This is a genomic window from Aeromonas sp. QDB25 (assembly GCF_027707725.1).
Lineage (GTDB): Bacteria > Pseudomonadota > Gammaproteobacteria > Enterobacterales > Aeromonadaceae > Aeromonas > Aeromonas caviae.
The window spans coordinates 1-43,979 of record NZ_JAPCIZ010000038.1; the positions used below are offsets into that span (position 1 = coordinate 1).

Annotated in this window: 36 protein-coding genes and 1 riboswitch; of the genes, 20 read left to right on the forward strand and 16 right to left on the reverse strand. The window is 63.0% G+C overall.

Translation table 11 applies throughout. The annotated features are described in order from the left end of the window. Positions 1-107, forward strand: a 107-nt coding sequence (locus PG883_RS13875; RefSeq protein WP_201872345.1) for a transposase, incomplete at its 5' end; no start/stop codon positions are given. Between the two features lie 127 nt (positions 108-234). On the opposite strand, the gene PG883_RS13880 is transcribed toward PG883_RS13875, so the two are convergent. The 4 genes from PG883_RS13880 to PG883_RS13895 form a co-directional block, all read right to left on the reverse strand. Beyond that, a complete protein-coding gene (locus tag PG883_RS13880; RefSeq protein ID WP_270807325.1) occupies positions 235-2,832 on the reverse strand; it encodes a glycosyl hydrolase family 18 protein in 2,598 nt (865 codons plus the stop codon). Positions 2,833-2,943: 111 nt separating this feature from the next. Further along, positions 2,944-3,030, reverse strand: a riboswitch (cyclic di-GMP riboswitch). Between the two features lie 201 nt (positions 3,031-3,231). Beyond that, positions 3,232-6,693 (reverse strand): hybrid sensor histidine kinase/response regulator, encoded by a 3,462-nt coding sequence (locus PG883_RS13885; protein WP_270807326.1) that lies wholly within the window; start codon positions 6,691-6,693, stop codon positions 3,232-3,234. A gap of 63 nt (positions 6,694-6,756) precedes the next feature. After that, positions 6,757-7,899, reverse strand: a complete 1,143-nt coding sequence (locus tag PG883_RS13890; protein ID WP_103255048.1) for a 3-phenylpropionate MFS transporter — start codon at positions 7,897-7,899, stop codon at positions 6,757-6,759. Between the two features lie 260 nt (positions 7,900-8,159). Next, positions 8,160-10,253: a TonB-dependent hemoglobin/transferrin/lactoferrin family receptor gene (locus tag PG883_RS13895; RefSeq protein WP_201964166.1), complete on the reverse strand. Its 2,094-nt coding sequence runs from the start codon at positions 10,251-10,253 to the stop codon at positions 8,160-8,162. Positions 10,254-10,450: 197 nt separating this feature from the next. On the opposite strand from PG883_RS13895, the gene PG883_RS13900 reads away from it, so the two are divergent. Genes PG883_RS13900 through PG883_RS13910 form a run of 3 tightly spaced genes read left to right on the forward strand, consistent with a single transcriptional unit; the run spans position 10,451 to position 12,432 of the window. After that, positions 10,451-11,419 (forward strand): ChaN family lipoprotein, encoded by a 969-nt coding sequence (locus tag PG883_RS13900; RefSeq protein WP_270807327.1) that lies wholly within the window; start codon positions 10,451-10,453, stop codon positions 11,417-11,419. A 14-nt stretch (positions 11,420-11,433) separates the two neighbouring features. Then, positions 11,434-11,967, forward strand: a complete 534-nt coding sequence (locus tag PG883_RS13905) for a cysteine hydrolase family protein (protein ID WP_052815191.1) — start codon at positions 11,434-11,436, stop codon at positions 11,965-11,967. A 57-nt stretch (positions 11,968-12,024) separates the two neighbouring features. Beyond that, positions 12,025-12,432: a hypothetical protein gene (locus tag PG883_RS13910; RefSeq protein ID WP_270807328.1), complete on the forward strand. Its 408-nt coding sequence runs from the start codon at positions 12,025-12,027 to the stop codon at positions 12,430-12,432. A 64-nt stretch (positions 12,433-12,496) separates the two neighbouring features. On the opposite strand, the gene hutZ is transcribed toward PG883_RS13910, so the two are convergent. Both hutZ and hutX read right to left on the reverse strand, forming a co-directional pair. Further along, complete coding sequence (gene hutZ, locus PG883_RS13915; RefSeq protein WP_010673228.1) at positions 12,497-13,054, reverse strand: heme utilization protein HutZ; 558 nt, start codon at positions 13,052-13,054, stop codon at positions 12,497-12,499. After that, positions 13,051-13,563, reverse strand: a complete 513-nt coding sequence (hutX, locus tag PG883_RS13920) for a heme utilization cystosolic carrier protein HutX (protein WP_270807329.1) — start codon at positions 13,561-13,563, stop codon at positions 13,051-13,053. Before hutX ends, hutZ begins: the two co-directional genes overlap by 4 nt. A gap of 167 nt (positions 13,564-13,730) precedes the next feature. On the opposite strand from hutX, the gene PG883_RS13925 reads away from it, so the two are divergent. Genes PG883_RS13925 through PG883_RS13935 form a run of 3 tightly spaced genes read left to right on the forward strand, consistent with a single transcriptional unit; the run spans position 13,731 to position 16,411 of the window. Then, a complete protein-coding gene (locus PG883_RS13925; protein ID WP_128296470.1) occupies positions 13,731-14,576 on the forward strand; it encodes a heme/hemin ABC transporter substrate-binding protein in 846 nt (281 codons plus the stop codon). Further along, on the forward strand, positions 14,573-15,604 hold the full coding sequence (locus tag PG883_RS13930; protein WP_039040072.1) for a FecCD family ABC transporter permease: 1,032 nt from the start codon (positions 14,573-14,575) through the stop codon (positions 15,602-15,604). Before PG883_RS13925 ends, PG883_RS13930 begins: the two co-directional genes overlap by 4 nt. 15 nt (positions 15,605-15,619) lie before the next feature. Further along, on the forward strand, positions 15,620-16,411 hold the full coding sequence (locus PG883_RS13935; RefSeq protein WP_042016790.1) for a heme ABC transporter ATP-binding protein: 792 nt from the start codon (positions 15,620-15,622) through the stop codon (positions 16,409-16,411). Positions 16,412-16,508: 97 nt separating this feature from the next. On the opposite strand, the gene PG883_RS13940 is transcribed toward PG883_RS13935, so the two are convergent. Then, positions 16,509-17,117, reverse strand: coding sequence for a YitT family protein (locus tag PG883_RS13940; RefSeq protein ID WP_010673223.1), 609 nt, complete (start codon positions 17,115-17,117; stop codon positions 16,509-16,511). 292 nt (positions 17,118-17,409) lie between these two features. On the opposite strand from PG883_RS13940, the gene PG883_RS13945 reads away from it, so the two are divergent. Then, positions 17,410-18,759 (forward strand): UDP-glucose dehydrogenase family protein, encoded by a 1,350-nt coding sequence (locus PG883_RS13945; RefSeq protein ID WP_270807330.1) that lies wholly within the window; start codon positions 17,410-17,412, stop codon positions 18,757-18,759. Beyond that, positions 18,756-19,754, forward strand: a complete 999-nt coding sequence (locus PG883_RS13950) for an NAD-dependent epimerase (protein ID WP_270807331.1) — start codon at positions 18,756-18,758, stop codon at positions 19,752-19,754. Before PG883_RS13945 ends, PG883_RS13950 begins: the two co-directional genes overlap by 4 nt. 42 nt (positions 19,755-19,796) lie before the next feature. On the opposite strand, the gene PG883_RS13955 is transcribed toward PG883_RS13950, so the two are convergent. From PG883_RS13955 to PG883_RS13965, 3 genes are read right to left on the reverse strand one after another with little or no spacing between them, the layout of a single operon-like run. Beyond that, positions 19,797-21,485, reverse strand: coding sequence for an ArnT family glycosyltransferase (locus PG883_RS13955; protein WP_270807332.1), 1,689 nt, complete (start codon positions 21,483-21,485; stop codon positions 19,797-19,799). Continuing rightward, complete coding sequence (locus tag PG883_RS13960; RefSeq protein WP_041211329.1) at positions 21,475-21,834, reverse strand: lipid-A-disaccharide synthase N-terminal domain-containing protein; 360 nt, start codon at positions 21,832-21,834, stop codon at positions 21,475-21,477. The genes PG883_RS13955 and PG883_RS13960 overlap by 11 nt, the downstream gene beginning before the upstream one ends. Then, positions 21,834-22,574 (reverse strand): glycosyltransferase family 2 protein, encoded by a 741-nt coding sequence (locus tag PG883_RS13965; protein ID WP_042016786.1) that lies wholly within the window; start codon positions 22,572-22,574, stop codon positions 21,834-21,836. The genes PG883_RS13960 and PG883_RS13965 overlap by 1 nt, the downstream gene beginning before the upstream one ends. 311 nt (positions 22,575-22,885) lie before the next feature. On the opposite strand from PG883_RS13965, the gene PG883_RS13970 reads away from it, so the two are divergent. The 4 genes from PG883_RS13970 (at position 22,886) to PG883_RS13985 (ending at position 27,646) form a co-directional block, all read left to right on the forward strand. Continuing rightward, the gene (locus PG883_RS13970; protein ID WP_048208292.1) at positions 22,886-23,728 is read left to right on the forward strand and encodes a lytic transglycosylase domain-containing protein; all 843 of its coding nucleotides are present in this window, start codon (positions 22,886-22,888) and stop codon (positions 23,726-23,728) included. Positions 23,729-23,926: 198 nt separating this feature from the next. After that, positions 23,927-25,594, forward strand: a complete 1,668-nt coding sequence (gene ettA / locus PG883_RS13975) for an energy-dependent translational throttle protein EttA (protein ID WP_010673216.1) — start codon at positions 23,927-23,929, stop codon at positions 25,592-25,594. A 111-nt stretch (positions 25,595-25,705) separates the two neighbouring features. Next, on the forward strand, positions 25,706-26,035 hold the full coding sequence (locus tag PG883_RS13980; protein WP_134997928.1) for a hypothetical protein: 330 nt from the start codon (positions 25,706-25,708) through the stop codon (positions 26,033-26,035). Positions 26,036-26,290: 255 nt separating this feature from the next. After that, positions 26,291-27,646 (forward strand): NCS2 family permease, encoded by a 1,356-nt coding sequence (locus tag PG883_RS13985; protein WP_104454691.1) that lies wholly within the window; start codon positions 26,291-26,293, stop codon positions 27,644-27,646. Positions 27,647-27,730: 84 nt separating this feature from the next. Here PG883_RS13985 and djlA read toward each other — a convergent pair whose 3' ends face one another. Genes djlA through PG883_RS14000 form a run of 3 tightly spaced genes read right to left on the reverse strand, consistent with a single transcriptional unit; the run spans position 27,731 to position 30,247 of the window. Further along, positions 27,731-28,552: a co-chaperone DjlA gene (gene djlA, locus PG883_RS13990; protein ID WP_223952343.1), complete on the reverse strand. Its 822-nt coding sequence runs from the start codon at positions 28,550-28,552 to the stop codon at positions 27,731-27,733. Positions 28,553-28,571: 19 nt separating this feature from the next. Continuing rightward, positions 28,572-29,240 (reverse strand): N-acetylmuramate alpha-1-phosphate uridylyltransferase MurU, encoded by a 669-nt coding sequence (gene murU, locus PG883_RS13995; protein WP_069651829.1) that lies wholly within the window; start codon positions 29,238-29,240, stop codon positions 28,572-28,574. Continuing rightward, complete coding sequence (locus PG883_RS14000) at positions 29,237-30,247, reverse strand: aminoglycoside phosphotransferase family protein (protein ID WP_270807333.1); 1,011 nt, start codon at positions 30,245-30,247, stop codon at positions 29,237-29,239. Before PG883_RS14000 ends, murU begins: the two co-directional genes overlap by 4 nt. A 174-nt stretch (positions 30,248-30,421) precedes the next feature. On the opposite strand from PG883_RS14000, the gene lptD reads away from it, so the two are divergent. From lptD to PG883_RS14030, 6 genes are read left to right on the forward strand one after another with little or no spacing between them, the layout of a single operon-like run. Further along, positions 30,422-32,854, forward strand: coding sequence for an LPS assembly protein LptD (gene lptD / locus PG883_RS14005; RefSeq protein ID WP_236275103.1), 2,433 nt, complete (start codon positions 30,422-30,424; stop codon positions 32,852-32,854). Between the two features lie 30 nt (positions 32,855-32,884). Then, positions 32,885-34,177: a peptidylprolyl isomerase SurA gene (gene surA / locus PG883_RS14010; RefSeq protein ID WP_010673209.1), complete on the forward strand. Its 1,293-nt coding sequence runs from the start codon at positions 32,885-32,887 to the stop codon at positions 34,175-34,177. 50 nt (positions 34,178-34,227) lie between these two features. Beyond that, the gene (pdxA, locus tag PG883_RS14015) at positions 34,228-35,223 is read left to right on the forward strand and encodes a 4-hydroxythreonine-4-phosphate dehydrogenase PdxA (RefSeq protein WP_236277264.1); all 996 of its coding nucleotides are present in this window, start codon (positions 34,228-34,230) and stop codon (positions 35,221-35,223) included. Beyond that, on the forward strand, positions 35,213-36,025 hold the full coding sequence (gene rsmA / locus PG883_RS14020; RefSeq protein ID WP_010673207.1) for a 16S rRNA (adenine(1518)-N(6)/adenine(1519)-N(6))-dimethyltransferase RsmA: 813 nt from the start codon (positions 35,213-35,215) through the stop codon (positions 36,023-36,025). Before pdxA ends, rsmA begins: the two co-directional genes overlap by 11 nt. Positions 36,026-36,029: 4 nt before the next feature. Continuing rightward, the gene (gene apaG, locus PG883_RS14025) at positions 36,030-36,392 is read left to right on the forward strand and encodes a Co2+/Mg2+ efflux protein ApaG (protein ID WP_010673206.1); all 363 of its coding nucleotides are present in this window, start codon (positions 36,030-36,032) and stop codon (positions 36,390-36,392) included. Positions 36,393-36,398: 6 nt separating this feature from the next. Beyond that, the gene (locus PG883_RS14030) at positions 36,399-37,220 is read left to right on the forward strand and encodes a symmetrical bis(5'-nucleosyl)-tetraphosphatase (protein WP_039040022.1); all 822 of its coding nucleotides are present in this window, start codon (positions 36,399-36,401) and stop codon (positions 37,218-37,220) included. 126 nt (positions 37,221-37,346) lie between these two features. On the opposite strand, the gene PG883_RS14035 is transcribed toward PG883_RS14030, so the two are convergent. After that, the gene (locus PG883_RS14035; RefSeq protein WP_041211140.1) at positions 37,347-37,832 is read right to left on the reverse strand and encodes a 2TM domain-containing protein; all 486 of its coding nucleotides are present in this window, start codon (positions 37,830-37,832) and stop codon (positions 37,347-37,349) included. 184 nt (positions 37,833-38,016) lie between these two features. Further along, positions 38,017-39,006 carry a luciferase-like monooxygenase gene (locus PG883_RS14040; protein ID WP_270807334.1) on the reverse strand — a complete coding sequence of 330 codons (990 nt, stop codon included), beginning with the start codon at positions 39,004-39,006 and terminating at the stop codon, positions 38,017-38,019. Positions 39,007-39,222: 216 nt separating this feature from the next. Between PG883_RS14040 and PG883_RS14045 the strand changes: the two genes are divergently transcribed. Beyond that, positions 39,223-42,108 carry an HD domain-containing phosphohydrolase gene (locus PG883_RS14045; RefSeq protein ID WP_270807335.1) on the forward strand — a complete coding sequence of 962 codons (2,886 nt, stop codon included), beginning with the start codon at positions 39,223-39,225 and terminating at the stop codon, positions 42,106-42,108. A 70-nt stretch (positions 42,109-42,178) separates the two neighbouring features. Here the strand turns inward: PG883_RS14045 and PG883_RS14050 are convergent, their stop codons facing one another. Continuing rightward, complete coding sequence (locus tag PG883_RS14050; RefSeq protein ID WP_236275104.1) at positions 42,179-43,549, reverse strand: YjiH family protein; 1,371 nt, start codon at positions 43,547-43,549, stop codon at positions 42,179-42,181. Positions 43,550-43,979: the final 430 nt, after the last annotated feature.

Here is a 43,979-nt window from a genome sequence, read left to right on the forward strand (position 1 = left end):
GGGTGAACAACAAGATCAAAGTGATAAAGCGTATGGCATATGGATTTAGGGACTCAGAATACTTTTTTCTGAAAATCAAGGCGGCCTTCCCCGGAAAGCCGCGATGAACCTGAAAAAAGGCCCTGACGGGCCTTTTTGACAAAGCGAGTGCGCCTTTCCCCTGACAGGAAGAGACACCCGACCACGCAGCAAGACAAAAATGGGGCCCTCGGCCCCATTTCTCATCACGGCAGATCAGTTGCAGCTCGCCGCGCCCTGATCGACCCAGACGGCGGCCTTGCCGGGCTCATCGCCCTTGGTCCAGTACTGGGCCTTCCACTTGCGGCCGTTGTGGCTGGTGACATCACCGCCGTTGTAGACCACTCCGGCATCCCAACCCAGTTGCACCTGGCTCACCAGTTTCCACTGATCGGCGGTGCGGCTCGGCTCGTTGCCCTGGGTCCAATACTTGGCCTGCCACACCAGTTGCTTGTGGCTCACCTTGTCATTGGTGTTGTAGACGGTACCAGCACTCCAGGCAGGATGGTTGGCCGCATCCGGATCGCTGGCCTCGCAGCCACCACCTGTACTGGCCGGCTTGACGGTCAGGCGGGTAACGGCTGTGGCATCCAGCGCCCCGTCGGTGACCACCAGGGTCAGATCGTAGGCCGTATCACTGGTCACGTTCGAGCCCGTGACCACCAGGGTCGCGCTGTCCAGACCGGTGGCGCTGAGTCCGGCCGGCACTGTCCACTGATAGCTCAGGGCATCACCATTGGGGTCGGAAGCGGTGGCCTTGATGCTCACCTGCTTGCCGGCCTCGACGGTCGCACTGGCCGGTACGCTGACCACGGGGGGCAGGTTCGGCTGCGGCGCCTTGTTGGTGACCACCACCTGATCCTTGGCCGAGAGCCCCTGATCGTCGGTCACGGTCAGCTCGAACACCAGATTGATGTCGCTGCTGACGGCATCCAGTACCACACGGGCCTTGGCCTGGGTGGCATCCAGCAGGCTGGCCTGGGGTCCGGAGACCTGTTTCCAGCTGTAGGTCAGCGCCCCGTTTTCCGGATCATGGGAGGCGCTGCCGTTGAGGGTCACCTCGGCCGGGCCGGTGGCACTCAGATCGCTGCCGGCATTGGCAACCGGCGGCTTGTTGACCGGCGGCAGCGTACCCTCGCCGTGGCCCAGCCCCTCGTGCATGGCGTTGAGGATGTCGCCGTTGTCCGCATCAATTTCCCAGGCGAACAGACCGCCGAGCTGGTTCGCCAGCACGTACTGCCCCTTGGCCTTGACCGAGCGGTCGTTGTCGAAGGTGATGAGGTCGCCACTGCTGGCCTTGAAGACATAGGGGGCCTCGGCCGACTCGTCATAGCCCTGCTCCCAGCCTGCGCCCATGCGGTTGTTGACGATGTCGCGGTAATCCACCACGCCATTTTCCCAGGTACCGCTCACCGGTCCGGTGGCGGTGCCGGTGAAGGGGTTGCCGGCCTGGCAGTTCTTCACTCCGGTCCAGCCACGGCCATACATGGCCGCCCCCACCACTATCTTGCCCGGTGTCACCCCCTGACCCAGCAGCGCCTTGACGCCCTTGTCGGTGGTGTACTTGGTGGCCGGATCCCAGCTGGAGGCAAAGAGGTTGGTCTGGTGGGCCAGATTCGTCAGGTCGAAGGCGCCGCTGAAGTCGTAGCTCATCAGGAAGATGTGGTCCATGTACTGCTGGGCCGCCTGATAATCCACCTTGGTAATCTTGTCACCGCCGGCGCTGATGGCCGAGGTCAGCTCATACTGGCGGCCGGTCTCGGCTTCCAGTTCATCGAGCATGGCTCGCAACTCCTTCATCAGCACCACATAGGTGGCGCCGTCATTCGGGCCGCCCAGGCTGGGGTTGGCCCCCTGTCCGCCCGGGAACTCCCAGTCGATGTCCACGCCGTCGAAGAATTTCCAGGTCTGCAGGAACTCTTTGACCGAGGCGACGAAGGTATCGCGCTTGGTCTTGTCACCCAGGAAGTAAAAGGGATCGGAGAGGGTCCATCCGCCGACAGACGGCAGGATCTTGAGGTCCGGGTGGGCCTGTTTGAGGGCCATCAGGTTGCCGAAGTTGCCCTTGTAGGGCTCATCCCAGGCGCTGAGGTTGCCCTGGGACATCTGAACAGCCGCCCAGGGATCGTGGATGGAGACCTTGAAGTCTTCGCGGCCCGCACAGGAGCGCTGCAACGCCTCGAAGCTGCCGGAGATCTCTTTGAGGCTGTCGTTGATGCCGTTGCCACCGCAGATGGGGGTGAAGCCGTAGAGGATATGGGTCAGGTTCTGGGCCGGGATCTTGTCCACGGTGAACTTGCGACCATAGACACCCCACTCCACGTAGTAGGCCCCCACCACCTTGCCGGACTTGTTGGCGTAGGGCTTGTTGTTCTCCTTGAGGGGCGCATTGAGCGGCGCCAGGTGGCTGCCGTCGGTATCGGCGACCATCAGCTCCTTCTTGTCGGAGAGGGTGCAGCCATCGGCGTTGCACAGGGCCACCTGCATCTGGTAACGCCCCCCCTTGGTGACCTTGAAGTTTGCGGTACCCGCGGCGGAGGCCGGGCCTGACCACACCTCCTTGCCATCCAGCAGTACCTTGGCGGTCTGTCCGACGTCACCGGACCAGAGGTTCCAGGTCACGCTCACGGGAGCGCCATCCTTGTGGACGGTCACCAGCTGGTTGTAGGCCGAAGCGGCCTGATTGACTTCAACGATGGCAAACTTGGTGGGGCCGGATCCAATGGTGGGTTTGCCCGGGGCAGCGGCGAAGGCGGAGGTAGTGCAAAGCCCCCCGACCAGAAGCGCCAGCAGGGAAAGTTTTGGACTTAACATATTTGAACTTCCTTATTTCGTTATTGGAATTAACAACGAAAAAGGCAACGCAACCTGCCAGGTAACGCAGACAACATCGCAACCATGGCTTGGCCCATGGACGATACAACCTGTGGTGGCCCCGCTATCCTAGGTACGCAGACCCTTAGACCGGAAGCTTTGCGTCCCGGACTTTCATCCGGTTTGCCTTTTTGCACAACTTGATTTGCGACAAAAATAATCGCCGAATGACTATAGAGGAGAGTCGCCCGGGTGCCACCTGCCAAAAGTGACACCCAGCAAGACTCAATTATCACCAATTACGAAAAATGGCGACGAAAATGGCGCTATCATCGGCGATCATGACGCCTGGATGGCATCCAGGAAATGTTCAGCCAATGCTCGATTCTGTGAGACCAGTCACTGAACCGGCATCAGCAGGCTGTTCATCAGGGCGCGCAGCTTGAGAGGTTTGACCGGTTTGCTCACGTAGCCGAAGCCGTGCTCACGGATCTGTGCCTGCAACTCGCTCTTGCGATCCGCACTGATGATGATGCCGCCGATACCGTTGCCGTGGGCCAGCCTGATCATGTGCAGCGCCTGCAACCCGGTCTTGCCGTCATCCAGGTGATAATCCGACAGCACCAGCGCAGGCAGGAAGCCGCCGCCGATGATCGCTTCCGCCTGCTCCAGGCTCTGGGCACAGCGCACCTCGCAGCCCCAGCGTCCCAGCAGCGAGGCCATGGCGATGAGGATATCCTCCTCGTTGTCGATGCAGAGGATCCTGACCCCTTCCAGCTGACTGTCTCGCAGGGCCGGGGTCGTCACCTGGCTGGGGATGACGGGCCGGGTCGCGAGGTTCAGGGTGATGGCAAAGACGGACCCCGCTCCGGGCCAGCTGCGCAGGGAGAGCTGATGACCCAGCACCAGCGAGATGCCGCGGGCGATGGCGAGCCCGAGGCCAAGCCCCTGCTCCCTGGCGGTGCGGGAGTGATCGAGGCGGGAAAACTCGTCGAAGATCGCCTCCTGCTTGCCCTCCGGGATGCCGGGGCCGTTGTCCCACACCTCGATGCGCACCTTATCCCCCATGCGGCGACAGCCGAGCAGCACCCGACCGCCGGGGTTGTAGCGAAATGCGTTGGTGAGGAAGTTCTGCAACACCCGCCGCAGCAAGCGCACATCGCTGTAGACCGCAAGGCGGCTCTCCACCACGGAGAACTGGATCCCACCGGCCTGGGCCAGCACGCCGAATTCCGCCTTGAGATTGTCCAGCACATCGCTCAGGGCGAAATCGAGCTTCTTCGCCTTGAACTTGCCCGCCTCGAGGCGCGAGATGTCCAGCAGATCCGTGATGAGATCCTCGGTCGCCCCCAGGGCGTCGTCGATGTGGCGAGCGATGCGGGCCGGTTCGTCCTCCGGGGGCAGCATCTCCAGCAAGGAGGAGGTAAAGAGCTTGGCCGCGTTCAGCGGCTGGGTCAGGTCGTGGCTCACCGCCGCAAGGAACCGGCTCTTGGACTGGTTGGCCCGCTCCACCTGCTGGTTTACCAGCAGCAGTTGGCGGTTGAGTTCGGAAAGCTCGTGGGTGCGCTCGGCCACCCGCGCCTCCAGGTGCTCGTTCGCTTCCCGCAGCACCCGCTCCGCCGCCCTGAACGGGGTGATATCGGTGAAGGTCATGACAAAGCCCCCCGCAGGCATGGGGTTGCCTTGCATCTCGATGACCCGGCCATCGGGACGCTCCCGCGCCGAGACATGGGGGCTACCACGCTTCATGAAGGCAACCCGCCGCGCCACCTGGGCCTCGATGTCTCCCTGGCCGCACAGCCCCTGTCCGGCGTTGTAGCGGATGATCTCCTCGATGGAACGGCCCACCTGAATGAGACCGGGGGGATAGGAGAACAGCTCGATGTAGCGTCGGTTCCAGGCCACCAGCCTGAGCTCCCTGTCCACCACGGAGATCCCCTGCCCCATGTGTTCGATTGCCCCCTGCAACAGGCCGCGGTTGAAGCGGAACATGTCGGAGGCCTCGTCCACTATGGTGGCGATCTCCTCGAGCTGCATGTTGCGTCCCTGCAGGGCGGAGGCCAGCACCAGGCGGGCGGACGAGGTACCGAACACCCCGGCCAGCAGTCGCTCCGTGTGAGCGATGAGCTCGGCGGAGGCCTGCATCTGGGGCGCCAGGGTGCCTCCCCGCTCGCCGGCGAAGCGGCCGAAGGCCCGCTTGACGCGGCTGGAACCGACGAAGCGGGCCGCCAGCATCTCCAGCTCCTTCACCGAGACCCGCGCATGATAGAGCGCCGAGGTATCCCGGCTCGTCTTGCCGACGAAGTTAGCGGCCTGCAGCCGCTCGCTCACCGCCGCCCGAGACAGCAGGGAGCCCGCCACATAGCCGACCAGGTTGAGCAGAAGACTCAGGAAGAGGCACCAGGCCCCCAGGCTCAGATCCCGCACCGCCGGCCAGTCTGGGGGCGCCAGCAGGGCTTCGAGAGGGGAGCCAGCCAGCAGTCCGCTCTCCGCCAGCAGGGTCACGAACCAGAGGCTGACCCCGAGGGCGAGCCCGAGATAGACCCCCTTGCGATTGCCATGACGCCAGTACAGGCCGAGCAGCAGGGCCGGTGCGAACTGGGCCACGGCCCCGAACGAAAGATAACCGATGCGCGACAGACTGGTGAGATCCCCGAGCCAGAGATAGAGCGCCCAGGCCGCCAGCAAAATCAGCAAGATGGCGCCCCGACGCACCTGCAGCAGCAACCGCATCAGGCGCTCGTCCCGCCCCTGTTGCCAGACCCGGCGCAGCAGGACCGGCAACACCAGATCGTTGCTCACCATGATGGCCAGGGCGATGGTGCAGACGATCACCATGCCGGTGGCCGCCGAGGTACCGCCGAGAAATGCCAGCATCGCCATGCCGTCGAATCCGAGGGACATGGGGAGGCTTATCACATAGGTGTCCGATGCCATGTCTGCCCCGACCCACTGCTTGCCTGCCAGCGCCAGAGGCCAGATGAAGAGCCCCATCAGGAAGAGATAGAGGGGGAAGATCCAGCGGGCCCAGTGCAAATCCTGCCCCTGGTTGTTCTCCACCACGGTCACGTGAAACTGGCGCGGCAGGCAGATGACGGCGCACATGGCGATCAGGGTGTAGATGGCGAGCTCCAGCAGACTGCCCGGCGTCACCGCCACCACCGCATCGAGGAAGTCGCCCGCCACCAGGGTACGCGCCTCGCTCGGTCTGGCGATGATGAGCCAGAGCGCAAAGCCCCCCACCGCCATGAAGGCGAGCAGCTTGACCACGGACTCGAAGGCGATGGCCACCACCATGCCCCTGTGGTGCTCGGTGGCATCCAGGTTGCGGGTGCCGAACAGAATGCTGAACAGGGCCAGCAGCAGGGTGACACCCAGCGCCAGCTCCGCCATGTTGCTGGTGGGGCTGACCCCCGTGCTGTTGGCCATCAGCAGATCGAGCCCGGTGACGATCGCCTTGAGCTGCAGCACCAGGTAGGGAAGTATCCCCATGACGGCGATGAGGCTGATCACCATGGCCAGGCGCTGGGACTTGCCATAACGAGCGGCGATGAAATCGGCGATGGAGGTGATGTGCTCGCGCTTGGCCACCAGGATGAGGCGGGCCAGCAGGCGCCAGCCAAACAGGAACACCAGCATGGGGCCCAGGTAGATGGGCACTGGCGACCAGGGGGATTCGCTGGCCTGGCCCACGGTGCCGAAGAAGGTCCAGGAGGTGCAATAGACCGCCAGCGACAGGCTGTAGAGCAGAGGCTGCCCCTTGGGGCGACGGCGCTTGTTCTTGTCCGCCACATAGGCGATGAGGAACAGCAAGCCCAGATAGGCGAGCGACAACCCGATCAGCAGCCATCCTTGGTGCATCTCTCTACTTCCCTTGTCCAGATAAGTCGGAGGCCTGCCGCGCCAGAGACCGGCAGACCTGTGTCATCGGCCCTGTTCAGGGCTCTCTTCGCGCAGCCGCAACACGAAGACCGGCAGCACTACCAGCACCATGATAAAGAAGATGCCGCCTCCCAGCGGCTCGAACACCACGCCGCAGATCGCCATCAGGGCCGCCACCGTCATGCCAAGACCCAGGGCCGCATAGAGCGCCTGGGTGGGGATCTGCTGCTCCGCGGGCAACTGGCGGGTCATGAAGCGGATGGCGCCGAGGTGACTGACGCAGAAGGTGACCCCGTGCAGCAGTTGGCCGAGCACCAGCACCGCCAGGTCGGTAGAACTGCCGAGCAGCACCCAGCGCACCACACAGCCAAGGGCCCCCACCAGAAACAGGGTCTGGGCGCCGAAGCGCTGGAGGAAGCGCTTGTCCGCGGCGAACATGGCGATCTCCGCCACCACTCCCAGAGCCCAGAGATACCCGATCAGGGTGCCGCTGTAGCCGGCGCTCTTCCAGTAGATGGCGCTGAAACCGTAGTAGGCCGCGTGGCTCCCCTGCAGCAGGGCGGTGATGAGCAGGAAGCGGCGCACCGGGGCCGACCTGAGCGTGACGAGCAGCGAGGCCTTGGCACGCTCCCCTTGCAGCTCCCGAGGGGCGGGTCGCAGCGGCAGCAGGCTGAGCCCCAGCATGATCAGCAGCCCGGCCACCATGGTGTGCAGCACCCAGTCGCTGCCAAAGTTGCCCACCAGGGCCCCCACCAGGGTAGAGGCAACGATAAAGGCGAAGGATCCGCACAGCCGCACCTTGCCGTAGTCGAGGTGGGTCTGCACCACCATGCGGGTGGCAAGCGCCTCTCCCATGGGCATCAGGGTCGGGTAGATGAAGTTGGCCGCCAGGGTCAGCACCACCAGCCACCAGAGGCTGTGGCCCAGATAGAAACCGAGGAAGGCCAGCAGACTCAGCAGACAGAGCAGCCGGGTGACGGGCAGCAACTGGCCGGCCCCCTTGACTCGCCCCATCACCATCAGGTTGCCGGCAAAGCGGATGGCCATGCCTACCCCCAGCAACAGCCCTATCTGTTCAGTACTCACCCCGATGCCTTCCAGCCAGAGCGACCAGAACGGCAGGTAGGCGCCATAAACGAAGTAGAAGGCGCCAAAAAACAGGGCTAACCAGGAGAACGCGGGCATAGGGGCTCGGCAGCGGGACAAGGGGCACAAATGATAACCGATTTCGGGACGGGGATCCCCAGGCGGCATGACAGATAAAAACCATAAATATCAATAAAGTTGAACCTTTGTCACATCCCCCTGTCTATTGGGTAACACCGCTTCCTGATGAGTGTTGCAATCCTTCCACCCGCCCCTGGCGGGTTTCTTTTTTGCAGACGCCGACCTTCATGACAAAAGGGGCCCGAGGGCCCCTTTTCCTTCATGCTGGTCCACGACCATCAGAACACGTACTTGACCCGTGCACTGAGGTTGCGGCCAGGCTCGGTCTGCTTGCTGGTATCTGCGGTGGCGGCAAGGCCGGTGATGCTCTCGTAGCTCACGTACTCCTTGTCAAACAGGTTGAACACCCCCACGTTGAGCTGCAGGTCCTGCACCGGCTTGAACTGGGCATAGAGATCCACCACGCCCCAGCCTGCGCTCTTGATGTTGTCATTGCCTCGCGCATCCTTGCCCACCTTGTCCATGTCGTCGGCGAAGCGCAATGCGGTGTTGATGTTCCAGTTCGGCTGCTCCAGACGCACTCCGACGCTGCCGTTCAGGGGGCTCAGGCTGTTGATGTAGTTGCCCTCGCCATCCTTGCCCTCGATGTAGGCCAGGTTGCCCCAGACGTTGACCAGCTCGTTCAACCAGTAGTCCGCCTTGGCCTCGGCCCCCTTGGTGGTCGCCTTGTCCAGGTTCTGGTACTGATAGAGGGCGGTACGGCCTTCGGTGCCCACGGCCGTCAGCTCGATGAAGTCATCGAACTTGTTGTAGAAGGTGGCCACTTCATAGCTGAACCCGCCACGGCTGCCGCGCACCCCCAGATCGATGCCGTCGCTGCTCTCTGGCTTGAGGTTCGGGTTGGGCTCGATGCGATAGCCATACGCCTGGTGGTTCAGGGTGGAGAAGGCGTTGTCATACATGGGCGCCTTGAAGCCGTGGCTGTACTGGGCGAACAGGTTCGCCGCCTCGTGCGCCTTGAACACCAGCCCCAGCTTGGGAGAGAACTCCCCTTCGGAGATCTTCTTCATGTTCTCGCCCGTGTAGGCGGGATCCTCGTCCGGGGTCATCTTGTAGTAGTCGTAACGCACGCCCGGGGTCAGCACCCAGCGCTCGCCGAACTTGATCTCGTCAAAGGCCCAGAGCGCACTGCGCTCGCTGGTGGTGGAGGGGAAGCTCAGCTCGTTGTAGCCGACGAAGTCACCCGGAACGGTCGGCCCCTTGAAGCGGGTGCGCTCGTTGTCGGTGTGCTCGTATTCCAGGCCCCAGGCCAGACGCTGGCTGGCGAGCGCCTTGTTGAACTTCACCTGGGCGCCCAGGCTCTCCTGCTCGAAACCGTTGTGATCCAGGGAGTTCTTGGTCACATAGGGGTTGCCCGGCATGACCGGATACTTGGACGAAGCGTACTGATCCAGGGTCTGCTTGGCGCGGCTGTAGTAGATCTTGCTGTCCACGCGATCCGCCCAGGGGGCGTTCAGGGCGAGGCCATGATCCAGTACCAGGGAGAGGTTGTCGGTCTCCTTGTCGGTAATGGGCTGGTTGAAGACGGAGCCCGCCTTGGTCAGATCGATGGCATCCGGATCCTGCCCCTCGGTGAAGTAATCCACCGTCAGTTTCAGGAACTGATCATCGGAGAGATTCCACTTGCTCTTGAACAGCACGGCCTGGCTGACGATGTCGAACTCGTTCTTGTCGCCGTCATAATTCTGGGTGACACCGCCATCGCGCCAGGTGTAGCGCAGCAGGTTCTCGACTTCCCCGGTGCGCAGCGCCCCCGTGATGCCGGCCATTCTCTGGTGGCTGCTGGAGGCATAACCCGTGGTCGCATCCAGATAGCTGTCGCGGCCCTTGAGGAAGTCGCCAGCATCCTTGGTGGTGATGGCAATGACGCCTCCCAGAGCATCGGAACCGTAAGCGGCGGAGGCCGGCCCTTTGGCCACTTCCACCTGCTTGATCATGTCGGTGTCGAAGTAGGTCTGACCCACGCCGCCATTCTTGTAGGCATCGTTCTGGCGCACACCGTCCTGCACCACCTTGACCCGGTTTTCGCTCATGCCGCGAATGGTGAAGGTCTGGGCATCTCCTGCGCCTCCCTGCACGCTCACCCCGGGCTCATAGCGGAACAGATCGGCGACGTTGCTGACGACCTGCTCTTCAATCTGCTCCGAGGTAATGACGGCGATGGGACCGGAAACATCTTCCAGCTTCTGTTCCATCCGGGAGCCGCTGACGACCATGACTTCATCGGCTTTCTTGTCTGCGGCGAAAGTGGGGGAGATCAGCCCGGCCGCCACGGCAAGGGCTATCAGGGAGGGGGTGTTGTTGTGCGCCACTGCAAAGTCCTTATTGAGAATTATTATCAAGTGGAAGGCATATTACCCCGCCAGAGACAAAGATCAATAATAAAGTGAATCATTCTCATTTCACTTTATCGTCATTCCCCCTTACACTGGCGCCACTTTTTCGCTCGCCATGCCGCCATCCCATGGTGCAGCCTTTTCCCATTCCCCTGTTTCTTGAGTGAGTAACCATGATCCGACGACTCCCCCTGCTCGCCCTGCCCCTGCTGCTGGCCGCCTGCGCCACCACGCCGCAGAACACCCCACCCGAGACCCTCTATGACGCACGGCTCGATACGGCCCAGGGGCAGGCGTTGACCTTCGAGCAGGCGGTGGCCCGGGTGGCGGATGCCGACATCGTGCTGGTGGGGGAACTTCACACTCACCCGGCCATCCATCTGTTGCAGGCCCGTCTGCTGGCGGGGCTTGACGAGACGTCGCAGGCAGATGGCCGGGCCCTGGTACTCTCCATGGAGCAGTTCAGCCGCGCCGATCAGCCGGTGCTGGATGCCTACTTGGCCGGACGCATCGGCGAATCGGCCCTCATTCGAGATGGCCATGCCTGGCCCAACTACCAGAGTGATTACCGCCCTCTGGTGGAGTTCGCCAAGGCGCAGCACCTGCCAGTGATCGCCGCCAATGCCCCCAAACCTCTGGTGAGCTGCGTCGGTCAGGAGGGACCGGCCTGGCTCGACAAACTGCCGGCCAATCGCCGCAGCCAGCTTGCCCGCGAGCTGACTCTGGGGGATGACGGCTACCGCCAGAAGTTCATGGCCTCCATGCACCATGGGGATGCGGACGGCAACGCCCGTCGCTTCGCCGCCCAGACCAGCTGGGACGACACCATGGCCGAAAGCATGGTGGATTATCTGGGCAAGCATCCCGGCAGGCGCATCATGCATATCGCAGGCAACTTCCACGTGGAGGGGGGACTCGGGATCGCCAGTCGCATCGCCAGCCGCAATTCGGCACTCAAGGTGGCACTCATCGTGCCGCAAACCGGTGACGAGACAGCCCCCGGGAGAGACGCAGACGTCAGGGTCCAGATCGCTCCCCTGCCGGAACGCTGGCTAAATGCAAAGGAAATGAAGCAAGATATGGGCGCACTGCATCAATCCCGAAGCCGTGACTGCAGCCAATGGTTGCAACCCTCAAAATAGCCCAAGGATTTCATATGGATGTGTTACTCGTCATCGACATGCAACAGGGGTTGTTCGATAACCCCCGCCATCAGGATGCCCAGGTCATCGCCAACATCAATCGTCTGGCCGATCGCGTGCGGGGCCAACACGGACGGGTCATCTATGTGCAACACGACGAACCGGGTTCCGAGCTGGAACCTGGCAGTGCGGGCTGGCAACTGCACGCCGATCTGGCCCCGTCTCCCCACGACAGCCGGGTGCGCAAGACTGCCTGTGACAGCTTCCTCGACACCGAGCTCGGCTTCCTGCTGGCAGAGCAGTCGGTAGACAGACTGCTCATCTGCGGCTGTGCCACCGACTTTTGCGTCGATACCACGTTGCGCAGCGCCGCCGCCAGGGGCTTTGACGCCTTTGCGGTGACCGATGCCCATACCACGGCGGACAGGCCGCACCTGAGTGCGGAGCAGATCATCCAGCACCACCACTTCATGTGGCGGCATCTGAGCCTGCCTCAAGGCAGAAGCGTGACCCTGCTCACGACGGATGAGCTGCTGGCCACCATCTAACCCGAGCGGGCGTGTTAAGCTGCCCGTCCTGATGTGAACACCCGATTGGAGTCTTGTGTGCGTCTACTCTCTGCCGTTGCCCTCACGCTGCTGTTACCGGCGCTCACCGCCTGCTCCGGATTGCCGGGGGCAGCACCCGATGGCCCGGCCCCCCTGTTCCACACCCATATCAGCGACGACGGGAGCAAGCGCTTCACCTTTGAGGCCGCCCCTCTCGACATCCTGCCAACCCGGTTGCAGGAGGGAGATGACAACCGACTGAGCCGCCGCGACAAGAGCCTGCTGGAACGCCGGGAAGCCCTGCAGGACGAGCAGCTCACCCAGATGCTGGCCACGCGCAAGTATTGCCGAAGCGGCTATATCGTCCTCAGCCAGACCTCCTGGAAGATCCGCGGAGAATGCAACGAGAGCGCCAGCCAGGCCGATCGCGATGCCTTCCCCAACCAGGCAGGCTGGCAGGAGTAACCCGGGACATAACAACAAAACGGGCAGCCCAGGCTGCCCGTTTCTCATCTCGCTAATTGTTCCCTCAAACGGGTTCATCCGCCGGGCTGGTCAGCTCGGCGCCATTGTCGATGCGTTTGTGCCCTTCCACCAGGTGAACGAAGTCCACCAGCTCGTCGCCGGAGACACGGAACGCCTGACCGAATCCCTTGACGAACAGTCCCTGCTCGGGCTTGAGCCTAAACAGCACGAAGTCCTTGAGGTTGGAGAGCCCTTTGACTATCTCGCCGAAGCGCCCTTCCAGCGCCGCAACGGCCTTCTCCCAGCGTGCGTCGTCGCGGGCCACCACCTCGGCGACCGCATCGAAGGTCAGACGCTTGCGGGCAAACAGCTCGCGGGCACCGGTTTCGTCCTCGATCAGCATCAGCGATACCTTGGGCACCTGTTGCAGGTTGCGGGCGTGGCGAGCTATCTCGGAGATGAGCACATAGTATCCATCTTCCTGCAGCACGAAGGGGGCATAGCTGGCATTGGGGTTGCCTTCGCCATCCACAGTGGCGAGCTGCAGGGTACGGCAACCGTCGCGGAACTCGCGGATCTCCGGTTGCAGGCGGTTTTGCAGGCGCTCCTGACGTTCACTCATGCTTTCACTTCCTCTTGATACTGACGGCGCAGGGCCATGAAACGCTCCACCTGCTCAGGCAGCAGTTGACGCTGCTCGTCCCGGCCCAGGTAGATCTTGAAAATGCAGCGGCCACTGTGGCCGAAGAACTGGAAGGAGTGCCCTTCCTTGCCCATGAAGAGCTTGCTGACCAGGGCGATGCCCGCCACGTTGTCGAGCTTGAGGTGGCCGTGCAGTTCGCCGTCCCGCCCCATCAGGTTGTAGTAGCCGCGCGCGTTCTTGCCCTTGGGGAAGGGAGCCTTCACCTCGAAGATGGAGCCATCGGATTCGACGATGGTGGTCACCTGCCCCCAGCTGGACAGGTCCGCCAGCAGGGCTTCGGCCTCCCCGGCCGGCACTGACGTCATCAGGGCGGCAGGCAGATGGCGTACCACCTCCCACTCGCTGACGGCCAGCTCGGTGGCGATAGTGGACGGGTGGGCACTGGGGTCTTGCTCCAGCAGCGCGTGAATGCGTTGTGCAATGCTCATCGGTTCTCCCTGGATGATCTGGCGATGGTGCTCGGTGTCGCGCCGGATACTGTAATAAAGCGCCCCAAGTAACGCAATTGATAATCGCTTTCATTCTCAGTGCATTTTGATGGGCGACTTGATATTCTCGGCGGCAACCCTATTTCATTCACCCTTCGGAGGTTCGCATGGGCCGTCGTTTTGCCCTCGCATTCAGCCTGCTCGGCTGTGCCCTTTCCCTCTCTTCCCCATCCGTCATGGCGGGGGAGCGTATCGTCAGCATAGGCCCGGCCACCACGGAACTCATCCTGGCACTGGGGGGCGAGCAGAGCCTGGTCGCCACCGATGTCAGCAGTCCGGAGCCCAGAGGCGTGCCCAAGGTCGGCTATCACCGTGCCCTCGCCGCCGAAGGGATCCTGAGCCTCTCTCCGACCCTGGTGGTCGGCAGCGACGAGATGGGCCCGAACAGCACGCTTGATCAGTTGCGCCGTGCCAACGTCAAGGTCGAGGTCATGGCCACAGCCCCTACGCTGGCCAACCTCAACGAGCGTATCGACACCCTGGCCCATCTCCTGGGTGACCAGACGGCAGGGAGCAAGCTCAAGGAGGAAATTGCCGCCCAAAGCGACACCCTGGCGGCGCAGGCGAAGCAGAACAAGCCCCTCAAGGTCGCCTTCCTGCTGCTGCACAAGGGTCAGCCCACCAGCATCGCTGGCGGCAACACCACCGCCAGCGCCCTCGTCACCCTGGCGGGCGGCGTCAATCCGGTGGCTGGGCTCCACGACTACAAGCCCGTTTCCACCGAATCCCTCATCGAGCTGCAGCCTGATCTGGTGCTGGTGAGCGGCCGCGACTGGCAGCAGTATCAGGATCCCGACGCCGTCCTGAGCCAGGTGCCGGCCCTGTCAGCCACCCCGGCAGGCAAGAACAAGGCTATCCACGCCATCGACGGACATGCCCTGCAAGGGGGCCTCAGCCTTCGTTCCTTGCAACAGGCGAACCAGATCGCCCAGTGGATCAAGCAGGGTTCCTGATGCGTCTGCCTCTGCCCTGGCTGCTCGCCCTGACCGGCTGCGCGCTGGCGTTGCTGCTGGTCGGGTCCCTCGCGACCGGCCCCATGTCCCTCTCCCTTGGTGAGAGCCTGCGCGCCCTGTTTGCCGGACCACAGAGCGGGATTGAGGCTCACAAATTATTGATCGTGCAGGAGATCCGTCTGCCACGAACCCTGCTCTGCATCGCCGTGGGGGGCATTCTCGGCCTCTGCGGCGCCGTCATGCAGGGACTGTTTCGCAACCCCCTGGCAGACCCCGGCATCATAGGGGTGTCGGGTGGCGCGGCACTCGGCGCGGCCCTGGCCATCGTGCTGCTCGCCCCGTTGGGCTCGCACCTGCAGAGCCTGCTCGGCCTGGGGTTGCTGCCCCTGCTCGCCTTTCTCGGCGGAGCCCTCACCACCACCCTCGTCTATCTGCTGGGTACCCGAGAAGGGGGCACCTCGGTCACCGTGATGCTGCTGGCCGGGGTGGCCATCACGGCGCTCTCCGGCGCCGTCATCGGACTGCTCACCTATCTCGCGGACGATCAGATGCTGCGCAACCTGAGCCTGTGGCAGATGGGCTCCCTGGCGGCAGGCAAGCCGGTCGATGTGACGCTGGCGCTGCTGACCCTGGCCGCTTTGCTGCTGCTGTTCATGCGCGATGCCAATCCCCTCAACGCCCTGCTGCTGGGAGAGGGAGAGGCACGGCATCTGGGGGTGAACGTGCAGACACTGAAGCGTCGCCTCATCCTGCTCACCGCTGCCGGTGTCGGCGTGGCGGTGGCCGTGGCGGGCATGATCGGCTTTGTCGGCCTAGTGGTTCCCCATCTGGTACGGCTGCTGGCCGGCCCCAACCATGTCCGCCTGCTCCCGCTGTCTGCCCTGCTGGGGGCTGGCCTGCTGCTGGGGGCCGACATGCTGGCGCGTACCCTGCTCGCACCGGCCGAGCTGCCCGTCGGCATCATCACCGCCCTGCTGGGGGCCCCCTTCTTCATCTGGCTCTTGGTCAAGAGCCGCCGAACCCTGTAACAGGAGATCGTCACTTTGCCCGGATCCCCCTCCCCCCTGCTCAGTTGCCGGGGTCTTCGCCTCAGTCGTGGCAACCGGCTTATCCTGGACAGCCTGGATCTCGACCTGCATGCCGGCAGCCTGACCGCCCTGCTCGGCCCCAACGGGGCGGGCAAAAGCTCACTGCTCAAGTGCCTGACCGGCGAGCTGGAACATGAAGGGGAGATCCACCTGTTCGGCCAGACCCGCAGGGGGTGGGCCGACAACGCTCTGGCACACCGGGTCGGTGTGCTGCCGCAAAGCTCCTCCTTGAGCTTCCCCTTCCTGTGCGAAGAGGTGGTGGCCATGGGCCGGCTGCCCCACAGCGAGCCTGCCAGCCGGCGCGACGAGATAGTCCGCGCCGCCATGACCCACGCCGGGGTCGACCATCTGGCAAACCGCCTCTATCCCGGCCTCTCCGGCGGGGAGCGTCAACGGGTGCAGTTCGCCCGGGTGCTGGCCCAGATCTGGCAGGCCCCGGAGGAACCGCAGCAAGCGCGGCTGCTGCTGCTGGACGAGCCCACCTCTGCGCTGGATCTCAAATACCAGCACCAGTTGCTCGCCATGGCCCGAGCACTGGCCGGTCGCAATACCGCCGTGCTGGTGGTGTTGCACGATCTCAATCTGGCAGCCCGCTACGCCGATAGGCTGGTGATGCTGGAGCAGGGCAGGCTGATGGCTGACGGCAGCGCAGGCGAGGTGCTGACCCCAGCGCTCATCGCGCGCCTCTACGACTACCCCGCACAGGTGATCCACCACCCCGAGAGCGGCGTCCCCATGGTGGTGTGACACCCAAGGGCAGATAGCAACAGAGCGCCATCAGGCGCTCTGTCTTTTTGCGGTATCCAGCCCTGGGCTGACCTGCAGGGCAACTCCCACGGGCACATCAGGCTATCTGGTAGCGTCCCGGCTTGTGATTGAGTGTCAACACCAGATTACAGATGATGGCTGCCACCACGGAAAGCACCAGCAGCCAGGGGGAGACCACGAAGAAAGAGGCGACCACGATGGCGCAATCCAGCCCCATTTGCAGCTTACCTGCCCGCACACCCCATCTGTCCTGAATGAAGAGCGCCAGGATGTTGAAGCCCCCCAGGCTCGCCTTGTGGCGGAACATGATGAGCAGCCCCATGCCGATCAGGGTGCCGCCGATCAGCGCCGCATAGACGGGTTCGATCTTGCCGATTTGCAGCACGGCGTTGAGGTGATCCGTCATGAATGAGACGGTGGCCACGGCGGCAAAGGTATTGAGGGTGAAACGCGGCCCCATTCTGAGCCAGGCCAGGGCATAGAAAGGCAGGTTCATGGCGAAGAACAGCAGGCCGAAGCTGATGCCGGTCACCTGTTGCAGCAGCAGCGCCAGGCCGGCGGTGCCACCGGTGAGCAGGCCGACCTGATGGAACAGGAAGATGCCGAGGGAAACGAAGCCTGCTGCGGTCAGCAAGGCGAGCACATCCTCATAGAGCGGGTGCGCAGAGCGTGAAGTGTTGTCCATAACCAGGTATCCAGTCGCGAAGCAAGAGAGTGTTAGCCGCCCGTCGGGCGGAGCGAGCCCCGTTAACCGGGGCTTCGTTATGCCGACAGTCTCCAATTTGAGTGAGATGGATCACAAGTCCCGCCCTTCACGCGCCAAAATGGTGCGCGTCATCCAGGCGTTACAATCCTTGCACCAAAATGTCCCGCACTCACCGCCGGCCTGATGCTGAAAAACCTGAAACGGGCCGCTGCCCCCGCGCCCGAATCGTTCTAGAATGAGTCGCTTGTCACTGCCAGCGGAACAACAGCGGATGAGAGTCACCGTATTCGGAATAGGTTATGTCGGGTTGGTTCAGGCCGCCGTACTGGCGGAGATGGGTCACAAGGTGGCCTGCGTGGATGTGGATGCCGACAAGGTCGCGGGCCTGAAAGAGGGGCGCATTCCCCTCTTCGAGCCCGGTCTCGCCCCCCTGGTGCAGCGCAACCATCAGGCCGGTCGCCTGATCTTCACCACAGACCCGGCACGGGCGGTGGAGTTTGCCGAGCTTATCTTCATCGCGGTCGGAACGCCGCCGGACGAGGACGGGTCTGCCGACCTCCATCAGGTAATGACGGTGGCGGACACCATAGGCCGCCTGATGCAAGGGGGCAAGGTGGTGGTCAACAAGAGCACTGTGCCTGTCGGCACCGCCAGCCGGGTACGGCGACACATTGCGGAGCGCCTCGCCGACCGTGGTCTCGACCTTCCGCTCGACGTGGTCTCCAACCCCGAATTTCTCAAGGAGGGCGCCGCCGTCGCCGACTGCCTGCGGCCGGATCGCATTATCATCGGCACCGACTCCGATCACGCCTTCTCCCTGCTGGAGGAGCTCTACGCCCCCTTCAACCGCAAGCGAGACCGCATCCTGCGGATGGATGCACGCAGCGCCGAACTGACCAAGTACGCCGCCAACGCCATGCTGGCGACCCGCATCTCCTTCATGAACGAGATGGCCACCCTGGCCGAAGCCCTGGGCGCCGACATCGAGGAGGTGCGCAAGGGCATTGGTGCCGATCCGCGCATCGGCCACCACTTCATCTACCCGGGCTGCGGTTATGGCGGATCCTGCTTCCCCAAGGATGTCAGGGCGCTGATCCACACCGCGAAGGAGGCGGGGTGCGAGACCCCCCTGCTGCGCTCGGTGGAGCAGGTCAACGAGGCGCAGAAGCACAGGCTCATGACCCGGCTGCACCACCATTTTGGTGCCAGTCTGTCGGGGCGCACCTTCGCGTTATGGGGACTCGCCTTCAAACCCAATACCGACGACATGCGCGAAGCCCCGAGCAGGGTGCTGATGGAGGCGATCTGGGCGGCAGGAGGCAAGGTGCAGGCGTTCGACCCCGAGGCCATGACCGAGGCCGCCCGCCTCTATGGCCAGCGGGCAGATTTGATCCTGTGCGACACCCAGGAAGCCGCCCTCCAGGGGGCTGACGCCCTGCTCGTCTGCACCGAGTGGCAACAGTTCCGCGCACCGGATTTCGACCTGCTTCGCCAGACCCTGAAGCAGGCCATCATCTTCGACGGCCGCAACCTCTATGATCCGGCCCGTCTGCGCCAGCGCGGTTTCACCTACTATGCCATCGGCCGTGGCGACAGCCTGGCTCATCAGGAGGAGCGATGAAGTACCTCGTCACCGGCGCCGCCGGGTTTATCGGATTTCATGTGGCGCGCAGGCTCTGTGGCGACGGCCATCAGGTGGTGGGGATAGACAACCTCAACGACTACTACGCGGTGAGCCTCAAGGAGGCGCGCCTAGCCCTGCTCACGCCTCTGCCCGGCTTTCGCTTCGAGCGCACCGATCTCGCGGACCGCGCGGCCATGGCCTCGCTCTTTGCCCGCGAGCAGTTTGACCGGGTGATCCATCTGGGGGCCCAGGCCGGGGTGCGCTACTCCCTGGACAACCCCTTCGCCTACGCCGACAGCAACCTCACCGGCCACCTTACCGTGCTGGAGGGGTGTCGCCAGACCCGGGTGCAACATCTGGTCTATGCCTCCTCCAGCTCGGTCTACGGGCTGAACGAACAGATGCCGTTCAAGCCGTCCGATGGGGCGGATCATCCCGTCTCCCTCTATGCGGCGAGCAAGAAGGCGGGGGAGCTGATGGCCCACTCCTACTCCCATCTCTACGGCCTGCCCACCACCGGGCTGCGCTTTTTCACCGTCTACGGCCCCTGGGGTCGGCCCGACATGGCCCTGTTCAAGTTCGTGCACGCCATCCTGAACGGCGACCCCATCGACCTCTACAACCAGGGCCAGCTCAGCCGGGATTTCACCCATGTCGACGACATCGTCGAGGGGATAGTGCGCATCTCACACAGCCCCCCCGCGGGCGATGCCCACTGGCAGGGGGCCCCGGACGCCAGCCCGGCCCCCTATCGCCTCTTCAACATCGGCAACGGCAGCCCGGTCAGGCTGCTGGACTTCGTGGATGCCATCGAGTCGGCCCTCGGCAAACGGGCCATCCGCAACATGCTGCCCATGCAGCCCGGCGACGTGCTCGCCACCTGGGCCGACACCCACTCGCTGTTCGACGCCACGGGCTATCGCCCCCGTGTCGGGCTCAAGGAAGGGGTAGACAGCTTTGTCCGCTGGTATCGGGACTACTACCGGGTCTGAGCCAAACGAGGTGGCAGGGTCCCCTGGCTCGCGACCCTGCGCTCAGGATGAAGGGGTATAGCTGAAGGGCACCATGGTGGGGGAGAGCCCACGACAGGCGGGTTTGAGGGCTTGCGGGCCTGCCAGCAGCCAGTCGGTGCGGTGACGGTTGCCGAGGTTTTCCATCTTCGCGGAGTCAAAACACCTCACCATCAGGTCGGCGCTCCCCAGTACCCAGCGCCCGGGGGCAGCCCCTATCCAGGCGGCAGCTTCCCTGGCCTGCTCCCCGTCCCCCATTAGATAAGGGTAATGTTTCACTGGTTGCAGGCTAAACAGCAGATGTTGCTCTTTGAAGCCCGCCAGCAGCAGTTCATCCCCCATAGGCACCTTCTGCGCCGCCAATGCCATGACTGCCTGAGGGGTGCGCACCTCGTTGAGGCGCACGCTGATCCAGCAGGAGTAGATCAGCCACCCCACCACCAGGGAGCTGAGAATGGCGGTCAGTGGCGCCCGGCGAAGCCAGGCATTGATCAGCAGCAAGGATCCCCCCAGCACCAGCAGGGGAAGCCAGGGCTCCGGCCCCAGTTCCCCCAGACGGCTGGCCACTCTGTCGCTAAATGCCAGCACCAGAGCCCCCACCAGCCCTGCCCCCCCCAGCAGCCAGCCAAGCCCGGCCAGCAGTCGCCCCGGCCAGACCCGGACCAGCAGGGTGCCGATGAAGGGTGCGGTCAGGAGCGCCAGGGCGGGCGTACCGGGCGTGATGTAGACGCCCCGCTTGCCCGGCGAGCAGGAGAAAAACAGCACCACCAGCACCAGATAACCCAGCAGCAGCAGGATACGCCTGTCCTGCGCCCGGATGGCGCGCCGCCAGGCCACCACCAGCCAGGGCAACAGCAGGGAGAGCGGCAGCCAGAACGGCGGGATCACCGAGATGAGGTAGTACCAGAAGGGTTTGACGTGATGCCAGGCGCTGGTATAGCGAGTCACCGTCTGGCGCAGCAGTATGTTGTCTCTGTAGGCCAGCAGGAGGGGATCCCCGCTTCGGGTCACGGCCTCCAGCATGGGGACCAGCCAGAGGCCCATCGCCAGGGCCATGGCCAGCGGCCCAAGCAGGGCCTTCAGCCAGGCTGACAAGGGCGCGGCGCGGATTTGCGACCTGTGGGTCCAGAGCGCGGGAAGCAGCACCAGCAGGGCCAGTACTCCTACCCCCTTGGTGATGACGCCAAGCCCAGCAGCAAACCAGCCGAGCCAGTACCAGCGCCACCCTCCCTCGCAGAGCAGGAAGCGCAGAAAGCCATAGAGACCGAGGGTGATGAAGGCCGTCGCCAGGGCATCGATCTGCGCCGTCTTGGCCTGCAGGGTGAACTGGACGGTGAACAGCAGCAATAGCCCGGCCATAAAGCCGACCGCTGGGTTCCATAACCGACGCCCCAGGTCCCACACCAGCAAGATGGTCAGCAAGCCAGACAGCAGGGAGGGCAGCAGAAAGGCCACCTTGATAGAGCCAGTCAACACATAACCGATCGCGATCCCCCACATAAACAGCGGCGGCTTGTCCGGATAGAGCTCCCCGCCGCGCATGGGGAAGAGCCACTGGCCACTCTCCACCATCTCCCGGGCGATCAGGGCGAAACGCGGCTCGTCCGCCGGCCAGGGGTCCCGCAGACCCAGCCCGGCCCCCAGCACCACCAGCGCGATCAGCAGCAACCAGCCAAGGGACGTCTGATTGAGCAGGGAGCGATCACTCACCATGACGAGCCTCCCCGGTCACTACCTTGTCCCGCCGCCAGCCCCGATGCTGGATATCGAGATAGAGGCTGTAGAGCGCGGTGAAGGTGGGGAAGAGGTTTTGCAGCACGCCGACAGAGTCCTGCTTGGGAGAGAAGGTGAAGTAGCTGAGCGTCATCAGGCTGCCGATCACGCTCATGTACCAGAACAGGCGCGGGATGACGGGTCGTCCCGCCCGCCTGGACGCCAGAAACTGCACCAGCCAGCGTCCGCCGAACATCAGCGCCCCTGTATAGCCGATCAGCTTCCAGCCGGTGACATGCACCCCGGTCCAGTCCAGCCAGTCGATGGGGGCAGACAGCCAGGCGTCCATCACTCCAGCATCTCCCGGATTTCAACCACCTTGGATCGGCGCTGCAACCACCAGACCCCGACCACATCCACCAGCCCGACCCAGAGCCGGTTCCAGACCCCGTATTTGGAGATCCCCGCTTGGCGTGGCCTGTGGTTGACCGGCCAGGGTGCCATGCGCCCCCCTTGTGCCTGGATCAGCGCGGGGATGTAGCGGTGCATGTGATTGAAGGCTGGCAGTTTCAGATACCAGTCGCGACGCACCACCTTGAGCCCGCAGCCGGTATCCGGAATACCGTCGCGCAGCAGCAGGTCGCGAAAGCCGTTGGCCAGCTTTGAAGAGAGGCGCTTGACCCAGTCGTCACGGCGGTTGACCCGGTGGCCGATGAGGCCCACCTGGTATGGATCGCTCTGGTAGCGGCGCATCGCCTCCTCCAGCATGGCGGGAATGTCGGCGGGATCGTTCTGACCATCGCCGTCGAGTACCACCAGCCAGTCGCCACGCCCGTGGCGCACTCCGCTCAGCACCGCCATGCTCTGGCCCACGGCATGGACATGGCGTAGCACCTTCAGCCTGGTGAAACGCGTCTGCAAATCGCGCAGTACCACATGGCTGTCGTCCACACTGCCATCGTCCACATAGATCAGTTCGTACTCGAACCTGCCCCCAAGGGCGGCATCTATTTCGCCGACAAGCGGGGCCAGATTGTCCCGCTCATCCTTGGCAGGCACCACGACAGAGATATCGACCGATTCGACCATATGCACATCCTGCCCTCATCAGAGGCGCTATCGATTCACCCGGCAGACCCGACGACATTGCATCGATGGCCTGGCTGACATCATGCAAATACAAGGCGTTAGAAAACAACTCTGTCAGCATATTGAACTTCAATTAACAAATCTATCAAAGCAGTCACTGACCCGGGAGCCTGCCGCTCCTCCTCTGCACCAAAAGTTCCATACCGTTTTCATCTCTGCCGCTCACCCACATAACCAGATGTTCCATCTGCTGGCTGGCGTCCCTCCCCGGATCGGGCCTATATGTTGCGGATACCAACGACGAGGTTTCCATGAAAAAACGACTCTGGGGCTGGGGACTCCTGATACTGCTCGCCACCACTTCCCACGCAGATCCCTTTCGTCAGGCCCCCAAGGCCATGAGCGCACTGCGCCAGGGTGCCGCCATGGAACAGGGAAACCCGCGGCAGGCCATCGCCCACTACTGCACCGCCGCCAACCTTGGCAACCCGGAAGCCTATTACCGCATCGGCCGCCTGCTGGCCCGCGGCCCCCAGGGGATCCGCAATGCCCGCAGCGCCAACGCCTACCTGGCCATGGCCATGCGCCTTGGCAACCAGCAAGCCGCCCGTTACTACAACGAGCGGGTCGGCAATGCGCCCCTGGGTACCTGCGGCATTGGAGGCGGTGGCGGAGCCCCCTGGGTGCGCCCCAGTACCCCCTTCGATCAGGAGCGCTACCTGGCCAGACAGTCACAGGCCAAGCAAAAGCTGGCCGTCATGATCCGCCAGGCCGCCCAGCGTCACAAAGTGGACCCTCAACTCGCCCTGGCCATCGCCATCGCCGAATCCAATCTGAACAGTACCGCCGTCTCCCCCAAGCAGGCGCAGGGCGTCATGCAGCTCATTCCCGAAACCCAGGCCCGCTTCGGCGTGACCCGGCCGTTCGATGCCCAGCAGAACATCCGTGGTGCCATGATCTACCTGAAGTGGCTGGAGAAGCAGTTCGGTCCGGACTGGGTGAGGATCAGCGCCGCCTACAACGCCGGGGAGCAGGCCGTGCTGCGCCACGGCGGTGTGCCGCCCTATCAGGAAACCCAGGAGTATGTGCAGCGGGTGCTCTACTACTCGGGGCAGGATCCTGACAAACCGGCCCGCCGCAACTCACCGCGCTGAGCTTACCCGGTTGCCCCTCTTCCCTCGCGCCTGTCGGCCGTCCCGGCCTGCGGCGCCCGGCTTTGCCGCCCCTCTCCCATTGGTTTACAATCGACGGGTTTTTTGGAACCGGGTTGACGGCCCGTCGACCCGGCCCCACCACGACATCAGTTTGTTAATGCCAAGACATTAAACTGCTGAAAGGAAGAGAATTAGCCAATGGCTCAATTTATTTACACCATGAACAGGGTCGGCAAGGTCGTGCCGCCCAAGCGTCATATTCTCAAGAACATCTCCCTCTCCTTCTTCCCGGGGGCCAAAATAGGCGTGCTGGGTCTGAACGGCGCCGGGAAATCGACCCTGCTGCGCATCATGGCGGGCATCGACACCGAGATCGAAGGGGAAGCCCGTCCGCAGCCCGGCATCAAGATCGGCTACCTGCCCCAGGAGCCGAAGCTGGATCCGGAGCAGACCGTACGCGAAGCGGTCGAAGAGGCGGTCGGCGACGTCAAACGCGCCATGGCGCGCCTCGACGAGGTCTATGCAGCCTATGCCGACCCGGATGCGGATTTTGACAAGCTGGCCCGCGAACAGGGCGAGCTGGAAGCCATCATCGCCGCCCAGGGCGGCCACAACATGGAAAACCAGCTGGAGCGCGCGGCCGATGCCCTGCGCCTGCCGGCCTGGGATGCCCAGATCAAGCACCTCTCCGGTGGTGAGCGCCGCCGCGTGGCCCTGTGCCGCCTGCTGCTGGAAAAACCGGACATGCTGCTGCTGGACGAACCGACCAACCACCTGGATGCGGAATCCGTGGCCTGGCTGGAGCGCTTCCTGCACGACTACGAAGGCACCGTCGTGGCCATCACCCACGACCGCTACTTCCTCGACAACGTGGCGGGCTGGATCCTGGAGCTGGACCGCGGCGAAGGCATCCCCTGGGAGGGCAACTACTCCTCCTGGCTGGAGCAAAAAGATGCCCGTCTGGCCCAGGAAGCCAGTTCCGAAGCCGCCCGTCGCAAGTCCATCGAGAAGGAACTGGAGTGGGTTCGTCAGAACCCGAAAGGCCGTCAGGCCAAATCCAAGGCTCGTATGGCTCGCTTCGAAGAGCTCAACACCAACGACTACCAGAAGCGCAACGAGACCAACGAGCTGTTCATTCCGCCCGGACCGCGCCTCGGCGACAAGGTGGTGGAGGTGGCCAACCTCTGCAAGTCCTATGGCGACCGCCAGTTGATCGACGATCTCTCCTTCTCCATTCCGAAGGGTGCCATCGTCGGCATCATCGGTCCGAACGGTGCCGGTAAATCGACCCTGTTCCGCATGATGTCGGGTCAGGAGCAGCCGGATTCCGGTTCCATCACCCTGGGTGACACCGTGGTGCTGGCCTCCGTGGATCAGTTCCGCGACAGCATGAACGACAAGAAGACGGTGTTCGAGGAAGTCGCCGACGGCCAGGACATCCTGCGCATCGGCAACTACGAGTTCCCGAGCCGCGCCTACATCGGCCGCTTCAACTTCAAGGGTTCCGACCAGCAGAAGCGGGTCGGCGAGCTCTCCGGTGGTGAACGTGGCCGTCTGCACCTGGCCAAGCTGCTGCAGACCGGCGGCAACGTGCTGCTGCTGGATGAACCGACCAACGATCTGGACATCGAAACCCTGCGCGCCCTCGAGAACGCCCTGCTGGAGTTCCCGGGTTGCGCCATGGTCATCTCCCACGACCGCTGGTTCCTCGACCGCATCGCCACCCACATCCTGGACTACCAGGACGAGGGCAAGATCGAATTCTTTGAAGGCAACTTCACCGAATACGAAGAGTGGAAGAAGAAGACCTACGGTGCCGAGGCTATTCAGCCGCGCCGCGCCAAGTACAAGCGCATTGCCAAGTAAGGCGAGGCAACAGCCGCGCCGCCAGGCATGACGTCACAAGGGGAGCCGGGGCTCCCCTTTTTTGCCTCTTCTGACTTACAATCTCCACCTCTACCCCAGCGATAGCGACCCATGATCCAAGCCTCCACCACCAGACTCACCATCCAGATCCGGCTCGAACCCGGCTGTCTGGGGCCGGATGGCAAGCAGCGCATCGATACCTTCTGCGCGGCCGCCAACCGGATCCTCGCCGCCATCGAACCCCGACGAGTGCACTGGGTGCTGCTGCCCCGCCATGACAAGCAACTGGCCGAGCAGGCCTACTTCCTCGATGGCCGTCCCTTGAGCGAAACCCAGGCCACCCTGCTGCTGCAACGCATGGGGTTGGCCCTCGATCCCTTGCTGGAGCAGAGCGATGCCGTGCTGAGCCAGCTTATCGAACGCTACCAGAAAAACCGTTGATCCCGATGTGGAAACGGGGCTCTATTGGTCCCCTTTCTCCTGCCTCCGGGAGAAAACGTTTGAATTTTTACTCTATTCATTGATCCGCCTCGCACATCCGGGGTTTGTAAACCTGGCCGCCTGTGTGAAAATGTGCGCGCTGTCACGGTATCAGGACGAGTCTGGTCACTTCACCGCCAGAATCAGGATCCGTCGCCCCGCATGGATGGGCCGGGCCCCCTGCTGCCTATTTCACGTCACCCATTGGAATCCAACATGAATCAACCACATCACGCTACCGGGCAGACCGCCAGCCCGGCTGCCGGGCAGGGATTGCTCGAGCGCCTGTTTGCCCTGCGCGGTCATGGCACCACGGCCCGCACCGAGGTGATCGCCGGCATCACCACCTTCCTGACCATGGTCTACATCGTCTTCGTCAACCCGCAGATCCTCTCTGCGGCAGGCATGGATACCCAGGCCGTGTTCGTTACCACCTGCCTCATCGCCGGCATCGGCAGCATCCTGATGGGTCTGCTGGCCAACCTGCCCATCGCCCTGGCTCCCGCCATGGGCCTCAACGCTTTCTTCGCCTTCGTGGTGGTGGCCGGCATGGGCTACTCCTGGCAAGTGGGCATGGGCACCATCTTCTGGGGTGCGCTGGGCCTGCTGATCCTGACCCTGCTGCGGGTACGCTACTGGCTCATCGCCAACATTCCCCTGACACTTCGGGTCGGCATCACCGCCGGCATCGGTCTGCTCATCGCCCTGCTCGGCCTGCACAATGCCGGCATCGTGGTCGCGAGCCCCGCCACCATGGTGACCGTGGGCAACCTCACCTCCCTGCCCTGCCTGCTGGGGCTGCTCGGCTTCTTCCTGATCTGCATCTTCTCCGCCCGCGGCGTCCACTCCGCCGTGCTCATCGCCATCGTGGTGACCACCACCCTGGGCTGGCTGTTCGGCGACGTCACCTTCAAGGGCTTCGTCTCCGTGCCGCCGAGCATTACACCGGTCTTCGGCCAGCTGGACCTGATGGGATCGCTGGACATCAGCCTCGCCGGGATCATCTTCTCCTTCATGCTGGTCAACCTGTTCGACTCTTCCGGCACCCTGATCGGCGTGACCAACCGCGCCAAGCTGGCGGATGACAAGGGGCACTTCCCGCGCATGAAGCAGGCCCTGGTGGTGGACAGCGTCAGCTCCGTCGGCGGCGCTTTCATGGGGACCTCGTCCGTGACGGCCTACATCGAGAGCAGCTCCGGCGTCGCCGTCGGCGGTCGCACCGGCCTGACCGCCATAGTGGTGGGCATCCTGTTCCTGCTGGCCATCTTCTTCTCTCCGGTGGCCGCCATGGTGCCGGCGTATGCCGCAGCGGGGGCCCTCATCTACGTGGGCGTGCTGATGTGCTCCGAGCTGACCCGGGTGAAGTGGGAAGACCTGACCGAAGCGGTGCCGGCCTTCATGACCGCGGTGATGATGCCGTTCAGCTTCTCCATCACCGAGGGGATCGCCGTGGGCTTCATCTCCTACTGCGTGATGAAGGCAGGCACCGGCCGCTGGCGCGAGATCAACCCCTGCGTGCTGGTGGTGGCCCTGCTCTTCGTCCTCAAGTTTGTCTGGGTCGATGCCCACTGATTTTTCTTCCATGGAAAGAAAACCAGACTCTGAAAACAAAAATGCCCGTCATCGACGGGCATTTTTTTATGGCGGGTACAGGGCTCAGCGAATGCCGCGGGCCTCACGGATCCACTCCCAGGCCTGCTGGATCTCCTGGGTCTTCTCCTTGGCCATCTCCATCATCTCGGGGGGCAATCCCTTGGCGGCCAGCTTGTCAGGGTGATGCTTGCTCATCTCCTTGCGATAGGCACGCTTGATCTCCTGATCGCTGTCGCTCTCGTTCACCCCGAGCAACTGATAGGCATCCTTGAGGCGATCCCGGGAGGGGGGCTCCTGGCGGTATTGCTGCCCCTGGCCACTGCCTTGCTGCTGACGGTGGAAGAAGTTCATCTGGGCCTCGGCCATGGCCAGAATGCGGGCCAGCTCGATGCGACTGAACCCCAGCTCGTCGGCGATGGTTTGCAGGATAGCCCGCTCGTTCGCCTCCACCTGACCGTCGGCGAAGGCGGCCTGCAGCTGGACCTCGAGGAAGAAGCGCAGAATGTCGCGCTGCCCCAGGCTCGCCTGGCGAAACTCCGCCAGGGTCTCGCGCAGGGGGAAGTCCGCCTCCTTGCCAAGGCGGAACGACTCCTGAGCCCGTACCCTCTGCTCTCCGGCCAGCCGCATCCTGTCCATCAGGTTGGACGCGACCCGTATTTCGTGCTCGGTGACCTGGCCGCTCGCCTTGGCGATGTGGCCCATGACGGCGAAGGTGGCATGGAAAAAGACGGCCTGTTGCTGCTGGCTGGGTGCCCGCTGGAAGGCCCCGCGGATCCCCATGCCCCGATCGAAGCGATGGCCGATCCACAGGCCCAGCAGGGCGCCGAAGATGTTGCCGAGCAGAAAACCGAAGAAGGTGCCAAGCACCTTGCCCCAAATACGCATGGTTCAAGACCTCGTGATGTTAATGGGTGCCGGCGAGCAGTTGCTCGTCCAGCTCGCGCAGCCGATCGACGGTGCCGATGTCGCGCCACTCGCCTGCCAGCAGGCTGCCACCCACCCGTCCCTGCGCCATCCAGTCGCGCAGCAGGGGGGCCAGCTTGCGCGCCCCGCAGGGCAAGCCAGCAAAGGCAGCGGGGTGATAGAGACCGACGCCGCTGAAGGTGAGGGCCGGGGTGTCCAGCACCCGACCCGCTTGCAGGGAGAAGTCCCCTTGCGGATGCTGGGGAGGGTTGGGTACCAGCCAGAGGTGGGCGAGATCCTCCCCAAGCGGCTGGCTCACCAGAGCGCGATAATCCAGGTCGAGCCAGGTATCGCCGTTGATCACCAGAAAGGGTTCGCTGCCCAGCAGGGGCAGCGCCTGCACGATGCCGCCGGCAGTCTCGAGCGCGCTCTCTTCGGCCGACCAGTGGATGGATACCCCGAGCGCACTGCCATCGCCGAGGGCCGCCACCAGCTTGTGTCCGAGCCAGGCGTGGTTGATCACAAGCTGGGTCACCCCGGCAGCAGCCAGCTTCTCGATGTGGTGCACGATGAGCGGCTTGCCCCCCGCCGCCAGCAGCGGCTTGGGCAGCAGATCGGTGAGCGGACGCATCCGCTCGCCGCGCCCGGCGGCCAGGATCATCGCCTTCATGGTGTCACCCCGGTGCGCGCCAATCCCGGCAGCACCACCTGCTCCAGCCACTGGCCGAAGCGGGCCAGCACCGGATAGGCGGCGCCATGGCTGCGACAGACATCGACCACGTAGCCCAGGGTACGGGGAATGTCCTTGAGGTAGCCGGCCTTGCCATCGCGGTGATAGAGGCGGGTGAAGAGACCCGCCGCCTTGAGATGACGCTGCATGCCGGTTAGATCGGCTGCGCGACGAAACGCGGCATAGTCCAGATTGTCGAGCAGGCCGGCCTCTTGCAGGGTGTCGAAGCCAAGTCGCATGCCCTGCTCGATCACCACGTCCGGCCAGCGCACGTAGCAATCTTTGAGCAGGGAGACCAGGTCATAGCTCAGCGGCCCGATGACCATGTCCTGGAAGTCGATAAGGGCGAGGTCGCTCTCCTTCGGGTTCATCCCGCCGCACACCATCAGGTTGCGGCTGTGGAAGTCCCGGTGCATCACTCCTTGTGGCTGGGCCAGGTTGCTCGCCGTGAGGCAGGCGAAGGTCTCCGCCAGCAACTGCTGCTCTTCATCGCTCAGGGTCAGTTGCAGGTGATGCCCCAGCAGCCACTCGGGGAAGATGGCATTTTCGCGGGCCATGAAGGCCTCATCGAAGGGCTCGAGCTCGAGCGCCACGGCGCCGAGCCCTGGCAGCAGGGCGATGGCCTTGCCATACCAGGCCAGTACGCTCTCTTCGTTCAGGCAGCCGATAAGCTGGGTATCCCCCAGATCCGTCACCGCCAGCAATCCCTGCTCGTAGTCGACCCCCTTTACCTCGGGGGCCAGCAGCCCCGCATCGTGCAGGGCGGTCGCATTGCGAACGAATTCATGATTTTTTTCGGTTTTCGGATTAGCATCCACCCACACCAGACCGCCGCCCCGGAAGTAGCGGCGGAAACTGGCGTCACCGGAAATAAGCGTCAACGAGAGGTTGGCGTCACCGGAAATCCGGCGAGCCCATTGCAAAAGCAGGGAAGCGCGATCGTGCATGAGTCGGGAACCAAATTGGAAAGCAGCACTTGGCTGTTAGCCCTGGCCGCAATAATGCTTTATCATTGCCGGCTAACATAAAGCAATGACATGCAATGTCAACTCGATGGATCCTGACATAAAATGCATGCCCTGAATCCACCGTTTTTACTACGGATTGCGCGAGCCTTTCACATGACAAAATGGACACTGGGATACTCCTGTCCCATCGCCCTGACCATCAGCCTTGTTCCTGCCCTGAGTCCGCTCATGGCCCAGGCAGCGCCACTCAATGCGCCACCCGCTACCGGGATCCTCGACAGCCTCTGCTATGACTATGTCCCCAAGATAGAGAAGCCCAGTGCGGGCCAGGACGCCAATACCCAGCCCGTCGAGGTGGATGCCGATCGCCTGGAGGCCAAGCAGGGCGGTACCGCCGTCTACGAGGGTGACGTCAAGGTGCGCCAGGGCGTGCGCAAGTTCGACTCCGACTATGCCCAGCTCGACCAGAAGAGCCGGGATGTCATCGCCATCGGCAACATCTATTACAACGATGGCCAGATCACGGTCACCAGCGACAAGACCCTGAAATCCAACCTGGACACCAAGAACTCCGAGCTGGAAGAGGGCAAGTATCAAGTCCATGGCTCACCGGTGCGCGGCTTCGCCGAAAAGGTGACCATGACCAACAACAACCAGAACATCACTCTGGAAGGGGCCCAGTACACCACCTGCCCACCGGGCCAGGAGGCCTGGACCCTGAAGGCCGGCAGCATCGACATCGATCAGTCCGAGGTATTTGGGGAGGCATGGAACGCCAGCCTCTGGCTCTATGACTATCCGGTCTTCTACTTCCCCTATATCAACTTCCCCATCAAGGATGAGCGCAAGACCGGTCTGCTCTACCCGGGCTATACCCAAAGCTCCAAGAACGGTATGGACATCACCCAGCCGTTCTACTGGAACATCGCCCCCAACTACGATGCCACCATCACCTCCCGCTTCATGGACAGACGGGGCCTGATGGAACAGGTCGAGTTCCGCTACATGCCGGACCCGGCCCACGTGGGGAGCCTCTACTTCGAGAACCTGGCGGACGACAAGCAGTACGACGAGACGGCCAGCCTCAATCAGCATCTCTCTGATGGTCACCGTTACCTGCTGAGTGCCCGCCACACCTCCATGTTCATGGACAACGCCATGCGGGTGTCGGTGGACTACACCAAGGTACGGGACCAGGACTACAACTACTTCAACGACTTCACCCCCAAGGTGGGGACCCAGGTCGACAACCAGTTGCAGCAATCCCTGAAGGCGGGTTACTACCAGCAGAACTGGAACCTCGATGCCGAGGTACGGACCTACCAGATCCTGCTGGCCAGCGCCCAGCAGCCCCACGAGCTGATGCCGCGCATCAACCACAACTACTACCAGCAGGGCAGCTGGTACGATCTGGCCTGGAATACCGAGCTGACCAACTTCGGCTACAACAACGATCAGGCCATCGAGCAGAACAAGGGTGAAGCCTACACCGGCACCCGGGTCTACACGGCCCCCACCCTGACCATCCCCCTCGTTGACGAGGCGGGTTACTTCCTCGACAGCCAGTACAAGCTGATGTACACCCGTTACGACCAGACGGTGCCTGACCAGATGAGCAGCACCTTCACCAATCGTTTCACCCCGAGAGAGGGCGGCGACGTCACCCTGGAAGAGGGGACCATCACCCGGGTACTGCCCTCGTTCCGTCTCAAGGGTGGCATGACCTTCGAGCGGGATCAGCAGTGGTTTGGCGAGGGAGCCAACCAGACCCTGGAGCCTGAATTCCAGTACCTCTATGTGCCCTATAAAGATCAGGACAACATCGGCGTCTATGACTCCACCACCATGCGCCAGGACTACTACAGCCTGTTCAGCGATCGCCGCTTCGCCGGTCTGGACCGCATCAGCGACTCCAACCGGCTCTCCTTGGGGGTCACCACCCGCATTTATGATCCGGCCGGGGATGAACGAATCCGGTTGGCCGTTGCCCAAGCCTTCGACTTCGTGGCGCCCAGGGTCAAGCTTTACAGCAGCGATGAGCTGAGTACCAATACCCGCTCCCCTCTGTCGTTCGAGGGTGACGCCAAGATCAACGAGCAGTGGTATGCCCATGCGGGGGCACAATATGATATGGAACAGCGCCAGATAAGCTCTGCCAACAGCGCCCTGGAGTACCGTCACGAGAAGTTGATCAGCCAGTTGAACCACCGCTTCGTGCGGGATGCCAACTACGACCTCGACCACAAGGGCCAGGTGACGGATCTCAACCAGATCGGCCTGCTGCTGACCACCCCGCTGGACGATCGCTGGCACCTTTATGGCGGCTACTATCAGGAGCTCAACCAGAACGTCAAAGTGGACCGCAAGGTGGGTCTGAAATACGACTCCTGCTGCTGGAGCATCAACTTCAACCTGGAATGGGTCAACACGCCAGACAACGTGAACCTGACCCCGACGTCCGAGCGCAGCCTCGGCATTCAATTTGAAATGAAAGGATTGGGTAGCGTGGGTACCGGCTCCAAGGGCACCTCCCTGGACACCGAAGCACTGCCTTACATTCGTCCGTTTAACCTGCGAGACCAGTAACCGGTCTGGCAAACGCCTTGAGAGATGGATATGAAGAAGACGTTGATTTCCCTGCTGACCGCAGGCCTGTTCGGAGTCATGAGCCAGGGTGCCCTCGCCGCCCCCGAGCTGATGGACAAGGTGCTTGCCGTGGTCAACAAGGATGTGGTGCTGGCCAGTCAGCAGGAGGCCCTGGTGCAAAAGGTCAAGGCCTCCGCCCAGGAGAGCGGCCAGTCCCTGCCCGATGACGTCACCCTGCGCAAGCAGGCGCTGGATCGCCTGATCCAGGAGAGCCTGCAACTGCAACTGGCGGAGCGCCAGGGGCTCAAGATCAGTGACACCCAGCTGGAACAGGCCATTCAGAGCATCGCCGCCGACAACAAGATGAACCTGGAGCAACTGCGCGCCCAACTGGAGCGGGAAGGCCTGACCTACGCCCAGTACCGTGAGGAGGTGCGCCGCGAAATCCTGATGAACGAGGTGCGCCGCAGCCAGGTCCGCCGTCGCATCAACATCTCCGATCAGGAGGTCAAGCAGGTGGTCGAGGCCCTGAGCAAACAGGGCCAGCAGCAGACGTCATATCATATCGGCCATATCCAGGTCGCGCTGCCGGACAACCCGAATGCCGAGCAGCTCAACGCCGCCAAGGCCAAGATCGAGCGCATTCTGGCGTCCCTCAAAGAGGGGGCCGACTTCCGCAAGCTGGCCATTGCCGAGAGTAACGGTCCCAAGGCGCTGGAAGGAGGTGACTGGGGCTGGTTGAGCCCGCAGGAGATGCCCACCCTGATGGCGGAAGCCGTGCAAGGGGCCGGCAAGGGTGACATCGTCGGCCCGCTGCGCTCCGGCGCCGGTCTGCACATCATCAAGATCTTCGACACCAAGGGTCAGCAACAGGTCATGCAGACCGAGGTCAAGGCGCGCCACATCCTGATCAAGCCCTCCATCATCCTGAGCGAGGAGAAGGCCAAGGGCACCCTGGACGGCATCCTGCACGACATCAAGAGCGGCAAGGCCAGCTTTGCCAGCATGGCAGAGAAATACTCCGAGGATCCGGGCTCTGCGGTGCAGGGTGGCGAGCTGGGCTGGTCTGATCCCAACGTCTATGTGCCGGAATTCCGCGACATGCTGGGGCGCCTGCAACCGGGCCAGATCAGCGAACCCTTCCGCACCAGCCACGGCTGGCACATCGTGCAGCTCGAGGATCGCCGCAGCCAGGACGCCACCGGCAAGGCCCAGGAGCAACGCGCCTACCAGCTCATCTTCAACCGCCGCTTCGCCGAAGAGTCCCAGGCCTGGCTGGATGAGCTGCGCGACGAAGCCTACATCCAGATCGAACCCAATTGATGGGCGACAAGCAGATGAACAAGGCGCATCCAGCGCACGCCGAGGCACAGCTGAGCTGCCACCGGCTTGCCATCACCCCGGGTGAACCAGCCGGGATCGGTCCGGATCTGGTGCTGCAGATTGCCCAGCAGGATTGGCCGCACCAGCTGGTGGTGATCGCCGATCCCGCCCTGTTGCGCGAACGGGCCGCCCTGCTGGGGCTGCCCGTCGAGCTTGAACCCTATGACGAAAGCGCCCCCACCCGTCCGCAGCGGGCGGGGACTCTGACCGTCTGCCCCGTGCCGCTCGGCGCCCCCGTGGTGCCAGGCAAGCTGGATGAGGGCAACGGCGCCTATGTGCTGGCTACCTTGCAGCGCGCCTGCGACGGCAACCTGAGCGGCGAATTTGCCGCCGTGGTGACCGGGCCGGTGCACAAGGGGATCATCAACCAGGCGGGCGTCTCGTTCAGCGGTCACACCGAGTTCTTCGCCCAGCAGTCCGACACCGCCGATGTGGTGATGCTGCTGGCCACCGAAGGGCTGAGAGTGGCCCTCGCGACCACCCATATTCCCCTTGCCTATGTTGCCAAGGCCATCACCGAGGATCGCCTTGGCAAGGTGATCCGCATCCTGGATGCGGATCTCAGGCGCAAGTTCGGCATCGAACAGCCCCGGATCTATGTCTGCGGCCTCAATCCCCATGCCGGGGAAGGGGGTCATCTGGGCCGTGAAGAGATCGATGTCATCGAACCCGCCCTGGCCGCCCTGCGCCAGGAAGGGATCGATCTGGTCGGCCCGCTGCCGGCCGATACCCTGTTCCAGGACAAATACCTCAAGGATGCGGATGCGGTACTCGCCATGTACCACGATCAGGGGCTGCCCGTGCTCAAGTACAAGGGCTTTGGCAACTCGGTCAACATCACCCTCGGACTTCCCTTCATCCGTACCTCGGTGGACCATGGCACCGCGCTGGATCTGGCAGGCAAGAACCTGGCAGACCCCGGCAGCCTCACCACCGCGATCAACCACGCCATCCAGATGGTAGAGAAAAAAAGATATGAGCAGTAAGGTGCACATGGGCCACACGGCCCGTAAGCGTTTCGGTCAAAACTTCTTGCACGACCGGTATGTGATCGACCAGATAGTGGCCGCCATCAACCCGCAACCGGGTCAGAATCTGGTGGAGATTGGCCCGGGTCTGGCCGCGCTCACCGAGCCGGTCGCCGCCCAGATGGACAAGATGACCGTGGTCGAGCTGGACCGGGATCTTGCCGCACGTCTGCGCGAACACCCCACCCTGAAAGAGAAGCTGACCGTCATCGAAGCCGATGCCATGCGCTTTGACTTCAGCACCCTGATGGGGGAAGGCAAGGGGCCGCTGCGCATCTTCGGCAACCTGCCCTACAACATCTCCACCCCCCTCATCTTCCACCTGTGCGAATTTGCCGACCGGGTGGAGGACATGCACTTCATGCTGCAAAAGGAAGTGGTGCTGCGTCTAGCCGCCGGCCCGGGCAGCAAGGCCTATGGCCGTCTGAGCGTGATGACCCAGTACTACTGTCAGGTAGTGCCGGTGCTGGAAGTGGGCCCGGGCGCCTTCAAGCCGGCGCCGAAGGTGGATTCCGCCGTGGTGCGTCTGATCCCGCACAAGAACCCGACTATCGTCGCCAAAGACATTCGTTGCCTGAACCGGGTCTGCACCGAAGGCTTCGGCCAGCGTCGCAAGACCATTCGCAACAGCTTCTCCAACTTCATCACCGACGCCCAGCTGACCGAGCTTGGCATCGATGGCAACCTGCGCCCGGAGAATCTCTCCCTCGAGCAGTTCGTCACGATCGCCAACTGGCTGGCCGACCAGCAACAGGCCTGATCCCATGACCCAAGCCCGGATAGTGGTCCGCCCCCACCCCAGCTATGTGGCGGGAACCGCAGATCCCTACCATTTTCTCTATCGCATCGAGATTGAGAACCTGGGTCCGGGCACGGTGCAACTGCTGCATCGACGCTGGCTCATTACGGATGCCAATGGCAAGATGCTGGAAGTGGAAGGTCCCGGCGTGGTCGGTGAACAACCCCTGATCGCCCCCGGCGAGACCTTTTCCTACCAGAGTGGCGTTCCCCTCGCCACACCGCTTGGCGTGATGGAAGGCAGCTACATCCTGCAGGATGAATCGGGGCAACAATTCGAAGCCCCCATCGCCCCCTTCACGCTGGCCGTCCCCAACATAATCAACTGAGGTTTCATGGCGAACTGTTTCGTCGGTGATATCCAGGGCTGCTACGACGATTTGCGCCGTCTGCTGGATCTTGCCGAGTTCGACTTCGATAACGACACGCTCTGGCTGTGCGGCGATCTCGTCGCCCGGGGGCCGGACTCCCTCAACACCCTGCGTTTCGTCAAATCACTGGGGCAGCAGGCCGTCACCGTGCTCGGCAACCACGACCTGCACCTGCTGGCGGTGGCCCACGGGGTCGCCCCGCTCAAGAAGAAAGACAAGCTGCAGGCGCTGATGGAGGCGCCGGATCGGGACGAGCTGCTGGAGTGGCTGCGTCACCGTCCCCTGCTGGCAGAACACCCCGACCTGCCCATCATGATGGTGCATGCGGGCCTCTCCCCCGCCTGGGACGCCCACACCGCCCGCAGTTGCGCCCGGGAGGTGGAGAGCCTGCTGCGCGGGGATCAGTACAGCTGGCTGCTGCACAACATGTATGGCGATCAGCCCGACAGCTGGAACGACAACCTGCTGGGCATAGAGCGTTACCGCTACATCATCAACAGCTTCACCCGGATGCGCTTTTGCTACTTCGACGGGCGCCTCGACTTCAAATGCAAGAAGGGCCCCACCGAATCGACCCCGGGCCTGCGCCCCTGGTTCGAGCAGCGCGAGCACCATGTGGATGACCCCATCCTGGTCTTCGGCCACTGGGCGGCCCTGATGGGCAACACCGGCAAATCCGATATCAAGGGACTCGACACCGGGTGCGTCTGGGGCAACAGCCTCACCCTGTGGCGCTACGAGGACGACGCCCTGATCGCCACCCCCTGCCCGGCCTATGCCAAGTAGAGCGGCTCTCTGCGGAACAAGGGAATGATCCGCCGTTGAGAGGAGAGCAATGCCCTCTCCTGTGAAATGGAGCTGAAAACAGAACGGGCCCGGCAATGCCGGGCCCGTTTTTTCATGATGAGCGGATCAGAGCCTGCGCCCCAGCCGTTTCTCGACCTGGCGTCGCTCCCATTCCGGGCCAAACAGCTTGAAGGGCTGGAACAGGTTGATGGCGTGGGAAGCCAGCCCCAGCCCCCATCCCAGCATGGGCCACCAGGCCCAGATATAGTCCGGGTTGCTCAGGTAGTTGATGACAAACAGCCCCCCTATCACCAGCACATAGCTCATGAGGTGGCCGTAGAAGCCCCTGAGCCCCTCCACGAACTTCATCGCCTCCCGCTCATCCCGCGCCACCTGCACGCGTCCCCGATCTTCGCCCTCATTCCCTTTCATCTCGCTCTCCTGCAGTTGGGTCACATCGAGCTCGAAGACGGCGGCCAGGGCCTTGAGGGATTCCAGTCCGGGTTGTTGTCCCTGCTCTATTCGCTGAATGGTGCGAACGCTCAGGCCTGTGAGGGTCGCCAGCTGTTCCTGGGACCATCCCCGTTGCAATCTCAACTTCCTGACGATCATCTTGCGCTCCTTGTGGTGATTGACAGGGCCAGCATAGGGAAAGGGGATGAGAGGCAACACGACAGATGGCCGACACTCACCTGACTTCCTTTAAAAATCAAAATCTTACTACCACGCAATCGTGGCTCTTGCGCCCCGAGCAACCAGGCTTGGCGTGCCGCTGGCGGCCAGGCGTCGCGGGGGCTTACAACCCCTGCATCAGCTCGGCACCAATCTCGAAGGAGCGCAGGCGCGCCTGATGATCGACGATGGGGCCGTTGAACATCAGCTCGTCCGCTCCGGTCTCTGCCAGCAGAACCTTGAGGCCGTGGCGTACCCGATCCGGCTCCCCCACCAGGGAGCGAGCCAGGGTCTGCTCCATCGCCATCAATTCGCGGGGAGACCACTCATCCCCCAGCGTCTGCACCGGCAGTGGCAGCTTGCCGGCATCCCCCCGGTAGAGACGCAGGAACTGCTGCTGCAGGGTGGTGAACAGGAAGCGGGCCTCACGGTCGGTGTCGGCGGCGATCAGATTGACGCACACCACCGCATGGGGTTTGGGCCAGCGGGCAGAGGGGCGGTATTGGGTACGGTAGAGCTCCAGCGCCTGCAGCAACATGGCGGGAGCGAAGTGGGAAGCAAAGCCGAACGGCAACCCCATGGCCGCAGCCAGTTGGGCACTGTAGAGGCTGGAGCCCAGCAGCCAGATGGGCACATGGAGTCCCTGACCCGGCACCGCCTGCACGGCACCGACCTCGTCGCCAAAATAACTCATCAGTTCGCGCACATCCGCCGGGAAGTCATCCACCTCGCCGCTGCGCTGGCGGCGAAGCGCCTGCATGGTGCGCTGATCGCTGCCAGGGGCGCGGCCCAGGCCGAGATCGATGCGATCCGGATAGAGGGAACTCAGCGTGCCGAACTGCTCCGCAATGACCAGGGGGGAGTGGTTCGGCAACATGATGCCGCCAGCCCCGAGCCGCAACGTCGTGGTGCCCCCGGCCAGGTGGCCAATCAGCACCGCTGTGGCGGCGCTGGCAATGCCCGGCATGTTGTGGTGCTCCGCCAGCCAGTAGCGGTGGTAGCCCCAGCGCTCCGCATGGCGAGCCAGATCCAGCGAGTGGCGAAACGACTCGGCCGGTAGACCACCTTCGGGCACGGGCACCAGATCCAGCACGGAATAGGGGACGACAGACATGGGACACTCCATTGGTTCACAGGGCGTTTATCAGGGGAGCAATGTAGCACGAGATATCTGGACGAATCATCTCACCACAGGGCAAGGGAGCAGCGCGAAGGCCGACTGTTGATTTCGGGCCGAAGAGCGCAAGATCGAGTCCTAGGCTTTTTGTCATCCAGCAAGCACACTGTTAGGTGACCAATACGGCGATCGCCAGGGGACAAGGATCCGTCCATGACAAACGCAAGTCTCAGTCGCAGACCCTTTTACGTACACATTGCCACCCTTTTCATCCTGCTCTTCTCCTTGCTGGGGGGCGCCCTCATCGTGCTGCAGTTCCAGCAGGGCATGCAGCAGGGGCTGGAGCACGAACGTCAGAGCTTCCAGCAATACCGGGAGCAGCTTGCCCTCGCCATCAAGCTGAACCAGCGACCAGCCCGCATGTCCCTGAATCTGCTGCGCAGCGGCCAGCTGTCCGCCATGACAGACCTCGAGACGCGGCTCGCCTTCCTGCCCCAGCTGGCGGAAGTACTGGCCAACAGTACCAGTTACGGCGCCATCTATGCCGGTTACGAGGACGGCGATTTCTTTCTGGTACGCAAGCTGACCGAACGGGCGAGAGGGGCGCTGGAGGCGCCTCCGCCCGAGAGCCGCCTGCTGGTCCAGAGCCTGCATCAGGGACAGGGAGAGTTCCTCTATTTCGACCAGCGGCTGCGGCTGCTGGAGCGGCGCCCCATGCCGGACTACCGTTTCGATCCGCGAGATCGGGGCTGGTACAAGCAGGCACGCTGGAACACCGGCATTATAGTGACCCACCCCTACCTCTTCTTCACCACCCGGGAGCCTGGCATGACCCTGGCGGTGGAGAGCGATGACCGCCGGGCAGTGATCGGGCTGGATGCCGGTGTCGAGGGGCTCTCCTCCCTCATCGGCGAGCTGCCCCTTCCCAGCCACAGCCAGCTGGTGCTGTTCGACGAGGCCGGCACCTTGTTGGCCACGGACCCGAAACAGTTGCCGAGCTTCGACCAGCTGAGCCGCCTGCCCATGCTGACAGCCCTCAGGCATCCCGTCCTGGCCCTGCTGCAGCAGGAGATGGCGAGCCAGCCCACCCTGCTGCACAACCCCTCCGAGCTGACCCTGAGCACCGACAAGGGGGAGGACTGGCTGATCAACCTCTCCTCCCTCGGGGAAGGCTCCCCCTTCTATCTCGCCCTGCTGGTTCCGGCGAAGGTGCTCACCGCCCCGGCTCGCCAGGATGCCCTGCACAACCTGGCCTGGGCATTCGCCGGCCTGCTCCTGCTGCTGCCCGTCATCTGGCTGGTGGCCAGACGGACGGCCACCCCCTTGCTGGCTCTGACCGCAGAGGCCGAGCGGATCCAGCAATTCGACTTTGGCCAGAGCAAGGAGCCCGGCTCGGCCATCCGGGAGATAGACGATCTCGCCCGCGCCATGTCCAGCATGCGGTTGACCCTGGGCAACTTCATGAGCATGGGACGGGCACTGACGGCCGAACACCGCTTCGATTCCCTGCTGAGCCGCATCCTGCATGAAACCGTGTCCGCGGCCCAGGCGGAAGGAGGCGCCCTCTACCTGGCGCAGAAGAAGCAGATGCAGGCCGTTCAAGCCATCTGGCAGGGGCAACCGCTGCCCTGCGAACAGGTGATCTGGCAGGATACCCTGCTCGCCGGCCTCTATCACACGGAGCGTCTCAGCCTCCGCCTCGATGAGGAGCAGTGGAACCGCTGCCTCGTGGGCTGGGGCCCCTTCCCCGGCCCTTGCCAGCTGCTGGTCGAACCCCTGCACAACCACCGCCAGGAGCTGATCGGCAGCCTGCTGCTGGTGTTGCCGGACTGCTCCCCCCGGGAGCTGGTTTCACGCATCAGCCTCATCGAGGCGCTGGCGGGCATGTCCGCCTCCGCCATCGAAAACCAGCGCCTGCTGGAAGAGCAGAAACAGCTGCTGGAGGCCTTCATCGAGCTCATCGCAGGCGCCATCGACGCCAAGAGCCCTTACACCGGCGGCCACTGCCAGCGCGTCCCCGAACTGACCAAAATGTTGACGGAGGCGGCCTGTGCACAGCAGCAGGGGCCCTTCAGGGACTTTAACCTCAACGACGAGGAGTGGGAGGCCATTCACATCGCGAGCTGGCTGCACGACTGCGGCAAGGTGACCACCCCGGAGTTCGTGGTCGACAAGGCCACCAAGCTGGAGACCATCTACGACCGGATCCACGAGATCCGCACCCGTTTCGAGGTGCTCAAGCGCGATGCCCACATCGAGGCGCTGGCGGCCAGACTGCCGGCCTCGGAGCGGCAGGCGGCCGAGGAGGCGCTGGCATCCCACTGGCAAACCCTGGATGAGGAGTTTGCCTTCGTGGCCGAGTGCAATCTGGGGGGCGAGTGGATGGCGCCGGAGAAACTCGCCAGGCTGGATGCCATCGCCAGCCGCACCTGGTTGCGCACTCTGGACGATCGGCTCGGCATCAGTCAGGAGGAGCGCAAGCGCCACCAGGAGGCCCCCTCTCCCCTCCCCTGCCGAGAGTCGCTGCTCGCCGACAAGGCGGTCCATCTCATCCCTCGCCCCGAGCACGACAATCTCGCCCGACACAACCCATGGGGCTTCAAGGTGCGGGTGCCCACCCACCTCTACAACCGGGGGGAGCGCTACAACCTCGCCATCGGCCGTGGCACCCTCACCGAAGAGGAGCGCTACAAGATCAACGATCACATCATCCAGACCATACGCATGCTGGAGAAGCTTCCCTTCCCCCGCCATTTGCGCAAGGTGCCGGAGATTGCGGGGGGCCATCACGAGCGGATGGACGGCACGGGCTATCCGCGCCAGTTGCAAGGGGGGCAGATGAGCATTCCCGCCCGCATCATGGCCATTGCAGACATCTTCGAGGCGCTGACGGCGAGCGATCGCCCCTACAAGTCTGGCAAAACGGTCTCCCAGTCCCTGGCCATCATGGTGAAGATGGTGCAGGAACAGCACATAGACCCGGCCCTGTTTGCCCTCTTCATCGAGAGCGGCATCTGGCGGGACTACGCCATACGCTTCCTCGCCCCCGAGCAGTTGGACGAGGTCGAATGCCAGGCCCTGCTGGCAGGATCACACTGACCTTCCGCTGGCACTCGCCCATAAAAAAACGGTCAACCCGGGTTGACCGTTTTTCGTTCCACTTCGCCCCTTAGAACAGCAGGTGCGCCACACCGGCAATCACCGGCAGGGTGACCAGGGTGCGCAGCAGGAAGATGACGAACAGCTCCCACAACTTGACCGGGATCTTGCTGCCCAGCAACAGAGCGCCCACTTCCGACATGTAGATGAGCTGGGTGACCGACATGGCGGCGATCACGAAGCGGGTGATGTCGCTCTCGATAGTGGAGGCCAGCACCGCCGGGATGAACATGTCGGCAAAGCCCACCATGATGGTCTTGGAAGCGGCTTCCGCCTCCGGCAGTTGCAGCAGCTCGAGCAAAGGCACGAAGGGCGCCCCCAGCCAGTTGAACACCGGGGTGTGCTCCGCCAGCATCAGGGCACAGGTCCCGACGGCCATCACCACCGGCAGCACGCCAAACACCATGTCCAGGGCGTTTTTCACCCCTTCACGCGCCACGGCGCCGAGATCCGTCATGCTGTCGGCCTTGGTCAGGGCACGATGGTAGCCGTAGCTCAGTACGCTGTGCTGATGGGGGATGGCCTCCTGCTTGCGGCACAGGGGAGTACCGTCGCTGTAGACATCCTTCTTCCAGGAGAGCGGCGGCAGGCGCGGCACCACGATGGCGGCCACCACACCGGCCAGGCAGACGGTCAGGTAGAAGGGGACGAACATGTGCTCCAGCTTCACCTGGGAGATCACCACCAGACAGAAGGTGATGGAGACGGCGGAGAAGGTGGTACCGATGACGGCCGCTTCCCGCTGGGTGTAAAACTTGCCTTCATACTGCTTGCTGGTCAGCAGGATCCCGACGCTGCCATCACCGAGCCAGGAGGCGAAACAGTCCACCGCAGAACGACCCGGCAGACGGAACACCGGACGCATGATGCGGGTCATCATGGTACCGACAAACTCCAGCAGACCAAAATCCAGCAGCAAGGGCAGCAGCAGGCCCGCAAAGATGAAGACGGAGAACAGTACCGGCAACAGATCATGCAGCACCAGGCCGCCGGTCGCCCCTGAGCGCAGCACCTCGGGACCGGCTTCAAAGAAGGTCAACAGCACGAAGACCCCGCCCAGCACCCGCACGCACGCCCAGAAGGGGGAGACGTTGAACAGGCTGTTGAGGAAGGGGCGTTTTACCAAGATCGCCGGTTTGAACAGCCAGGCGATCAGGGTCATCAGCATGGTGGTGGTGATGATGGCGCTGACCATGGCCACCAGATGATCGACAAACACCGTTTGAACCAGCTTCGCCAGCACGGCGACGGGAATGGTGACATTGCCGTCATAGATGACCGGGGTCATGAACAGCAGGATCCCGATCAGTGACGGGATCAAAAACATCAGCACGTTGCGGCGAGTACGGATTGCCGGTGCTTCCAGGGTCTTTTCCAACATATAAACAGCCTTAAATGTGACTTTTCCTTCAGCCGGGCCGCCTGCATACTCATGCCCTCGCCCGGAAAACGGGCGCAAGAATAACCCAAAAAACTGCACAAACAAGCCGTTAATTGATCATTTCAAGCATAAATATTTTATCAGGCGAACCATCCATAAGAACAAACCAAAACAGTCATGCATATCGATTCAATTTGAATGGTTAGCATAATGTTTCATACAGGTTACATTCAGGTGCGCAGTATAATCCGCAGCCACTGTCAGGCAATAAGAGACATGAAAAATATATCTATAGGGTGATCCCGTCGATCCTCCCATAAAAAAAGGTTCTTCGCGGGATCCTGGGAAAGTGGAAGTTGACAGACAGGGTGCTGGTAAACTGGCTGTCTCCAAACACACCACCACCATCACCCTGCTGTCGCCGTGCATC

What these genes read in the sequence shown, in the direction of transcription:
- PG883_RS13880 (WP_270807325.1), bottom strand. Translation starts at nt 2,832, where the DNA reads ATGTTAAGTCCAAAACTTTCCCTGCTGGCGCTTCTGGTCGGGGGGCTT.
- PG883_RS13885 (WP_270807326.1), bottom strand. Translation starts at nt 6,693, where the DNA reads ATGCACCAAGGATGGCTGCTGATCGGGTTGTCGCTCGCCTATCTGGGC.
- PG883_RS13890 (WP_103255048.1), bottom strand. Translation starts at nt 7,899, where the DNA reads ATGCCCGCGTTCTCCTGGTTAGCCCTGTTTTTTGGCGCCTTCTACTTC.
- PG883_RS13900 (WP_270807327.1), top strand. Translation starts at nt 10,451, where the DNA reads ATGATCCGACGACTCCCCCTGCTCGCCCTGCCCCTGCTGCTGGCCGCC.
- PG883_RS13905 (WP_052815191.1), top strand. Translation starts at nt 11,434, where the DNA reads ATGGATGTGTTACTCGTCATCGACATGCAACAGGGGTTGTTCGATAAC.
- hutZ (WP_010673228.1), bottom strand. Translation starts at nt 13,054, where the DNA reads ATGAGTGAACGTCAGGAGCGCCTGCAAAACCGCCTGCAACCGGAGATC.
- hutX (WP_270807329.1), bottom strand. Translation starts at nt 13,563, where the DNA reads ATGAGCATTGCACAACGCATTCACGCGCTGCTGGAGCAAGACCCCAGT.
- PG883_RS13925 (WP_128296470.1), top strand. Translation starts at nt 13,731, where the DNA reads ATGGGCCGTCGTTTTGCCCTCGCATTCAGCCTGCTCGGCTGTGCCCTT.
- PG883_RS13940 (WP_010673223.1), bottom strand. Translation starts at nt 17,117, where the DNA reads ATGGACAACACTTCACGCTCTGCGCACCCGCTCTATGAGGATGTGCTC.
- PG883_RS13945 (WP_270807330.1), top strand. Translation starts at nt 17,410, where the DNA reads ATGAGAGTCACCGTATTCGGAATAGGTTATGTCGGGTTGGTTCAGGCC.
- PG883_RS13950 (WP_270807331.1), top strand. Translation starts at nt 18,756, where the DNA reads ATGAAGTACCTCGTCACCGGCGCCGCCGGGTTTATCGGATTTCATGTG.
- PG883_RS13955 (WP_270807332.1), bottom strand. Translation starts at nt 21,485, where the DNA reads ATGGTGAGTGATCGCTCCCTGCTCAATCAGACGTCCCTTGGCTGGTTG.
- PG883_RS13960 (WP_041211329.1), bottom strand. Translation starts at nt 21,834, where the DNA reads ATGGACGCCTGGCTGTCTGCCCCCATCGACTGGCTGGACTGGACCGGG.
- PG883_RS13965 (WP_042016786.1), bottom strand. Translation starts at nt 22,574, where the DNA reads ATGGTCGAATCGGTCGATATCTCTGTCGTGGTGCCTGCCAAGGATGAG.
- PG883_RS13970 (WP_048208292.1), top strand. Translation starts at nt 22,886, where the DNA reads ATGAAAAAACGACTCTGGGGCTGGGGACTCCTGATACTGCTCGCCACC.
- ettA (WP_010673216.1), top strand. Translation starts at nt 23,927, where the DNA reads ATGGCTCAATTTATTTACACCATGAACAGGGTCGGCAAGGTCGTGCCG.
- PG883_RS13980 (WP_134997928.1), top strand. Translation starts at nt 25,706, where the DNA reads ATGATCCAAGCCTCCACCACCAGACTCACCATCCAGATCCGGCTCGAA.
- PG883_RS13985 (WP_104454691.1), top strand. Translation starts at nt 26,291, where the DNA reads ATGAATCAACCACATCACGCTACCGGGCAGACCGCCAGCCCGGCTGCC.
- djlA (WP_223952343.1), bottom strand. Translation starts at nt 28,552, where the DNA reads ATGCGTATTTGGGGCAAGGTGCTTGGCACCTTCTTCGGTTTTCTGCTC.
- murU (WP_069651829.1), bottom strand. Translation starts at nt 29,240, where the DNA reads ATGAAGGCGATGATCCTGGCCGCCGGGCGCGGCGAGCGGATGCGTCCG.
- PG883_RS14000 (WP_270807333.1), bottom strand. Translation starts at nt 30,247, where the DNA reads ATGCACGATCGCGCTTCCCTGCTTTTGCAATGGGCTCGCCGGATTTCC.
- lptD (WP_236275103.1), top strand. Translation starts at nt 30,422, where the DNA reads ATGACAAAATGGACACTGGGATACTCCTGTCCCATCGCCCTGACCATC.
- surA (WP_010673209.1), top strand. Translation starts at nt 32,885, where the DNA reads ATGAAGAAGACGTTGATTTCCCTGCTGACCGCAGGCCTGTTCGGAGTC.
- rsmA (WP_010673207.1), top strand. Translation starts at nt 35,213, where the DNA reads ATGAGCAGTAAGGTGCACATGGGCCACACGGCCCGTAAGCGTTTCGGT.
- apaG (WP_010673206.1), top strand. Translation starts at nt 36,030, where the DNA reads ATGACCCAAGCCCGGATAGTGGTCCGCCCCCACCCCAGCTATGTGGCG.
- PG883_RS14030 (WP_039040022.1), top strand. Translation starts at nt 36,399, where the DNA reads ATGGCGAACTGTTTCGTCGGTGATATCCAGGGCTGCTACGACGATTTG.
- PG883_RS14035 (WP_041211140.1), bottom strand. Translation starts at nt 37,832, where the DNA reads ATGATCGTCAGGAAGTTGAGATTGCAACGGGGATGGTCCCAGGAACAG.
- PG883_RS14040 (WP_270807334.1), bottom strand. Translation starts at nt 39,006, where the DNA reads ATGTCTGTCGTCCCCTATTCCGTGCTGGATCTGGTGCCCGTGCCCGAA.
- PG883_RS14045 (WP_270807335.1), top strand. Translation starts at nt 39,223, where the DNA reads ATGACAAACGCAAGTCTCAGTCGCAGACCCTTTTACGTACACATTGCC.
- PG883_RS14050 (WP_236275104.1), bottom strand. Translation starts at nt 43,549, where the DNA reads ATGTTGGAAAAGACCCTGGAAGCACCGGCAATCCGTACTCGCCGCAAC.